58 protein-coding genes and 1 pseudogene (2 of these 59 running past the window's edge) are annotated in these 57671 nt (G+C 47.3%); 21 read left to right on the forward strand and 38 right to left on the reverse strand.

Annotation, left to right across the window (positions count from 1 at the left end):
- A protein-coding gene (locus M0R33_RS06210) for a tryptophan--tRNA ligase (RefSeq protein ID WP_292566605.1) crosses the window boundary here: on the reverse strand, positions 1-739 show its 5' portion. Its footprint begins 278 nt before the window's first position; the window shows 739 of its 1017 coding nt (coding positions 1-739); the start codon lies at positions 737-739; its stop codon lies beyond the left edge, outside the window.
- Between the two features lie 201 nt (positions 740-940).
- Here M0R33_RS06210 and M0R33_RS06215 point away from each other — a divergent pair, with 201 nt between their 5' ends.
- From M0R33_RS06215 to M0R33_RS06225, 3 genes are read left to right on the forward strand one after another with little or no spacing between them, the layout of a single operon-like run.
- Positions 941-1240 carry a PilZ domain-containing protein gene (locus tag M0R33_RS06215; RefSeq protein ID WP_292566608.1) on the forward strand — a complete coding sequence of 100 codons (300 nt, stop codon included), beginning with the start codon at positions 941-943 and terminating at the stop codon, positions 1238-1240.
- 34 nt (positions 1241-1274) lie between these two features.
- A complete protein-coding gene (locus M0R33_RS06220; RefSeq protein ID WP_292566611.1) occupies positions 1275-1679 on the forward strand; it encodes a 6-carboxytetrahydropterin synthase in 405 nt (134 codons plus the stop codon).
- 1 nt (position 1680) lies between these two features.
- Entirely contained in the window at positions 1681-2127 is a 447-nt protein-coding gene (locus tag M0R33_RS06225; RefSeq protein WP_292566612.1) for a DUF1249 domain-containing protein, read from the forward strand.
- On the opposite strand, the gene recQ is transcribed toward M0R33_RS06225, so the two are convergent.
- On the reverse strand, positions 2120-4324 hold the full coding sequence (recQ, locus tag M0R33_RS06230) for a DNA helicase RecQ (RefSeq protein WP_292566614.1): 2205 nt from the start codon (positions 4322-4324) through the stop codon (positions 2120-2122). The two genes, M0R33_RS06225 and recQ, sit on opposite strands and share 8 nt — an antisense overlap.
- A gap of 77 nt (positions 4325-4401) precedes the next feature.
- Between recQ and gshA the strand changes: the two genes are divergently transcribed.
- The gene (gene gshA, locus M0R33_RS06235; RefSeq protein ID WP_292566616.1) at positions 4402-5988 is read left to right on the forward strand and encodes a glutamate--cysteine ligase; all 1587 of its coding nucleotides are present in this window, start codon (positions 4402-4404) and stop codon (positions 5986-5988) included.
- On the forward strand, positions 5985-6707 hold the full coding sequence (locus M0R33_RS06240) for a phosphoadenylyl-sulfate reductase (protein ID WP_292566618.1): 723 nt from the start codon (positions 5985-5987) through the stop codon (positions 6705-6707). The genes gshA and M0R33_RS06240 overlap by 4 nt, the downstream gene beginning before the upstream one ends.
- 68 nt (positions 6708-6775) lie before the next feature.
- Here the strand turns inward: M0R33_RS06240 and M0R33_RS06245 are convergent, their stop codons facing one another.
- Entirely contained in the window at positions 6776-7414 is a 639-nt protein-coding gene (locus M0R33_RS06245; protein WP_366043216.1) for a methanogen output domain 1-containing protein, read from the reverse strand.
- A 191-nt stretch (positions 7415-7605) separates the two neighbouring features.
- Between M0R33_RS06245 and M0R33_RS06250 the strand changes: the two genes are divergently transcribed.
- Both M0R33_RS06250 and M0R33_RS06255 read left to right on the forward strand, forming a co-directional pair.
- Positions 7606-7986, forward strand: a complete 381-nt coding sequence (locus M0R33_RS06250; protein ID WP_292566624.1) for a group 1 truncated hemoglobin — start codon at positions 7606-7608, stop codon at positions 7984-7986.
- 14 nt (positions 7987-8000) lie between these two features.
- The gene (locus tag M0R33_RS06255; protein ID WP_292566627.1) at positions 8001-8987 is read left to right on the forward strand and encodes a 2Fe-2S iron-sulfur cluster-binding protein; all 987 of its coding nucleotides are present in this window, start codon (positions 8001-8003) and stop codon (positions 8985-8987) included.
- Positions 8988-9200: 213 nt separating this feature from the next.
- On the opposite strand, the gene M0R33_RS06260 is transcribed toward M0R33_RS06255, so the two are convergent.
- The 4 genes from M0R33_RS06260 to M0R33_RS06275 are packed head-to-tail and all read right to left on the reverse strand — an operon-like array spanning position 9201 to position 14298.
- Entirely contained in the window at positions 9201-10358 is a 1158-nt protein-coding gene (locus M0R33_RS06260) for an efflux RND transporter periplasmic adaptor subunit (RefSeq protein WP_292566629.1), read from the reverse strand.
- Positions 10348-11817 carry an efflux transporter outer membrane subunit gene (locus M0R33_RS06265; protein WP_292566631.1) on the reverse strand — a complete coding sequence of 490 codons (1470 nt, stop codon included), beginning with the start codon at positions 11815-11817 and terminating at the stop codon, positions 10348-10350. The genes M0R33_RS06260 and M0R33_RS06265 overlap by 11 nt, the downstream gene beginning before the upstream one ends.
- Positions 11817-13397 carry a DHA2 family efflux MFS transporter permease subunit gene (locus M0R33_RS06270; protein ID WP_292566634.1) on the reverse strand — a complete coding sequence of 527 codons (1581 nt, stop codon included), beginning with the start codon at positions 13395-13397 and terminating at the stop codon, positions 11817-11819. The genes M0R33_RS06265 and M0R33_RS06270 overlap by 1 nt, the downstream gene beginning before the upstream one ends.
- 34 nt (positions 13398-13431) lie before the next feature.
- Positions 13432-14298, reverse strand: coding sequence for a hypothetical protein (locus M0R33_RS06275; RefSeq protein ID WP_292566636.1), 867 nt, complete (start codon positions 14296-14298; stop codon positions 13432-13434).
- Between the two features lie 142 nt (positions 14299-14440).
- Here M0R33_RS06275 and M0R33_RS06280 point away from each other — a divergent pair, with 142 nt between their 5' ends.
- On the forward strand, positions 14441-15301 hold the full coding sequence (locus M0R33_RS06280; protein ID WP_292566639.1) for a LysR family transcriptional regulator: 861 nt from the start codon (positions 14441-14443) through the stop codon (positions 15299-15301).
- Between the two features lie 66 nt (positions 15302-15367).
- Here M0R33_RS06280 and M0R33_RS06285 read toward each other — a convergent pair whose 3' ends face one another.
- Together M0R33_RS06285 and M0R33_RS06290 are read right to left on the reverse strand one after the other, a co-directional pair.
- A complete protein-coding gene (locus tag M0R33_RS06285) occupies positions 15368-16768 on the reverse strand; it encodes a DUF6513 domain-containing protein (protein WP_292566641.1) in 1401 nt (466 codons plus the stop codon).
- Positions 16765-17304, reverse strand: coding sequence for a flavoprotein (locus tag M0R33_RS06290; RefSeq protein ID WP_292566644.1), 540 nt, complete (start codon positions 17302-17304; stop codon positions 16765-16767). Before M0R33_RS06290 ends, M0R33_RS06285 begins: the two co-directional genes overlap by 4 nt.
- A gap of 116 nt (positions 17305-17420) precedes the next feature.
- Here M0R33_RS06290 and M0R33_RS06295 point away from each other — a divergent pair, with 116 nt between their 5' ends.
- Positions 17421-19043, forward strand: a complete 1623-nt coding sequence (locus M0R33_RS06295; protein ID WP_292566647.1) for a MinD/ParA family protein — start codon at positions 17421-17423, stop codon at positions 19041-19043.
- A gap of 21 nt (positions 19044-19064) precedes the next feature.
- On the opposite strand, the gene M0R33_RS06300 is transcribed toward M0R33_RS06295, so the two are convergent.
- The 6 genes from M0R33_RS06300 to M0R33_RS06325 are packed head-to-tail and all read right to left on the reverse strand — an operon-like array spanning position 19065 to position 23222.
- Complete coding sequence (locus tag M0R33_RS06300) at positions 19065-19718, reverse strand: SPFH domain-containing protein (RefSeq protein WP_292566649.1); 654 nt, start codon at positions 19716-19718, stop codon at positions 19065-19067.
- Between the two features lie 27 nt (positions 19719-19745).
- The gene (locus tag M0R33_RS06305) at positions 19746-20060 is read right to left on the reverse strand and encodes a non-heme iron oxygenase ferredoxin subunit (protein ID WP_292566652.1); all 315 of its coding nucleotides are present in this window, start codon (positions 20058-20060) and stop codon (positions 19746-19748) included.
- 56 nt (positions 20061-20116) lie between these two features.
- Positions 20117-20863, reverse strand: a complete 747-nt coding sequence (locus tag M0R33_RS06310) for a class I SAM-dependent methyltransferase (protein ID WP_292566655.1) — start codon at positions 20861-20863, stop codon at positions 20117-20119.
- Between the two features lie 9 nt (positions 20864-20872).
- Positions 20873-21541: a hypothetical protein gene (locus M0R33_RS06315; protein WP_292566658.1), complete on the reverse strand. Its 669-nt coding sequence runs from the start codon at positions 21539-21541 to the stop codon at positions 20873-20875.
- A 5-nt stretch (positions 21542-21546) separates the two neighbouring features.
- Positions 21547-21999 (reverse strand): Fe-S cluster assembly sulfur transfer protein SufU, encoded by a 453-nt coding sequence (sufU, locus tag M0R33_RS06320; RefSeq protein WP_292566660.1) that lies wholly within the window; start codon positions 21997-21999, stop codon positions 21547-21549.
- Positions 21999-23222 carry a cysteine desulfurase gene (locus M0R33_RS06325; RefSeq protein WP_292566663.1) on the reverse strand — a complete coding sequence of 408 codons (1224 nt, stop codon included), beginning with the start codon at positions 23220-23222 and terminating at the stop codon, positions 21999-22001. The genes sufU and M0R33_RS06325 overlap by 1 nt, the downstream gene beginning before the upstream one ends.
- Before the next feature lie 76 nt (positions 23223-23298).
- Here M0R33_RS06325 and M0R33_RS06330 point away from each other — a divergent pair, with 76 nt between their 5' ends.
- Positions 23299-23859: a Uma2 family endonuclease gene (locus M0R33_RS06330; protein WP_292566666.1), complete on the forward strand. Its 561-nt coding sequence runs from the start codon at positions 23299-23301 to the stop codon at positions 23857-23859.
- Here the strand turns inward: M0R33_RS06330 and sufD are convergent.
- From sufD to xrtA, 8 genes are all read right to left on the reverse strand, one after another.
- Positions 23854-25155, reverse strand: a complete 1302-nt coding sequence (gene sufD / locus M0R33_RS06335; RefSeq protein ID WP_292566758.1) for a Fe-S cluster assembly protein SufD — start codon at positions 25153-25155, stop codon at positions 23854-23856. The two genes, M0R33_RS06330 and sufD, sit on opposite strands and share 6 nt — an antisense overlap.
- Entirely contained in the window at positions 25155-25904 is a 750-nt protein-coding gene (gene sufC / locus M0R33_RS06340; RefSeq protein WP_292566669.1) for a Fe-S cluster assembly ATPase SufC, read from the reverse strand. Before sufC ends, sufD begins: the two co-directional genes overlap by 1 nt.
- A gap of 421 nt (positions 25905-26325) precedes the next feature.
- A complete protein-coding gene (locus M0R33_RS06345; protein WP_292566672.1) occupies positions 26326-27516 on the reverse strand; it encodes a hypothetical protein in 1191 nt (396 codons plus the stop codon).
- A gap of 215 nt (positions 27517-27731) precedes the next feature.
- Positions 27732-29180 carry a Fe-S cluster assembly protein SufB gene (sufB, locus tag M0R33_RS06350; RefSeq protein WP_292566675.1) on the reverse strand — a complete coding sequence of 483 codons (1449 nt, stop codon included), beginning with the start codon at positions 29178-29180 and terminating at the stop codon, positions 27732-27734.
- A 16-nt stretch (positions 29181-29196) separates the two neighbouring features.
- Positions 29197-29646 carry an SUF system Fe-S cluster assembly regulator gene (locus tag M0R33_RS06355; protein WP_292566678.1) on the reverse strand — a complete coding sequence of 150 codons (450 nt, stop codon included), beginning with the start codon at positions 29644-29646 and terminating at the stop codon, positions 29197-29199.
- A gap of 77 nt (positions 29647-29723) precedes the next feature.
- Positions 29724-30998: a magnesium/cobalt transporter CorA gene (gene corA, locus M0R33_RS06360; RefSeq protein WP_292566681.1), complete on the reverse strand. Its 1275-nt coding sequence runs from the start codon at positions 30996-30998 to the stop codon at positions 29724-29726.
- Positions 30999-31091: 93 nt separating this feature from the next.
- The gene (locus M0R33_RS06365) at positions 31092-32492 is read right to left on the reverse strand and encodes a mannose-1-phosphate guanylyltransferase/mannose-6-phosphate isomerase (RefSeq protein ID WP_292566684.1); all 1401 of its coding nucleotides are present in this window, start codon (positions 32490-32492) and stop codon (positions 31092-31094) included.
- Positions 32493-32561: 69 nt separating this feature from the next.
- Positions 32562-34058, reverse strand: a complete 1497-nt coding sequence (gene xrtA / locus M0R33_RS06370) for an exosortase A (protein WP_292566686.1) — start codon at positions 34056-34058, stop codon at positions 32562-32564.
- A 116-nt stretch (positions 34059-34174) separates the two neighbouring features.
- On the opposite strand from xrtA, the gene M0R33_RS06375 reads away from it, so the two are divergent.
- Both M0R33_RS06375 and M0R33_RS06380 read left to right on the forward strand, forming a co-directional pair.
- Entirely contained in the window at positions 34175-35761 is a 1587-nt protein-coding gene (locus M0R33_RS06375; protein ID WP_292566689.1) for an acyl-CoA ligase (AMP-forming), exosortase A system-associated, read from the forward strand.
- Positions 35762-35769: 8 nt separating this feature from the next.
- The gene (locus M0R33_RS06380) at positions 35770-37005 is read left to right on the forward strand and encodes a pyridoxal-dependent decarboxylase, exosortase A system-associated (RefSeq protein ID WP_292566692.1); all 1236 of its coding nucleotides are present in this window, start codon (positions 35770-35772) and stop codon (positions 37003-37005) included.
- Here M0R33_RS06380 and M0R33_RS06385 read toward each other — a convergent pair.
- The 5 genes from M0R33_RS06385 to M0R33_RS06405 all read right to left on the reverse strand — a co-directional run bounded on the left by M0R33_RS06385 (position 37002) and on the right by M0R33_RS06405 (position 40670).
- Complete coding sequence (locus tag M0R33_RS06385) at positions 37002-38249, reverse strand: glycosyltransferase (protein ID WP_292566695.1); 1248 nt, start codon at positions 38247-38249, stop codon at positions 37002-37004. The two genes, M0R33_RS06380 and M0R33_RS06385, sit on opposite strands and share 4 nt — an antisense overlap.
- Positions 38246-39112, reverse strand: a complete 867-nt coding sequence (locus M0R33_RS06390; protein WP_292566697.1) for a hydrolase 1, exosortase A system-associated — start codon at positions 39110-39112, stop codon at positions 38246-38248. The genes M0R33_RS06385 and M0R33_RS06390 overlap by 4 nt, the downstream gene beginning before the upstream one ends.
- Positions 39102-39281: a hypothetical protein gene (locus M0R33_RS06395; RefSeq protein WP_292566700.1), complete on the reverse strand. Its 180-nt coding sequence runs from the start codon at positions 39279-39281 to the stop codon at positions 39102-39104. Before M0R33_RS06395 ends, M0R33_RS06390 begins: the two co-directional genes overlap by 11 nt.
- Positions 39272-40090, reverse strand: a complete 819-nt coding sequence (locus M0R33_RS06400; protein WP_292566702.1) for a hydrolase 2, exosortase A system-associated — start codon at positions 40088-40090, stop codon at positions 39272-39274. The genes M0R33_RS06395 and M0R33_RS06400 overlap by 10 nt, the downstream gene beginning before the upstream one ends.
- Positions 40091-40415: 325 nt before the next feature.
- A complete protein-coding gene (locus tag M0R33_RS06405; RefSeq protein ID WP_292566704.1) occupies positions 40416-40670 on the reverse strand; it encodes an acyl carrier protein in 255 nt (84 codons plus the stop codon).
- A 173-nt stretch (positions 40671-40843) separates the two neighbouring features.
- On the opposite strand from M0R33_RS06405, the gene M0R33_RS06410 reads away from it, so the two are divergent.
- The 7 genes and pseudogenes from M0R33_RS06410 to M0R33_RS06435 form a co-directional block, all read left to right on the forward strand.
- Positions 40844-42037 carry an aminotransferase class V-fold PLP-dependent enzyme gene (locus M0R33_RS06410; protein ID WP_292566707.1) on the forward strand — a complete coding sequence of 398 codons (1194 nt, stop codon included), beginning with the start codon at positions 40844-40846 and terminating at the stop codon, positions 42035-42037.
- A complete protein-coding gene (locus M0R33_RS06415) occupies positions 42034-43023 on the forward strand; it encodes a GNAT family N-acetyltransferase (RefSeq protein ID WP_292566708.1) in 990 nt (329 codons plus the stop codon). Before M0R33_RS06410 ends, M0R33_RS06415 begins: the two co-directional genes overlap by 4 nt.
- Before the next feature lie 110 nt (positions 43024-43133).
- Complete coding sequence (locus M0R33_RS06420) at positions 43134-43883, forward strand: class I SAM-dependent methyltransferase (RefSeq protein WP_292566711.1); 750 nt, start codon at positions 43134-43136, stop codon at positions 43881-43883.
- A gap of 132 nt (positions 43884-44015) precedes the next feature.
- Complete coding sequence (locus tag M0R33_RS06425; RefSeq protein WP_292566714.1) at positions 44016-44156, forward strand: hypothetical protein; 141 nt, start codon at positions 44016-44018, stop codon at positions 44154-44156.
- Positions 44131-44259: a phage integrase N-terminal SAM-like domain-containing protein gene (locus tag M0R33_RS24385; RefSeq protein ID WP_366043231.1), complete on the forward strand. Its 129-nt coding sequence runs from the start codon at positions 44131-44133 to the stop codon at positions 44257-44259. Before M0R33_RS06425 ends, M0R33_RS24385 begins: the two co-directional genes overlap by 26 nt.
- A gap of 96 nt (positions 44260-44355) precedes the next feature.
- Entirely contained in the window at positions 44356-44670 is a 315-nt protein-coding gene (locus M0R33_RS06430) for a tyrosine-type recombinase/integrase (RefSeq protein ID WP_292566761.1), read from the forward strand.
- Positions 44619-45686, forward strand: a pseudogene (locus tag M0R33_RS06435) (transposase); the annotation flags it as partial. The gene M0R33_RS06430 and the pseudogene M0R33_RS06435, both read left to right, overlap by 52 nt.
- Before the next feature lie 193 nt (positions 45687-45879).
- Here the strand turns inward: M0R33_RS06435 and M0R33_RS06440 are convergent.
- Together M0R33_RS06440 and M0R33_RS06445 are read right to left on the reverse strand one after the other, a co-directional pair.
- Positions 45880-46005 carry a hypothetical protein gene (locus M0R33_RS06440; RefSeq protein WP_292566717.1) on the reverse strand — a complete coding sequence of 42 codons (126 nt, stop codon included), beginning with the start codon at positions 46003-46005 and terminating at the stop codon, positions 45880-45882.
- A gap of 185 nt (positions 46006-46190) precedes the next feature.
- Positions 46191-47525 (reverse strand): hypothetical protein, encoded by a 1335-nt coding sequence (locus tag M0R33_RS06445; RefSeq protein ID WP_292566719.1) that lies wholly within the window; start codon positions 47523-47525, stop codon positions 46191-46193.
- A gap of 250 nt (positions 47526-47775) precedes the next feature.
- Between M0R33_RS06445 and M0R33_RS06450 the strand changes: the two genes are divergently transcribed.
- Complete coding sequence (locus M0R33_RS06450) at positions 47776-48462, forward strand: tetratricopeptide repeat protein (RefSeq protein WP_292566723.1); 687 nt, start codon at positions 47776-47778, stop codon at positions 48460-48462.
- A gap of 12 nt (positions 48463-48474) precedes the next feature.
- Here M0R33_RS06450 and M0R33_RS06455 read toward each other — a convergent pair whose 3' ends face one another.
- From M0R33_RS06455 to M0R33_RS06490, 8 genes are all read right to left on the reverse strand, one after another.
- A complete protein-coding gene (locus M0R33_RS06455; RefSeq protein ID WP_292566726.1) occupies positions 48475-49638 on the reverse strand; it encodes a glycosyltransferase family 4 protein in 1164 nt (387 codons plus the stop codon).
- 48 nt (positions 49639-49686) lie between these two features.
- Positions 49687-50577 (reverse strand): class I SAM-dependent methyltransferase, encoded by an 891-nt coding sequence (locus tag M0R33_RS06460; RefSeq protein ID WP_292566729.1) that lies wholly within the window; start codon positions 50575-50577, stop codon positions 49687-49689.
- The gene (locus M0R33_RS06465; RefSeq protein WP_292566732.1) at positions 50571-52058 is read right to left on the reverse strand and encodes a lipopolysaccharide biosynthesis protein; all 1488 of its coding nucleotides are present in this window, start codon (positions 52056-52058) and stop codon (positions 50571-50573) included. The genes M0R33_RS06460 and M0R33_RS06465 overlap by 7 nt, the downstream gene beginning before the upstream one ends.
- Before the next feature lie 86 nt (positions 52059-52144).
- Complete coding sequence (locus tag M0R33_RS06470; protein ID WP_292566735.1) at positions 52145-52984, reverse strand: FkbM family methyltransferase; 840 nt, start codon at positions 52982-52984, stop codon at positions 52145-52147.
- A gap of 20 nt (positions 52985-53004) precedes the next feature.
- Entirely contained in the window at positions 53005-53715 is a 711-nt protein-coding gene (locus M0R33_RS06475; RefSeq protein WP_292566738.1) for a hypothetical protein, read from the reverse strand.
- A gap of 228 nt (positions 53716-53943) precedes the next feature.
- Positions 53944-55263: a putative O-glycosylation ligase, exosortase A system-associated gene (locus M0R33_RS06480; protein WP_292566741.1), complete on the reverse strand. Its 1320-nt coding sequence runs from the start codon at positions 55261-55263 to the stop codon at positions 53944-53946.
- Between the two features lie 5 nt (positions 55264-55268).
- Positions 55269-56090 (reverse strand): class I SAM-dependent methyltransferase, encoded by an 822-nt coding sequence (locus M0R33_RS06485; protein ID WP_292566743.1) that lies wholly within the window; start codon positions 56088-56090, stop codon positions 55269-55271.
- Entirely contained in the window at positions 56078-56983 is a 906-nt protein-coding gene (locus M0R33_RS06490) for a polysaccharide deacetylase family protein (protein ID WP_292566745.1), read from the reverse strand. The genes M0R33_RS06485 and M0R33_RS06490 overlap by 13 nt, the downstream gene beginning before the upstream one ends.
- Positions 56984-57318: 335 nt before the next feature.
- On the opposite strand from M0R33_RS06490, the gene M0R33_RS06495 reads away from it, so the two are divergent.
- Positions 57319-57671 carry the 5' portion of a vWA domain-containing protein gene (locus M0R33_RS06495; RefSeq protein ID WP_292566747.1) on the forward strand. Its footprint extends 1423 nt past the window's final position, so 353 of the gene's 1776 nt are visible here — the first part of the coding sequence; it begins with the start codon at positions 57319-57321; its stop codon lies off the right edge, out of view.

Genomic DNA, 57671 nt, shown 5'->3' on the forward strand with positions numbered 1-57671 from the left:
ACAGAGTGCAACCTTCGGGGTCTTTAGGTTCACCGGGTTCCAGAGAATTGGTTTTGATTTTGTTGACCAGTTTACGCAGCTTCTTTTCCGGTTCGAACAACGGAATAGTGTTGTTATAGCTTTTGCTCATTTTACGTCCGTCCAAGCCCAGCAATGTGGCGGCATTGTCGGCCAGCACCGCTTCCGGTAATACAAAATGTTCACCATAGATGTGGTTGAAGCGACTGGCAATATCCCGCGCCATTTCGATATGCTGAATTTGGTCCTTGCCCACCGGCACCTTATCGGCGTTAAACATCAAAATATCCGCAGCCATCAATATTGGATAACTAAACAAACCCATCGTAATGCCTTTATCGGGATCATTCCCTTCGGCTTCCTCGTTTTCCGCCACGGCCGCTTTATAAGCATGAGCCCGATTCATCAACCCCTTGGCTGTCACGCAAGTCAACATCCAGGTCAGTTCCAAAATCTCCGGCACGTCGGATTGCCGATAAAATACCGCGTTATCAGTATCCAGACCCAACGCCAGCCAGGTAGCGGCAATTTCCAGACTGGATTGTTTGACCCTTGCGGGTTCATTACATTTAATCAAAGCGTGATAGTCGGCCAAAAAATAAAACGGCCTGACTTGTTCATCCTTGCTAGCATTAATCGCTGGACGTATGGCGCCGGCGTAATTTCCCAAATGCGGCGTACCGGTAGTGGTAATACCGGTCAAAACAATGGATTTACTCATATTGTTAACTGTACACCCTAATTATATTCTTATAAAAATCCTGGATTCTACACAATTCATGCCGGATAGTCAGACAATAAACCGGGTAATCGCAGGCTGTAGGCATAGTTTCCGATTGGATAACCAAGCACCTGGTTTTATAGTAAACTCCCGTACGTTTATTTTTAGTTCAAAACTTGGTTTTAAAGTCGGAGGAACCTGATGCTGGCACATGATGAAAAGCGCGACTACATCCGCATGGAAGTTGATTGTGATATTACCTATAAACCCGCCAACTCCCAAGATGTCAAAACAGGCCGCTGTACCACTTTAAGCGGCGCGGGTGTATCGTTTCTGGCCGACCAACCGTTTGATGCCGGCTTGGCAATGGAAGTCAGCATCATTCCCAAAACATCCATCACGCCGCCAATGACGGCCTTTATCGAAGTAGTACGCAGTGTCAAACGCGACGACAATCAATATGAAATTGCAGCATCCATCAAAAGCATCAAAGGCAGTTAATTTGCAGCGCAACGGCACAGGGATGCGTTAATTTATGCACATAATCACCAAAGAAGTTTATTTCTGTTACGGTCACCGCTTGATGAACCATCCCGGCAAATGCCGCAATCTTCATGGCCACAGCGTTAAAGCCAGCATTTCCATTCAAAGCAAGCAGTTAAATCAGCAGGGCATGGTATGCGACTTCGCCGACGTGCGCGACGCTGTCGAATCGTTTGTCGACCGACATCTAGACCACAATTTTTTGCTACACAAAGACGATCCCATCATACCCGCGCTACTTGCCAATAACGAGCGTTTTCTGGCTCTGGACGAACACCCGACCGCGGAAGTGCTCAGCAAGATGATTTTTCAACACTTAAGGCAGGTAGGTCTAAACGTGGATCAAGTCGTACTATGGGAAACCGCCAGTGCGCATGCCTGTTATCGGGAAGACTGACATGGGTCAGCTCAGACCGATCAATACTTCGCTATGCCTGGAAAACATCTGCGAGACCAACTATCAAAAGCTGTTTCGTCTAATCCCCAATTTATGCGTGCTGGATAAAACCGCTGTCGGCCGCACCGACAATCAGCCGGCTTTGCATCTGGACATTCTGGAACGAAATCCCTATACCCTGACTATCGAACTCAGCCACTGCTTCACTCAACAGCTGTCCGAACTGATGGCTCCCGCCGTTAAAATCCGCATTTATCTGGATGCGCAACTGGCTGAAGTGATCCGCGATCATGACCGCCCCGCAGTAGACCGGGTCTATCAAAACCCCGGACGAGCAGTGGAGATTCAGGAATACAAATGGCGGCTGAATTATTTTTTACAAAAATGGCTGGACCATTGTTTAAAAAATCAATATGAGTTTTCCAACTCAAGCCGTTACGTTATGTAAGCTTGTGCTGCAATGCCGCCCTTACGCAGCGCAATATGCCATAACTGTAGGCGCCGCCCAATTGATCGAAAGCAGGCTTTAAGGCATTGCGCTGCTCGTCCGGCATGGCCAATAAAACCGCCTCAATCTCGGCAATTTCCTGGGCCGACAAGTCCAATACATCAGCGAATCTCACCACCCCAGCTTCCAATCCCTTGGCCAGATGCGTATAAACCGTATCCGCTTTTAAGCCGCGCTGCCCTGCCACCTGTTCAATACTGTAACCCAGCTTAAACAGATCCAGTGTTTCGGTGACCGTATCACTGGCGGAGCCATGCTCCTCCTCATCAAACTCCGCCAACACCGCCAGAAACTCATCCCCATACAAGGCTAATTTACGCTCGCCTATGCCGGAAATCAGCCCTAATTGTTGATGCGTGTGCGGCCGACTTTCCACCATGGCCATCAGGGTCGCATCATGAAAAATCACATACGGTGGCACATCTTGTTCATCCGCCAACTGCCGGCGTTTTGCCCGCAAGGCATTCCACAACTCAGTATCCACTCCTCCTGGCTGGCGTTTTTCGTAGCGTTCCTTCTTGGTTTTTGCGACTTGTACATCCTTGCGCAACATCAGGGTTTGCTCTCCCCGTAAGACCGGTCGACAGGCGTCGGTCAACTTTAAACTGCCGTGCCCTTCAAAATCGACTTCCACTAACGACTTGGCCACCAACTGCCTGAACACCGAACGCCATTGCTTTTCGTCCAGCGCTTTGCCGATCCCAAAAGTCGATTGCCTGTCATGGCCGAATTGCCGGATGCGCTCGTCGCTTTTTCCGCGCAATACATCAATCAGATAGGTCACGCCAAAGCGCTGCCCGGTGCGGTAAATACAGGACAGCGCTTGCTGCGCCGCGATGCTGCCATCCCAGGTTTCGACCGGCTCCAAACAGGTATCGCAATTGCCGCAACCTTCGCGCAAATCATCGGTCGCTCCCAGCGTCCTGCTTCCCGCGACACTAGCACATCCCTGTGCGTCGCCAAAGTAAGCCAGCAGGGCTTGGCGGCGGCAGCCGACCATCTCGCACAAAGCCAGCATGGCATCCAGTTTGTGGTATTCGACGCGTTTATGCGCCTCGTCGGCATTGGAAGAACCCAGCATCTGCCGTAAAGTCAACACATCCTGTAAACCGTAAGCCATCCAGGCATTGGCCGGCAAACCGTCCCGCCCCGCCCGACCGGTTTCTTGATAATAGGACTCGACACTTTTAGGTAAATCCAGGTGAGCCACGAAACGCACATTAGGTTTGTCGATACCCATGCCAAAGGCGATGGTGGCGACGATGACTAACCCGTCCTCCATCAAAAACTGGTGTTGATTCTGCTGCCGCTTTTCGTGGCTCATGCCTGCGTGATAAGGTAAGGCGCGGATACCTTTTTGGCTCAGCCATTCGGCCGTCTCTTCCACCTTCTTGCGCGAAAGACAATACACAATGCCGGTATCGCCGGCATGCTCGGCACGAATGAATCCCAGCAACTGCTGCCGCGCATTATCTTTTTGCACGATACGATAGCGGATGTTGGGCCGATCGAAGCCGCTGATAAATACTTGGGCGTTTTCCAGACTCAATCGGGTGATAATTTCCTGACGGGTCCGTTCGTCGGCGGTAGCCGTCAGGGCGATGCGCGGCACCTGCGGGAATTGCTGATGCAACACCGATAACAGCAGATAATCGACCCGAAAATCATGCCCCCACTGCGATACGCAATGCGCCTCGTCAATCGCAAACAAGGCGATGTCGCAGCGAGCAAACAGGGATTGGGTACGACTGTTACTAAGGCGTTCCGGAGCGATATACAACAAATCCAGCTCGCCGCTCAATAACTGCCGTTCAATCTCCCTAACCTGCTCTAAGGACAGCGTCGAATTCAAAAAAGCCGCTTTGACGCCCAATTGATGTAAAGCGCTGACCTGATCCTGCATCAAAGCGATCAGCGGCGAAATCACAATCCCGACTCCCCGTTTCACCAACGCCGGCACCTGATAGCATAACGACTTGCCACCGCCAGTCGGCATCAACACCAGCACATCCCGGCCGTCTATCACCTGCTGAATAATCGCCTGCTGTTGACCGCGAAAACTGTCATAACCAAACACCGAACGCAAAACCTGCAGCGCGGCATCATCATGATCGGGAGTGGGATAATATTTCTGCAATGGCTAATCGACCCTTTATAATGGCGCGAATTATATCAGCACTCGAGTGCTATTCATGCCACATCCGCAACCCATTCATGATTAGTCAAAAAAACGACCAACCCAAACGCCTGCAATACCTGGTTGATAACAATATGCACCACCTGCTGCAATTGGGTTTGAAAGGTATAGAAAAGGAAAATCTGCGCATCAACCGGCGCGGCGTTATTTCACCTACCCCGCACCCCAAGGCATTGGGCTCCGCCCTCACGCACCCGTATATCACCACCGATTATTCCGAAGCCTTGCTGGAATTCATCACGCCGCCGTTTGCCGACATCAAGCAAACCCTGGGTTACATGCATCAGATTCACCAATTCGTTTATCCGCAACTAGGCGAAGAGATGCTGCTGGCCACCAGCATGCCTTGCGGCATAGACGGCGATTTGAGCGTACCGATAGCCGAATACGGCAGCTCTAACGTCGGCAAAATGAAACATGTCTACCGTAAAGGACTTTGGCACCGCTACGGTCGCACCATGCAGGCCATTGCCGGCATCCATTACAATTATTCGGTCCCGCAAGCACTATGGCCGATGCTGCACAGGCAGGCCGGCAACGCGGGGTCGCTGCAGAGCTTTATCGCCGACGGTTATTTCGGCTTGATTCGCAATTTCCAACGCAAAGGCTGGTTAATGCTCTATCTGTTCGGCGCCTCGCCGGCAATTTGCAAAAGCTTCTTCAAAAGCCGCCCGCAGTTGATGGATGATTTCGAGGAATTTGATGCCCACACCCTCTATCATCCGTATGCCACCTCGCTACGCATGAGCGACATCGGCTACAAAAGCAAAAATCAGGCAGGGCTGAAAATCGATTACAACTCGCTGGACGGTTATGTGGAAAGCCTCAGCGCCGCCATCAACACTCCTTATGCGGATTATGAAAAAATCGGCGTCAAAGTCGATGGCGAATATCAACAGCTCAACGCCAATATCCTGCAAATCGAGAACGAGTTTTACAGCACCATGCGGCCAAAGCAAATCGCCGAATCCGGCGAGAAACCCACGCTGGCGCTAAAACGCCGCGGAGTGATGTATGTGGAGATGCGCTCGCTGGATTTAAACTTGTTCAACCCCATCGGCATAGAGGAAAGCACCGCCCGTTTCATCGAAGCTTTTTTGCTGTGTTGCCTATTGCAAGACAGCCCACCGCAAGCCGCCGAAGAACTGGAAATCAACAATCGCAACCAGTTACTGGTCGCCAATCAAGGCCGCCAACCCGGTCTGATGTTAAACAAAAATGGCCAGGACATCAGCTTGCAGGAATGGGCTCATCAAATTTTGGACAACATGCAGCCGATTTGCGCATTACTGGATCTGGGTAGTCTGGATAAACCTTATCAGCTAGCGTTGCAACAGCAACAAGCCATGGTCGACAATCCAGCCCTGACCCCTTCCGCTCACATTCTGGCCTGCATGACCCACAACAGCCAGGAGTTCGGCTGCTTTGCCAGCAATACCTCGGCGCTGCACAAGCATTACTTCACCTCACAGCCGCTGGATTCGCAAGTGCAACAACAATTTGTCGACCTGGCCAACCTGTCGCTGCAAAAACAGGCTGAAGTCGAAGCTGCCGATACACTGAGTTTCGATGATTTTTTGACTCGCTATTTTTCACAATCATGACCGAATTCGACATAAACCAAATTCAAACCGAACTGCAAGGCAAAAACCCGCGCACCATCTTAAATACCGCGCTGACCCGGTTTGACAACATCGCCATTTCTTTTAGTGGTGCCGAAGATGTGGTGCTGATCGATTTGGCCCTGCAAATCCGCAAGGACATTCAAGTCTTCTCGCTGGATACCGGCCGCCTGCATCCGGAAACCTACCGTTTCATCGAGCAGGTCCGCAAGCACTATCACATCGACATCGAACTGCTGACCCCGGACCGCGAGGTATTGGACCGCTTTGTCACACAAAAGGGCCTATTCAGTTTTTACGAAGACGGCCATACCGAATGTTGCGGCATTCGTAAAGTCGAACCGTTACGCCGCAAGCTGGCGACGCTGGATGCCTGGATTACCGGCCAACGCAAGGACCAAAGTCTGGATACCCGCGGCGATATTCCTGAAGTGCAAATCGACTCAGCCTTTTCCGTTGCCGACAGGACACTGCTTAAATTCAACCCGCTATTGAACTGGTCGTCGGCGCAAGTATGGGATTACATCGAAGCTTATCAGGTGCCTTACAACCCGCTACATGCGCAAGGCTTTGTCAGCATAGGCTGCGAACCCTGCACCCGACCCGTGCTGCCAAACCAGCATGAACGCGCTGGCCGTTGGTGGTGGGAAGACGCCGCCAAGAAAGAATGCGGCTTGCATGCGGGCAATATTAAACCGTGAGTGGTGACGTTGTGGAATCTAGCGATACCCCCGCGCCGGCAGTAGGCCTTGTTTCGCCAACGTGCAAATCATCGATTACTTGACGTCAAATTGAACCTGCAAGCGCAGTCTTGCTTGGCCATGCACTGGGTCTGCTGAACCGGTTTTTCTAGCAAGGTGCTGATCAAGGCCCGGTCGAAATGACACAATTCCGGGTGTTGTTGGGCCAGATCGTGATAGACGCAATTGACAGCCTTGATGCTGGGCAGCCCCTCTTGTTGCTCCAGTTCGGCGTGATAGCCCAGGTTTTGCATTAGTTCGACCAAGGCTATCAACTTTTGCTGAGTGTCCTTACGACTGAATTGCGGTGCCAGCGATTGTGCCAGTTTTACCCCCATATTCCACATCATTTTTTCCAACGCTTCAGTCGATAATTCCGCCGCCAAATCGTCGAGTAATAGATTGCAAAACCAGGCATATTGTTTGGGAAACCGGTTTAATCCCTGCTCAGTCAAACTGTAACTGCGCGCGGGCCGGCCTCCGGTGCTATTCAAGGCCGCTTCCTTGACCCATTGCAACTTTTCCAACCCCGTCAAATGCTGTTTAACCGCATTCCGGGATATGTCCATTTGGGCCGCCATTTCATCAATGCTCATACCACCCGCCGAATTCAGCAGCAAAGTCATGATCTGTTCTTGTCGTGATCCGATTGGGGGAGTCATAAGCATGCAAATAGTCAAACAGCAGAATAAAAAAAGAGGTGCTTCTGGCAAATTCTAGCACAAGCAAGCGCTACACACGTCCAATAGTTAATATAAAACACTTTTATAATAAAATAGTTGCAAAAGCAGACTTTTTTACTTACCCTATCTCCGAGCTTAACCGCTTACCTCTGTTTTCAACCATCAGGAACTCTATCATGACCGATTCCAATCCATCCCTATACGAACAATTAGGCGGCGAAGCTGCCGTGAATGCAGCCGTGGATATTTTCTATCGCAAAGTTCTTAGCGATCACCGTATCAATCGGTTTTTCGACAATACCGATATCGAAAAACAGGCCGCCAAACAAAAATCATTCCTGACCATGGCCTTCGGCGGCCCCAACAACTATAACGGCGCCGATATGCGCCAAGCTCACGCCCACCTTGTCATAAAACTGGGGCTGGACGACTCTCATTTCGATGCCGTGATGGAGCATCTGAGCGGCACCTTGGAAGAACTGAATGTTCCGCAAAACCTCATCGATCAAGTGGCCGCGATTGCGGAAAGCACACGTCACGACGTATTGAACCGCTAACCAGGAGCAGAGGGATGTTGTTGCATAAAATTACCCTGGAAGATCGCCAAGTGGTTTGCCAAAACGGCGAATCGGTTTTGGATGCCTTGCTGCGCGAACAGATCGACATCCCTCACGCTTGTAGGGAGGGTGCCTGTCAAAGTTGCATGATCCGCAGTCTAGACGGCTCGCCGCCTATTGCCGCTCAAAAGGGGCTAAAAGATGTATTGAGGCATCAGGACCATTTCTTAGCCTGCTTGTGCTATCCGCAGCAGGATATGCACATCAGTCTGACACCGCCTGCGGATTTTTTCACCGAGGCCAGCGTCATTGCCAAGGAGCGGTTAAATGCGGAAACCTTGCTGCTAACCTTACAGAGCAAGGAAGCACTGGATTACTACGCCGGCCAGTTCGTGAATTTAAGACGCGCCGACGGCCTGACCCGCAGTTATTCGATTGCCAATAATCGCATCCATACCCACAAGCTGACCTTCCACATCCGCCGGCTGGCGGGCGGACGGTTTAGCGAATGGGCGCATCAGGAATTAAATATCGGCGACACTATTTCCGTATCCGACCCGCAAGGGCTGTGTTACTACCTGCCCAATCAACCGGAACAAAGCATGCTGCTAATCGGCACCGGCAGCGGTTTGGCGCCGCTGGCCGGCATCATCAGCGAAGCCCTGCATCATGGTCACGCCGGCGACATCCATTTATTCCATGGCAGCCGCGAAGTCGACGGTCTGTATTGGATAGAGGAAATGCAGCAACTGGCCGGGCAATATCCTAATTTTCACTACACCCCCTGTGTTTCCAAAGGCGACGCACCGGCGGGTTTCGGAGCTGGCCGAGCCAATGACGTGGCTATATCCACGCTTCCCAGCCTAAAAGGCTGGCGCGTTTATCTCTGCGGTCACCCGGACATGGTCAACCAAACCAAACGTCAGGCGTATTTACACGGCGCTCAATTGCAAGACATATACGCCGACGCATTCCATGTAGCCTCAAGCACCCTTGACTAGCAAATAGGCATGAAGGTAGCGACAACAGTTCGCTACCCGCGTTACATGCCATTCCTGAAAATAGAAACCGCAGCGATTGCACGAAATACATAAATATCAGACGGTTAGTCTGACGCTGTCAATCGACGTTTGAACGGCAATTCAAAAAATCCGCCCGCAGTGCTTTTTGTGTATTTCGCGTATCCCGCCGTTAATAAATCAACCCGTTTAGCTTCAAAGCTTATTCGCGGCAATAATCCGTTGAAGACGCAACTCCACGCCGTCTAATTCATGTGCGTATATTTCGGTTCTATAGGCGTCGCCGGCGACCGCAACGCTAGAGCTTAATAATGGACTGCCGGTTTCGCGGGTGTTGATTCGCGTCACTGTCGAAAGCCCGGGCTGCAGCGGATTATCCCGCAACTCTTTGGGATCCAAACCGATCCGTACCTGCACCCGCTCGGCCACATGTATAAAGTTGCCGGTAGCATTATCGGTCGGCAATAACGCAAAGGTGCTACCGGTGCCGGGCAAGATACCCTGCACGATACCGTGATAGATCAACTCATCACCATAGGCATCGACTCTTATGTCAGCCGTTTGCCCCGGACGAATGCCCGATACCTGGGTTTCCAGAAAGTTAGCGTCAATCCACAGATCGTCCAGCGGCACAATTGCCAGCAGCGGCGTACCGGGTTTAACGTTATCGCCCACCTGGACCTTGCGTTTAGCCACATAACCCGATGCCGGTGCGACGACGTTGCGACGCTGAAAGTTCAGAAACGCCGCGCGTACCCGGCTTTTGGCTTTTTCGATGGCAGGGTGTTTGTCGATGGTTGTGCCGCTTATTTGGGCTTCGATGCTGATTTTTTCAGCCTGGTTTTCCCGTATGACCGCTTCCAGCTCACGGATTTTATCCTGGGTGTTTTGCACTTTCTGATCAGATACTGCGCCGTCATGTGCCGCGGCTTTAAAGCGATCGAGGTCATGGCGAACCTGATTCAGCACCGCTTCCTTGGCGATAATGCGCTGTTTCAGAGTCTCGACCTTAGCCGTCAAACTCACCAGGTTGCGCACGATTTCGCCCAATTCGGCCTCAGCCTGCTGCAAGGTTAGCTGCGCATGCACGCCGTCCAGTTTTACCAGCACATCGCCCTTTTGCACATAGCGGGTGTTTTCGGTCAGAATCTCGACCACAATCCCATCAGTCTGGGCCTTCAAGGGAATCAGATGACCCGTCACAAAGGCATCGTCGGTGCTTACAGTGCCCCGTTTAAGCAGCCACCAATAGCCGACAGAGATTATACCCGCCAATACGATCATTAACGTCAGCCGTTTTAGGCGTCGATTGCGTTGCTGGAGAATTTCCTTGGGGCGAATTTTAGTGTGCATAGCTGAGTTTTTGACTGTCGTTCTTGATGTCGTTAAAGCCGCCGCCTAGCGCCTTGATGACTTGCACCGCGACTTTAAAATGCTGACCTTGCAATGCTGTCAATTGCAAGCGTTGCTGATGCGCTTCCAGGTCGGCCAGCATTAAGTCGGTGCGATCGTTGAGGCCGTTACGATGAAGGCTGGCGGCAAGGTCTTTAGCCTCGACGGAATCGATAACACTTTGGCGCTGTGCGGCCATGCGACGATCGATTTCCCGCCATCGCGTTAGAGCATCGGCTACTTCTTGAACCGCATGCAACAGACTGCCGTTATAGCGTTCCACCGCGGCATCGTAAGCCGCTTCCTGATAGCTCAGATTGGCGCGCAAGCGCCCTCCTTCAAAGATCGGAAACTCTATCGAAGGGCCCACCGCATAAGCCAGACTGGCGCCCTGCAGCAGCACATCGGTCAGACTGACGCTATGCAAACCGGTAAAGGCAAGCAGATTGACGTCGGGATAGAAGCCGGTTTCCGCGACTTTGATTTCCTGCGCGGCAGCTTGCGCCTGCAAGCGGGCGGCAGTGACATCGGGGCGGTGCGCTAAAAGCCGCAACGACAGGTCGGCAGGTAACGCCAAAGACTTTGGCAGTACGCCGTGTACCGCCAGAATATGTTGTCCCCAATCAGGGCCCTGTCCGGCCAAACTAGCCAGTAGATGCTTCTGTAATTCCACCTCGGCACGTAAACCATCTAGTTGTTGCCGAGCATCTTGCAGGGCCATCTTGGCTTGCAGTACCGGCGCTTCAGCCACCAAACCGGTTGTTAGGCGGACCTGATGCAGGTTTAGAAGCGCTTCCCTATCCGCAACGATATTTTCTGCTATGAGCAGTTTTTCGCTAGCCGCGACCAGATCGAAATAACTGGCCGCTACCGCGGTTGCCAGCAATAACTTGGCATCGGCCAGTTCGGTTTCCACGGCTAGCGACCTGCCCACGGCCGCTTCCAAGGCGGCCTGGTCACGCCCCCAAAAATCCAGGTGATAGCGTAAAACCAAGGGATTGATCAGTAATTGCCGAAAATTTTCCCCTGCGAGTTTGGCTTGAGTGCTGTTGGCTGAAAAACGCTGGGCGCTGAAACTGACATTGGCATCAACCGTGGGATACAGCTCTGCCGCTTGCGCATCCACCATGGCTTGCGATTGCCGCAACCGCGCGGCGGCCGCCTTGAAATTGGGATTGTCCGCCAAAGCCGTAGTGATTAGCTGATTCAATGCCGGAATATTGAAGCTTTCCCACCACTTGGCTTGCGGCCATGCGGCATCGGTTAACGATGACTCGGCATTCGCCAGGGTCTGCGACATGGCCGGCACGGCCATCATTTCAGCCCGCCGGGTCTCATCCCCGAACCAGGCGCAACCCGACACAGCGCTCAACATCAGCGCCGCAATAAGTCGTACCGGATACCGCGTTGCCGTTGTCATTAAGGTTCCTCCACCAGCATTTCTTGGGTTTCCCTGCGTTGTTCCTGTTTTAGCGTACGTCTGATGGATAGCTTGGTGGGATTGGCCAACCAAACCAAAAGCGCTAACCCTATAAACAGGCAACCCGCCATCCAGAATGCATCATTCATGGCGTGAATCACCGCATCGCGACCAGTCAGCTTGGCCAATTTGGCAACAGCGGTTGTTTCATTAAAGCCCGCCGACATCAGGGTATCCAGCGTTCGTTCGAGTCTGACATCAAATACAGTATGGGTCTCGGCAAATCGTGTCGTATGCACGGGCACGCGCCGATAAATCACAATGCCTTGCAGGGTAATGCCCATGGCGCCGGCGGCAATACGCAACAGGCTGGCCAACTCCACCGCCCGCCAAGTCCGCTCCGGCGGCAGACCATGCAATAACAAGGCGGTCACGGGCACAAAAAAGCTGCCCAGACAAGCCCCTTCCAGTACTTTGGGCCAAAACAATTGCGCAAATGCGTCATGACCATCGAAACGGCTCAGCCAAAAATAGATCGCGGCAAAGCCCAGGCAATTAAGCGAAACCAGTAACCGGGCATCGAAGTATTTAACAACTTCGTGAAACACGCTGGCGACCGGCTTGGCTAAAATCGCCATCGGTAGAAACACCAAACCCGCCAAGAATGATGAATATCCCAGAGCCAATTGCAACTGCACAATCAACATGGATAACAAGCCTTGAAACATCAGAAAACCCAGGAACAATATGACGACGCCAATAGTGAAATTTCGATGCGCGAATAAGCAGATGTCCAGAAAGGGGCGACGATGGCTGAATTCCCATATCACCCAATAAAGCAGCGTTACCATCACGAAAATAATCAGGCCGTCTATATAAAATGAGTTTGTCCAATCCCAGTCGTTACCCTGATTGAGCACGGTTTGAATACCGAACAAGACCAGCGTAATCAGCACAAAGCCCACACCATCAAAACGATGCCGGATACGGGTAATGCCGCGCTGATACAGTAAGGCGCCGACAATGCCGCCAATCACCAGAGCCGTGGGAATATTCAGCCAGAACAACCAGCGCCAACCCAGCGTATCTGCTATCCAGCCCCCTATGGGTTGCGCGAAGGTAAACGGCGTCAAGGTAAATACGCTCCACACCCCGATGCCGATGGATTTTCGTTGCTCCGGATATTCCTTGATCAGCAAGGATTGTCCCAAAGGCAAGGTTAAGCCGCCGGCAAACCCCAACACGATGCGCCCGGCCAAATAAGCGTAAAACGAGGTCACGGTTGCGCAAATAACCGAGGCCAGCGCAAACACAAAAAACGCAGCCACAAATGGACGATATTCGCCCAGCCGTCGCGACAACCAGCCGCCCACCGGAAACGCCAAGGCCAGCCCGATCATATAATTCGTCTGCGTCCAGGTGGAAAAGCTAGGTGGAATGCCCAAACCCGCTGCAACGCGCGGCAACATGGCGATATAGGCGCCGGCATTAAATATCACCAGCACGTGACTGCAGCCCAAACAGAGATTGAATAGCATAAAGCGCCATCCCTGCAGCTTTTGGTCTTCGCTGTTAGCCATAGTCTATGCACTCACACCGTAGTGTTCCGGCCTATCAAAGCTGCCAGCCGAACTCATGAAAGCCTTGTTTTAACAGCTGCGAACTTATCTGCGCTAGGCGCTGTTTAAATGCCTCGCTGTCCCGATTAAGGCTGGTTTCTCCAACATTCTCGGTGGTAAAGGCTTTTACACGGGTGCGGGCAAGCACCTGTCCGGTGTGTGGATCGACCAATTTCATCAACACTTGCACCGACATCTGCCCGGCAAAAATCCGATAGCTCCCCAATCCCAGTTCAAGTACTGCGTCAATGCCGGCATAGGCCTGATCGTCGACAGTAGCCGTATTTTGTCCATACCACGCCAAAGTCGCATCATGCCAATGGCTTAACTGAGCATCTCGATCCGCGTCGTCCATGGGTAGATAAGAATAATCGCCACTCAAGCTTGCTTTAATGTTGTGCTCGGTCAATTTAGTTAAGGCCTGTCGGGCCAACACCAACGTTGGTGTCCAAGTTTGCTCAGACCCGGAGCCGCTTGCCAGACTCGGCCGTACCAGCTTGTCTTGAATAGACACCTGGTCGGCATCGTCGCTTCGAATGACCAAACCGGCAACGACAACGTCTCCGGAGGTTTTATAGAGTTTTTGCTCCACCGGAAAATCGATGGCCATGTTGCGATAATGCCCGTAAGCCGGGATGCGGTCTTCAATCGGATCAGGCGTGATTTCCAGTGGCGGAGACTCTACCGGAACGACCAGGATGGTATTAAGCTTACTGATGTCGGAAATTGGCGGTTTAATGCCGGGCGCCCAGCAGCCGCTGACCAGAAAGGCCAGCGCAACGGTAAGGCTTAGGCTAATTGAACGGACGCTGACTAAACCCCAGCCATTTGTATTAAAACTGATATCGGATGATGTTTTCATTTTCCCGGACTCCCACAAAAAGTTGCACATCGCAGCTAGACAAATTTGCGAATGTGGCTTAAAGCAACTATAGGAATTCAGTTGATATAAGACAAACGATTTATATTGGACTTTAATATTGATAAATCCGATACTAAGCAGTATGGACATCGATCAGATCAAAACGTTTTTAAGTGTCGCCGCCAACGGTAGCTTTCTGGAAGCCGCCAGTAGGCTTTATGTCACGCAATCGACAGTCAGTACCCGCATACAACGCCTGGAAGCCTATATGGGCGTTACCTTGTTTGTGCGCAATCGTTCCGGAGCCACCTTGACGCTACCGGGACGACGCTTTTTACGTCACGCCAAAACATTGCTGTTAACCCTGGAACAAGCACGACATGACATTGGCTTACCCAGTCGCTACCGTGCCAGCGTCACCATCGGTGCACGGATTGCCTTATGGGAAACCTTATTACCGGAATGGATAGGCATCATACGCAGCCAAGTACCGGATGTTTCAATACGCAGTGAAATCGGTTTTGAAGAAGATTTAATGCGCGGTGCAATCGAAGGGTCTATGGATATAAGTATGATGTATACTCCTCAACACAATCCCGGACTGAAGGTCGAACATTTATTTGATGAAACCCTGGTGTTGTTGACCACCGATCCTGAAAAACCCTGGCCTAATGACGATTACATTTACGTCGATTGGGGACCGGGGTTCTACGCACAACACAGCAATGGTTATCCTAATCTGGAACGTCCCGCTCAGGTCGTCAATATCGGCTGGCTGGCCGTGCAATTAGTGCTCAGCAATGGCGGTTCCTGCTTTTTGCCTATTCGCATCGCCGCACCGCTGATAAAAGAACACAAACTATTTCAAGTACCCGACAGCCCGCAATTCAGATTACCGGCCTATATGGTATCACCATTTGATAGCGATTCGATTATATTACAACAAATTCTAGACATCATAAGGCTATTAGCCGCTGACGAACGGCAGAAAAACTACGCCTAAACTCAAGCACAAGGCTGACAGCCCCCCGCCGTTAAGTTAAGGAGCTCGCTTACAGATCTGGCTCGCTCATTCCGGATGCTGTTTTTTCAGCGTGCTACCGGCCGGTTTAAAGGTATGTAAATCGGCTTCAGTCTCCGCACCCTGTGCCGCGCAACCCCAGTTTAATGGCTGGTCCTGGGTAAAGCGTTTGCCCAGTTGCCAGGCGATTTGAGCGCGCGCCAGCTCCACGCCCAAATAAAAGGCATGTCCGCCATCGGTTTCCACGCCCAACTTGGGATATAAATCAAACGGGTCTTGCGCAGTATGAAAACCGTCCCGGTTGAACACATGCAGGCCCTCGCTGCTGGTTTGTATCCGATAGCTGGGGTCGCGAATTTCGGCGGCGATGGCTTCGATTTCGTCGCGGCGATACGGAAACGGTGCGTTATCGTGTACCGTCATTAAATCGGGTGCGATGTGCTTGGGCAGACTGTCGTGCTGCTTGGCCGCGTACATGATGCGGCGAGCACTATCGGCTTCCTTGATAGCGCGGCAAGCGTGTTTGCTGACTTCGGTCGCCAAAATATGATTGATATTCAGCTCGGAACAAATTCCCAGCAATAGCGCATTCATACCCGAGGTATCGGCGTGGGTCAGTTCGGTAATGTTACCGACACCCAGCATCATTTCCACCTCAGGATAACGCTGGCGGAACTGATAATTGCGTACGATGGATTCGGTAAAACCGAAATGTATCGGATCCAGAATAGGATCGACAATAAAAGCCCTGTTTTTGCGTTGCAAGGTTGCAATCACGGCATCCAGGCAACTTATGTCGCCATGTACTTGCGGAATGATGATCGGCGTGGTCTCAACTTCGTCGACTATCCATAAACTGCTACTGGTCAGACTAAGCATATAATCGGCACCGGCTTTGCCACCGGCCAGCAAATCGCTATCTTCCAGGGAATCGATACTGACCGTGAAGCCTTCCTGTTTTAAGCTACGTATGCAATCTTGCAAATGCGGAAACGGCGTGCCGGGCAGACAGCCGATGTCTATCACATCCGCGCCTTGGGCTTTATAGTAATACGCCCGCTGAATCACTTCCTCAACGCTGATATTGGGAGCATCGACGATTTCGGCGAAGATTTTGGTTTGGTATTGACTGAGGTCGTATTGCTGGGCGTTTTTACCGAAATACTGTGGTAGGTCTTTGACTTCTTCCGGACCGCGTTCCACCGGTACACCCAACTGTTGCGACAAGGCTTCTATATCGCCGCGACAACGGCCGGGGATGACGATACGGGTGGCATCTTCCGTGTCTTTCAAACGACGGCCTATCATTTCGGTGGTCATCAAAGCCGCGACTTTGACGCCCATTTCTTTAACCTTGTAATAAAAATCCGGCTCCATGCCGGCCAGAATCTGCCGGAGTTGTTTTTCAGCCAATTTGCCGGTCAAAAACAGTATGCGTTCGTCACTCATGATAATGATACCAGTCGGCGTATCACTGCGGTTTTCAAATCGTCAACGCTTTCCACGACTTGGGTATAGGGAAAGGTACGCATTTTATCGGTGGCTTCCAGATCGACCGGTCGCGGGTAAACCATGACTTTTTTATGTCCAGGCGCGGTGGTTTCCATTTCCGGGGCGATATCGCAAGGGTAGACAATACTTTCTATCCGACATTTACCGGCTTGGGAATACAGATTAGTGGCCAGGGAATCGGCAATACCCAGCACGCATTTGGCGACGGTATTGGAGGTGGTCGGCGCCATCACAAAAGTGTGGTAATAACCTTTGTAAAACAAGCCTACCGGTGGCGCCGAAGCGGCTTTGTCTCGATATACCGGCATTTTGGCTTTGATGTCGTTAATATTGACGCCATACATTTTCAACACCTCTTCGCCGGCCTGGCTGAGATAACAATCGACGTTATCCAGACCGAGCATGAATTCGAGACATTCTTCGATATAATGGCCGGAACCTGTTATCGCCCAGGCAAGACGGGGTGCTTTCATGACTTTACGAATTGAGCAAACGGCCGAATATTATAACCGAGCCCGCCGAACATGCCGTGGTAAGAAAGATGGTTGTACTACAGTACATCTTCAACATTCATCAAAACCTGTAAGCTGTGGATCACATAAACCAATTACACTCTTCGGCCATGGAAAACCTGAATTTTGCCGAGCAGCCCTTGCCGGCTGACAAACACCGCGCCCATGTCATGGTTTTTACCAGCGGTAAAGGCGGAGTCGGCAAAACCTGCCTGACCACCAATGTAGCCACGGCCATGGCCCGGAAAGGCGCCAGGGTATGTATTTTCGACGCCGACACCGGCTTGGCAAACATTAATATTTTGCTGGGCCTGCGGCCGGAATATACCCTGGAACATGTGCTGAACGGCGAAAAATCCATACACGATATCGTCATCAAAACCCGGCAAGGCGTGGCCGTGGTACCCGGCGCCACAGGGATTGCCGAATTCGCCGACCTCAATGCCGACACGGTGAAAAGACTGTGTACTGCCTTGACGGAGCTGGAAGCGGACTACGATTACTTTTTAATCGATACCGCAGCCGGCGTAGCCGATAGCGTACTGCAATTCGTCGAATCCTCACCTAACACTTTTTTACTGATCACCCCCGAACCGACCTCGCTGACCGATGGTTTTTCGATGTTGAAATTGCTGAATAGCCGACATTACCCAGGCAATATTCGGGTGGTGGTCAACATGGTGGACGATTATCCGCATGCCACCGAAACCTATCGCCGCTTTTCCGCCGCGGTCGACAAGTATCTGGATTTAAAAGTGGACTACGGCGGCTTTGTAGCCCGCGATGAAAACGTCACCCAGTCGATTGTCAAACAGACGCCAGTAGTGGATTTGATCGGCAACGCCCCGGCCAGCCGTTGCCTACTCGCCTTGGCGGACAATATGTTAAAACATATAGGCGGCAGCGAAACCGAAGTGGGATTGGCGGATTACTGGAAAAACTTTCTACAGGAAACGGCTAACGATCGCACCGAAAGTATTCAGGAAACCCAATCGGCGAGCGAGCCCTACCAGCCCGCACAGGCCTCTGAAGCGATCCCCGATAGCAGCGCAAATTTTGCAGCGTTAGCCAATCAACTGCTTGCCGCCATGCAGAGCCAGTCGCCCGACAGGCAAACCCTGGAGGACTTTACCGGCCATTTTCTGGCCGGTTTTCAAACTCAATTCGGCAATTTTCCGGCTAACTTTCGGCAGTTACTTTTCCGCTGGCTGGAAGCGGAAGATTATGCCGCGCCTCAACTGCAAGAATTGGCCGGTACGCTGGAAATGCTCTATATGGCAAAGCACCAGCAACCCATGCACAACCTGGAAAATAGCCTGGCCCGCTTGATTGCCCAGTGCAAGGACTCGGAATCACAGATGCGCGCACTGGCCACGCAAATGCGCGCGGCTTACACTCACACTTTTAACAGTGATGTATTCAATGCGCGTCGGGAAGTTCTGGAAAGCATTCAAAAACCCGACTTTAATGAAACAGATTTTCAACTGCTGCTGGATGCTTTAGGCCAGGCTTTTGAGAATCGCTTTAAACATCCCTATCAGGGGAAAAGCGATTTACTGCTGGTTTCGGCAGCGGAAACCTTGGCGGAAATGACTTCCGAAGAGAAATCATTACAAGCGCAAGTGGATGAATTAACCAACAGCTTTCAGCACCTGAGCCAGCGGCGCGAAGCGCTGTTGGCAACCATCAAGCAAGCCTGAAAATAATTCGATACCCGTCGCCTATTTGGCAGCAGCCGGAATCGGCTGATTGTCCATCTGCTTTAGCTGCTCGCAAAGCATGGCTGCGCGGGCGGAAAGATAGTTGATATTGACGATCTGCACATCCTCTATATTCAACCCAAAAATGCGTTGTAAGGCGGCGCTCAATTCCATTTCCAATTCCTTCACCACCTGATCCCGTTCTTCCGGTAATTTTTCAGCTAAATGGTGCGAAAAAACCAGCATGGTACTCTCGCTGATCACCGGACGGATATTCTGATCGATATCAAAATCGCCGCTGCGCCCGACTTTATAAAGCAGATTAAAAACCGCCGCTTCCGGGATGCTGAAGGAAATGCCGACGGAAACGTTAATCCACTGACTATCCATGGTGAAAATAGACAGATCGTTCACCTGAAAACTCGTCAACGACACTTGCAGGATATCGACATCATCCAGCAATGGAGCCTTCAAATACCACCCCTCCGACAGCGGGGCCGGATGTACGACCTTACCCATGCGGCGAACGTGGGCCATTTCGGACGGTTGCACGACAAACCAGGGCGGTGAACTGACCAGCAGCCCAATCGCAATTAACAACAGCACATGCCAAAACTTGATTTTATGCCACCAGTGAAAATGAACCGGTAAAATTGAATCTTGAACTGTTGACATAAGCAAGCCAATAAATGCTGCAGCGGTTTAGCGTTGAGCGGCGACTTGCAGTCGACCGTCAACCACCCGCACGGGAAAAGTAGCCACATCTTCGTAGGCCGGAGGGCTTTTGACCTGGCCGGTTTTCACACAAAAGCGGGCGCCATGACGCGGGCAAACGATTTCGTCGCCGTCCAGCTCACCGCTGGCGATTTCCGCGCCATCATGAGTACAAACATCTTCGATGGCATAAAACTGGCCTTCCAGTTTAAATATCGCCACGTCAAAACCATCGACATCGATCACTACATGTTCGCCATCGGCCAAGGCCGACTCGGCCACCACATCTATCCAATCAGACACCTATCACCCCACTCTGTCCGGTTAATTCCAAATATTTCGTGTTTCGTTAATTTTATTTATTTTAAATAAACGTCATAGCGTAACAACTTCCCTTGATAACTTTCATTGGGCCTGCCGCCCAAAGGTTCCGCATAATCCGGGCTTTTGACCGCTACCCGCCGCCCCGTGGCCGCAAAAGCCGCATCGAATAAGGCTTGCCGGTCCGTGTCGTCGCCCAGAATATCACGTAACACTGCCATGGATTTGCGGGTCAGCGCGGATTTTTTACGTTTGGGGGGAAACATGGGATCAAGATAAATACAATCCGGCTTTTCCGTTAAACCCGCCAATAATTCGATGGCGTTACCAACCAGTAAAGACGGCGGAAGCAGCTCACGCTTTTGGACCCAATCCAATTGCGCCAAGCGTTCAAAACCGTCGCGAATCAATGCCGCCATGATAGGCGAGCGTTCGATGCAAGTCACTTCGTAACCCATCCGAAACAGCGCCAGACTATCTTGCGCCCAACCGCTGGTGGCATCGACCACGGTACGGGATTTTTTACCGATGGCTTGTGCCAGCAGATCTTTTTTCGGCGCCGGATAGGAATGCTGTTCGCCGGGACGCGGGTCGATTTCGACAGCCAGACCGCCTTTTCTCAAAGCCTGCCTGTCCAGCAATTTTAAACAACCGTCGCGGTAAGCCAAAAAAAACGGATACGGGCTGGATTCGGCAACCTCACTACTCAATATCGGCATGCATAATTGATCGGCTAACGTGGCGGAACGATTATCGGATAGAGACCTGATGATAGCTAAAGGCATTGAAACAATTTACTCAACCAAACATTCAATTAACCAGCAATTTGGATCGTACTCATAAACCCTGCTTGACTTGCTATTTTCTTCACCAATGACAACCCTGATTTTTGAAAAACTAATCGGATATGAATTATAGGTCAGAAAATTATAAAAAATATCAGCCAAACTTTTGGTGGCTTTGTCATAAACCATTGATGCACGCAGTTTGGCTAAATGCGGCATTTGCTGACTTATTTCATGCTTTAAATGTTGTAAGCTTTCTTTACAATTGGGTGCCAAAAAATGCGCTTCGCAGTCTTCCGCAATCGTGTCCATATCGAAGGCAACGGGTAACGACGCGTATAACCTGGGAGACTTAAAAATCAGCGTATCTCCCTTGAGTTCATAAGATAACTCGCTCAACTTCAGATAATACTGGTAGTGAGCCGTTAATTTGATAGATGTTGTTGTATCTCCAAAGGGAAAATCTTTGAATAAGTAATTATATTCAGTCTTGGAAAAAACTTCCGCAGTCGTTAATTCCGCGACGATTAACGCTTCTTTTTCCTGTAATCCCAAGCCATATATAGCCCCCTGAACTGCTTGGGTTTGCTTTGAATTAAAATAAATGAATAAAGATACCGCAATAACAACAACCACGACAATAAAAACAAGTAGGCCAAACCTTATATTTATTGTCATGGTATTTATTCGGTGGAAATCGCTTCCTGCTGATTTTTTAATGCCGCATCCAGCGTATGCCAGGCCAAGGTGGCGCATTTGACTCGCGCCGGATACTCCCGCACCCCAGCCAGTACCGCCAGTTTACCGATGGCTTCCAGATTCACTTGTTCCGTTTTACCGGTGGTCATTTCATGAAACTGTTTGAATAGCGTTTCGGCCTCTTCCTCGGTTTTGCCTTTGATAATTTCCGTCATCAACGACACCGACGCAGTGGAAATCGCACAACCCGAGCCCTGAAAACTGGCATCGGTAATCACATGATCCTCGATTTTTAAGAACAAAGTCAGCTTGTCGCCACATAACGGATTAAAACCGTCCACCCGGCGATTGGCATTCTCCATCACCCTAAAGTTGCGTGGATTGCGGTTGTGGTCGAATATGACCTCTTGGTATAGATCGCGTAAATCTTCAAACATTAGCCAAACACCTCTATTAAGGATTTGATGCCCTGCATCAACACATCGATTTCTTGGCGGGTATTGTACATGGCAAACGAAGCCCGCGCTGTAGCCGGTACAGCGTAAAAATCCATCACCGGCATCGCGCAGTGATGCCCTGCCCTGACAGCAATACCCACACTGTCCAACATGGTGCCGATATCGTGCGGATGAATGTGATCCAAGGTAAACGACAGGATGCCGCCTTTCTCCGCCGCCTGGCCGATGATGTTCATACCTTTGATCTGCTCTGCTTGTTCGGTAGCATAAGCCAATAATTCGGCTTCGTAAGCAGCGATTTTGTCCATACCGACCGCGGTCACGTAATCGATGGCCGCGCCTAGGCCGATGATCTCGGCAATCGCCGGGGTGCCGGCCTCGAATTTATGCGGCAAGCCGGCATAGGTGGTTTTTTCGAAGGATACGGTACGGATCATGTCGCCGCCGCCTTGATAGGGCGGCATGGCTTCCAACAAGGCTTGCTTACCGTACAACACGCCCGTGCCGGACGGCCCATAAAGCTTGTGCCCGGAAAACACATAAAAATCGCAACCCAAGGCCTGCACATCGACCGGCATATGCGGTATGGCCTGCGCGCCATCCAGCAGCACTGGAATATTTTTGGCCTGCGCGGCAGCAATGATGCGTTCGACCGGATTAATAGTCCCCAAGGCATTAGACATATGGGCGATAGCCACCAGCCTGGTATTAGCGCCCAGCAGTTTTTCGAACTCTTCGAAAATCAGCTCGCCCTTTTGGTTCATCGGCGCCACTTTTAATACGGTGCCGATTTGCTGACACAGCATCTGCCAAGGCACGATGTTGGCGTGATGCTCCATGGCGCTGATCACAATTTCGTCACCGGCTTGCAGTTGGGATTTACCGTAACTTTGCGCAATCAGATTAATCGCTTCGGTTGCTCCGCGCACGAAGACAATTTCTTTGGTGCTGCCAGCGTTGATGAACTCTTTGACTTTTTCCCGCGCCGCTTCGAAGCGATCGGTGGCTTTGACACTTAGAGTATGTACGCCCCTGTGAATATTGGCGTATTCATGGCTATAAACATGCACGATGCTATCGATTACCGTTTGCGGCTTCTGGCAACTGGCGGCATTGTCCAGATACACCAAGGGTTTGTTGCGAACTGTTTCGCCGAGAATCGGAAAATCAGCGCGGATTTGGTCGATTGGATAGGTAGTCATAGTCTCAAGCTTGTAGGTTGCCTTTGTGCTATCTGCACATTAAAATCAAATTCAACACATTGTATTGGATAAAAAAATGCTTGCCGTCTTTCCGCAAAAACATCTCACCGACATCGCCGAATGGCATCGCATGGGCGAGGCCGGTATTTTTCCGCCCGACAGCCGCATGGAACTCATAGAAGGAGAAATCTTACACATGGCACCGATCGGCTCTAATCATGCAGGGCATGTAGCCCGCCTTATTCATGCTTTGACTCCCCGCCTGCTTGAAAAAGCCATCGTCAACGCGCAAAACCCGGTACAACTAGGCGACCTCTCGGAACCGGGCCCGGATTTTTTATTGCTGCGCCCAGACCCGAACTTTTATACCAGCCGTCACCCGCTTGCAGCCGATGTGCTGTTGTTGGTAGAAGTTTCCGACAGCACCCTGCGTTTCGATCGCAGCCAAAAACTGCGCCTCTATGCCACCCATGCCATTCCGGAATACTGGATCGTTAATCTGATCGACAATTGCTTAGAGGCCTACCGCCAACCTCGAGATGGCGATTATCTAGAAAAAACCGTACTCTCAAAAGCCGACAACATCAATCTATACAGCTTGCCGGAGATTCGAGTGGCGGTTTCCGATATTTTATAAACTGATCGCCGGAAAACGCGCAAGCAACTGCTGCAATAACACGGCTTTCAATTCGGAATTCTCGACCTTGTCCACCATTTCATTAGCAAAAGCAAAGGTCAAAATATTCCTGGCCGAGGCCTCGTCAACGCCGCGCGATTGCAGATAAAACACCGATTTTTCATCCAATTGCCCTACCGTCACCCCGTGCGAACATTTCACATCGTCGGCATAAATTTCCAGCTGCGGCTTGGTATCGATTTCCGCATCGTTGGATAACAACAGATTACGATTGTTCATTTCCGAATCGGTCTGCTGCGCATCCTCGGCGACAATCACACGGGCCTGAAACACGCCGCGGGCGCGTTGATCCAACACACCTTTATAAAACTCGCGACTAATGCCCTGCGGTTTTAAATGATTGATACGGGTATGATTATCGATATGCTGCCGATTGCCGCCTAGATAAAGTCCATTAAGGCGACATTCCGACGCCACATCCAAATCGCTGTGAATCTCGCTGCGCGCCAACAAACCGCCGATGGCAAAGTTGTGATGCATAAAGCGGCTATTTTGTGCTTGTTTGACGTAACTGCCGCCGAAATGACAAGCCTTATCGGTCTCGGCCTGCACTTTATACAGCGTTAATTCGGCATTCGGCTGTAAGAAACATTCGTTTACCGCTGCGCTAAAGTAACTGTCGGCACTGCCAACGTAGGTTTCAATGATTTGCGCCTCGGCACTGTCATGAACCACAAGCAGGTTACGCGTGGCAGCCAACGCATCGGACGCAGTGACCACATGCAGTATCTGCAACGGCTTGCTCATCTGATGCCTGGCAGCAATTTCAATGACAACCCCATCGCCAAACCAGGCGCTGTTAAAAGCCACCAGACTATGTTCATCATCAGCAACCGCTTTGCCCAACCGGGTTTGCAAGGCCTCGGCATTATTGCGCAATGCAGCATTAAAACTTTGTACCGAAACTTCAGCGGGCAAATTGGACAAATCCGACAACTCAGCCGAAAAATGGCCGTTGATCAGCACCACGTTCCAGGCATTTTCAAGCCGATAAGTCTCTAACCAACCCGCATCGACTTCTTGATTATCGCTAGGTGCAAACTGGGTTTTATTTAAAACGGCCAGGTTAGTATAACGCCATTCTTCATCGCGCAGATTCGGAAAACCATGCGCTTCAAAGGCTTTTAAACCTGCATTGCGAAATTGTTGCAACCACGACAAGTCGCTACCCGGCAAGCTTGCGGCAATGGTCGGATAGGCAGCCAGATAAGCATAAGTCGATTGTTCCGCCGTCATCATGCCGCCTTTCCTTCCAACCAGCTGTAACCTTTTTCTTCCAGTTCCAGCGCCAGCTCAGGCCCACCGGATTTGACGATACGGCCTTCCGCCAATACGTGCACCATATCTGGCTCGATGTAATCCAGCAGGCGTTGGTAATGGGTGATCATCAAAAACGACCGCTCCGGTGAACGCAGGGAATTCACGCCCTCTGCCACGATGCGCAAGGCGTCGATATCCAAGCCGGAATCAGTTTCGTCCAGAATGCATAGTTTGGGTTCCAGCACCGCCGCCTGCAGAATCTCGTTACGTTTTTTCTCGCCGCCGGAAAAGCCTTCATTCACGGCGCGGTACAAAAACTTTTCATCCATCTGCAACAATTTGACCTTGCTTTTGACGATGGTCAGAAAATCCATCGCATCCACTTCCGGCTGACCATGATGCTTGCGCATCGCATTGAGCGCCGCTTTTAGCAGATAAATATTGCTGACGCCGGGAATTTCCACCGGATATTGAAAGGCCAGAAACACCCCTTCGCGGGCACGGATTTCCGGGGCCAGTTCCAGTAAGTCTTTGCCTTGATAGGTAACGCTGCCTTCGGTAACCGTATAACCGGCTTTGCCGGACAACACGTGCGACAGGGTGCTTTTGCCGGCGCCGTTGGGGCCCATGATGGCGTGGACTTCACCGGGGTTAATGTCCAGGGTCAGGCCTTTTAGGATGGGTTTGTCGTTGATCGATACGTGGAGATTTTTTATGCTGAGCATACGTTTAGTCACCTAAGTTTTAAAATGTAGGCTGGGTAGAGCAACGCGAAACCCAGCATTAAATCTTTTAGTGTCGCTAACGCGACGTTGTTTTAAAGTCGGGTATCGGCCCGACAGCCGAGTTTCTTTTCTTTGCTTGTCCAAAGAAAAGAAACCAAAAGAAACGACACCCGGATGCCGCTTTGATCCTGCGCTCCTCGGGTTTGAACGGGGTTTTCCGAAGGGGCTTCCCAGCCCCTACGTAAAACGCGATGCATCCCTGCATCGCCCCTATCGGGCAAATCCGTCCAAACCCTCCGGTGCTCGGCGCGGCATAACGGGAAGAAAACCGCCGCAACTTCAAAAATATTCTAAAAAATGTAGGTCCGATTACGCTTCGCTAATCGGACCTACTAAGCCACCTAATTTTGTCCAACCTACGTTACTGCGGAGAGTCGAACTCTCGATTTAACATTTTTTTGACCACATCAAACCTTGCTTGAGTTGTTTCTATTACTACTTTCCATTTGCCATTTAAAGTTTCATCAGGCTTGTAATACTTAGTTACTACTCCAGCAACTATTGGCTTTCCTGTTTTACCTAATCTTTTATGACCTTTTTGATCAATGAACGAACTTATTGTCCCAGATGCAATTTTAACTTCATTATTTTCATCTAACTCTAGATTATCACACTCAACAATTATGAAACCATTTTCAATCCCATTCTTTTTTCTAAAACCACACTTATTTTTTAAATTTGGCTTCAAAGGATTCTTTTCATCTGATCCCAAATAGATTTCTTCCGATATTTCTTGATCTGTATCTTCAAATATATTTGTTGGATCAGATTGAACCAAATCACTTAGTTTTCCACCCTTAACAGTTTCAATATTAAATACTGTGAAGTCACAACCATCAGTTATAAAACCACCATTTGAAATAGCAACATTATATGATTTTTGATCCATATAACATTCAAATTTATTATTTTGATCATCTGAGTAATTTCGAATTGACATTCTAATTGGCTTTGAAAGCAACTCGTTACGACTAATTTTAAAACTAATTTTCTTCCCGCATCTGACTTCAAGATCCCCTATAGCTTCAAATCTAATTGTATTTCCTTTTCTATCAAATGCAGGCTTATACATTATATGACTAGTAGTCATAAACATTACTTCTGATAATGGACCTTTAGAATAATAACTTTCGTCCTGTTCTTTTGCAGAAAATTTTGCACTAACAAAACCATATCCTAGTTTTTCAATTTGAGGTTTTTTGCTAGTGCCTACATTTCCATAAACTAAACACTCACCGCTCTCTAACTCCGCCAAGCATATTGAATTAAACAAACTGACTATCAGCCCTAATCCTGCCAGAGTTACTTTTTTCAAAACCAAATAATTCATACATTTAGTGCCTTCAGGTGGTTTGTGATAGCCAAAATGTCCAATTACTTTCAATCCCGCGACGGTTTTTATTCCCCCTGATGCCGCGCCGAGCACCGGAGGGTTTGAACGGATCTGCCCGCTAGGGGCGATGCAGGGATGCATCGCGTTTTTCGCGGGGGCTGGGAAGCCCCTTCGAAAAACCCCGTTCAAAGCCTCCGGCGCGCAGGATTCACGCGGCATGGGGTGTCGTTTCTTTTGGGTACTTTTCTTTGGACAAGCAAAGAAAAGTACCTCGGCTGTCGGGCCGAGACCCGACTTTAAAACAGCCCGTCGCGATAGCGACACAATACCCTCAGACGCTGGAGCGTCCGTCACCGCATTGCCACGCCGAAGCATGGGAATGATAAAAAAATCCCCCTCACCCTAGCCCTCTCCCCGAGGGAGAGGGAACAAAACTAACCAACCGCCCCTTCCAAACTAATCCCCAACAACGCCTGCGCCTCCACCGCAAACTCCATCGGCAATTCCTTAAACACTTCCTTACAAAACCCGTTCACAATCATCGACACCGCGTCTTCGGCAGATAATCCTCGCTGCTGACAAAAGAACAACTGATCTTCGCTGATTTTAGATGTGGTAGCTTCGTGCTCGACTTGGGCTGTGGGTTGTTTGACTTCCACATACGGAAATGTATGCGCACCACATTTATCACCGACCAGCAACGAATCGCATTGGGTATGGTTGCGGGCGTTGCTGGCGGATTTGGCCACTTTCACCAAACCGCGATAGGTGTTCTGCGCCCGACCGGCGGAAATACCTTTGGAGACAATAGTGCTGCGGGTGTTTTTGCCGATGTGGATCATCTTGGTGCCGGTATCGGCCTGCTGCAGATTATTGGTTAGCGCCACCGAATAAAATTCGCCGACCGAGTCGTCGCCAAGCAACACGCAGCTGGGATATTTCCAGGTGATGGCCGAACCAGTCTCGACTTGAGTCCACGACACTTTGGAATTATGGCCGCGGCATTCGGCACGCTTGGTGACGAAATTGTAGATGCCGCCCTTGCCGTCCTTGTCGCCCGGATACCAGTTTTGCACCGTGGAGTATTTGATCTGCGCATTGTCCAGCGCCACCAATTCCACTACCGCAGCATGCAACTGGTTTTCGTCGCGCATCGGTGCGGTGCAGCCTTCCAGATACGACACATGCGAGCCTTCGTCGGCAATGATCAAGGTACGCTCGAACTGGCCGGTATTGGCGGCATTAATTCTAAAATAAGTCGACAACTCCATCGGGCAGCGCACACCTTTGGGAATGTAGACAAACGAACCATCGGTAAACACTGCCGCGTTCAGAGCGGCAAAGAAATTGTCACCTGAAGGCACCACAGTACCTAAATACTGTTGCACCAACTCGGGATGCTCTTGCAAGGCTTCGGAAATCGGGCAAAAAATCACCCCGGCTTCTTTTAACTTGCCTTTGAATGTGGTGGCCACCGACACGCTATCAAACACCGCATCCACGGCGATGCCTGCCAAGCGCTCTTGCTCATCCAATGGAATACCGAGTTTTTTGTAGGTATCCAACAACTGCGGATCGACCTCGTCCAGGTTTTTCGGGCCGTCTTTTTTCGACTTGGGTGCCGAGTAATAGCTGATAGCCTGATAGTCGATAGGTTCGATATGCAATTGTGCCCAGTTGGGCGGCGTCATGGTTTGCCAGTGCCGAAAGGCTTTCAGGCGATATTCCAGCATGAACTGCGGTTCGTTTTTCACCAACGACAGTTTGCGGATCACATCCTCGTCCAAACCCGGCGGAAAGGTATCCACTTCCAAATCGGTCACAAAACCTTGTTTGTATTCCTGACTGATCAAATGTTCGATTTCTTGTGCGGTCGCGGACATAGGCGCTCTCGATAAATTAACGGAATAAACGGCTGAGTGGGATGCTGACTTCCGCCGGCTGCTTGAAAGGCAGGATCATGTCAGCCAAAGTCACGGATTCCAAAGCGTGGGCAATCTTTTGATTGATCAGATGCCAGTTACCTTGTATCCGGCAGCCGCTGGCTTGATCGCAGCCCTTATGCGACACCGAACATTCAGTCAAGGCAATCGGCCCCTCCAAAGCACCGATCACCATGGCTACCGTGATTTTTTCCGGCTCGCGGGCCAAGGCATAACCGCCTTTGGCGCCGCGCATGGATGACAATAGCCCCGCCTTTGCCAAGATTTTCAAAATCTTGCTGACGGTTGGCAAGGCGATGCCGGTGACTTCGGCCAACTCCAGCGCATCATGTAAACGATGCTGGTCTTTGGCTATCACACTCAATACCACCGTTGCGTAATCGGTTAACTTACTTAGCTTTAACATGGCCCTCTCAGAATTGGGACCATTTTAGTCTTATTTAATTACCGAGTAAAGTAGTTGGTTATTATTTTCGACCCTATTCACCTCAGCCAACCTTTGCGCCGGAAAAACAAATAGGGCAACAAGATTGAAAACGCCATCATCGACAGTGCAAACGGATAGCCCAGCATCCAGTCTAGTTCCGGCATATGCTCGAAGTTCATGCCATATATGCTGGCAATCAAGGTGGGCGGCAACATGGCAACCGAAGCTACCGAGAAAATCTTGATGACTTTGTTTTGATTAATATTGATGAAACCGACCGTGGCATCCATTAAAAAGTTGATCTTGTCGAATAAAAACGCCGTGTGGCTGTTTAATGATTCGATGTCGCGCAGAATCTGCTGAGCATCTTCCAGTTGCGCCGGAGAAAGCAATTTACGCCGCACCAAAAACGATACCGCCCGCTGCGTGTCCAGCATATTGCGGCGAATGCGGCCGTTCAGATCCTCCTCCTCGGCAATAGCCGCCAGAATTTGCTCGGCGTCCTCATCGCTGACATTCTGACTCAAGACCTTTTTACTGACTGCTTCCAGCTCTGTGTAAATGTCTTCCAGCGAATCGGCCGAATATTCGGCCTCCGCACCGTATAAATCCAACAGCATATCCTTGCTGTCCGTGACAAACCCCGGCTGGGTTCTGGCACGCAGGCGCTGCAAACGAAAGACCGGCAACTCTTCGCTTCTGACCGAAAACAACATATTACCGCGCAGCACAAATGCTACCGGCACACTACGGGATGCCCCTTCCCTATCCAGCAAAAAATCGGAGTGAATATGGATTTCATTTTGCTCGACATAAAACCGAGCGCTGGCCTCCAGATCGGTCAAGTCGTCGGGGGGCGGTAACTCCAGATTGTAATGCTGACCGATCAGGGTTCGCTGAGCCTTGGTAGGCGCCAATAAATCGATCCAGATGGGATTAACCGCCAGCAAATCGTGGCGGCAGGTGATGGAAACTTTAGATAAGCGACCTTCCACCAGCTCAAAGGCGCTCATCTGACCTTCGCCGCAATGCGGCTCCCTGTCACCAACCAACTGCTCGCGCAGGGTATCGGAAATTTCCCATAACACGTCATCCTCACGTGCTTCGTCAATTTGCTCCCAAACCAGACGGGCGTCGTCCAAGCTTTGAGCCGATAAGATTTGCCCGATTTCTATGGGTGACAACTTCTCCAACAGCGCATTTAACTCGGCCATATGCTGTTTTTGCACTAGCGAGATAACCAGTTTACGACGCGGCAACGGCTGATTTTGCACCATGCTTTCAACCAGCCGATGCTTTTTCAATAAATCCTGGACGGTTTGTAGAGGCAATAGAAACTCCTGGGTAAGGACAAATCAGCAAATATTATAATACTCGACCTTACCCGGAATTCTCAGTTCAATAGCCGGGTTCAGCCGGTTCGATTAAATTCGGCCATAATTATCCTGGAATCGCACAATATCGTCTTCGCCCAGATAGCTACCGGACTGAATTTCGACCATCTCCAGCGGAATCACGCCGGGGTTTTCCAGGCTGTGCACCACACCGACCGGGATATAGATCGATTCATTCTCCGTCACCAGAACCTCTTGGCCGTCTTTAGTGACCCATGCCGTGCCCTTGACCACCACCCAATGCTCGGCACGATGATGATGCTTCTGCACCGACAGCTTGGCGCCCGGCTTTACCACGATACGCTTGGTATGGTGGCGATCGCCGGCATCCACTAAGTCATAATGCCCCCAGGGCCGATAGACCTTACGATGCACTTGCGCCTCGTCTCGTTTTAAGGCTTTTAATTGATCAACGATAGCCTTCACATCCTGCACACGATCCTTGGAGGCCACCATGACCGCATCATCCGTCTCCACTACCACCAGATCCTGCACACCAATCACCGCCACCAGTTTATTACTGGAGTGAATATAGGAATTAGTGGTATCGATGCTCAACACGTCGCCTTTAATCGCATTGCCGGATGGGTCTTTACCGGTGACGTCCCATAAGGCCGACCAGGAACCAACATCGTTCCAACCGGCATCCATCGGGATAACTGCGGCTTTATCGGTTTTTTCCATCACGGCATAATCGATGGAATCGGCCGGACAGGTGGAAAAAATATCCTTATCCAATCGAGTAAAGTCCAGGTCGGTTTTGGCCGCCGCCAATGCTTCCCGACACACGCTAAGCATCTGCGGATTGAATTTTTCCAGTTCATGCAAAAAAACACCGGCTTTAAAGGCAAACATGCCGCTATTCCAAAAATAGTCGCCGCTATCCAGATAAGTTTGCGCGGTTGCCTCATCCGGTTTTTCCACAAAAGCCGCCACCTTAAATCCATCAGCTACTGCCTCCGCGCCGGCTTTGATATAGCCGTAACCGGTTTCGGGCGCACTGGCGACGATACCGAATGTAACCAGCAAATCCTGCTTAGCCAATTTCTCGGCTTTTGCAATAGCCTGATGAAAGGTAGCGATATCGGCAATCACATGATCGGCCGGCAGTATCAATAACACATCATCCGGCGAGGATGCACTTAAGGCCGCCATGGCCACGGCAGGCGCCGTATTTTTACCGACCGGTTCTAAAATAATTGCCGCCGGCTTACAACCTATTTCCCACAACTGCTCCGCCATCATAAAGCGGTGATCTTCGTTGCATACGGCTATTGGCGGCTGCAGACCGAAAACCCCCCCCAACCTTAACAAGGTTTCCTGAATCATGGTTTTTCCGGAAACCAACGGCAAAAACTGCTTGGGATATTGGCCGCGCGACAAAGGCCACAACCGTGTTCCGGAACCTCCGGAAAGTACGACGGGTATCATATAAATTTTCCTTTTCTAACGCATTAAAAGTAAATACTTGGAGTATCCGATTCTGGCTTAAATCTAAAATCAATTACAACAGGCCAAGGCAATTTTTTGCAACCTCTCCCCTGCCTGTTGGTATTCCCCATGCGGTGTTTGGGTATAGACAACCACCATTATTTCCGGAGAAGCATCCCCGCTTAACCGCTTGAGCAATTGCAGCCACTTAGCATAATACGCATTAGCGGTATTAGTTTGCCCTATCCGATACCAACGCATGACCAGCAAATGAAACTGGTTGTTGGTGATAACTTGTTGTTCGACATTCCAAGGCTTTGCCGAAAATCCAATGCTGGTTATAGAATCGCTAATGACTCGCCAACCAAGTTGCTTGTTTGAGACTAAAGTGTTTTGCGAGTTAATCAATTCCGCTCCCTGAGACTCATCGCCAAAATTAGCGAAATAGATTCCGACTGGCCGTTCGCCCTCAACGACAAAACGTTTTTCATCCGCCATTACACCATTGAAGAGCGGCTCCCATTGCCAAGCAGGTGCTAAGCTCGCTTCAGCAGGTAAATTTTGCAACAACGCGCTCGGAATACTAGCCTTAATTGACTGCCGGGCATGTAATTCCGTTGCCGCTAGCGGCCACATCACAATACCTAAAAATGTCACCGCGTTAATAAACATAAAATGTTTTTTTGGGCTTACCGGGATAATTTCTCCGCCATTTAATTGCTTGGTATCGCCGACCGCTTGATCCTGCCAAAACGATCCAATATAAAAAAGCAACAACATGACCAAACCAAAAAAAACCCAGCCGTATATGATGTGATCGACACCGGTCGCCAATTTCATATCACTTAAATGCCCAATCATCACTATCATGTAAGCGCGCAGGCCGTTGGCCAAGATCGGCACCAGAATGGATGCCAAGATAAAAACCAAACGCTTAACATAACGGCTGTAATTCAAATACGCATAAAGCAACCCCAAGGTAATCGAAGCAATTAAGTAGCGAATACCGCTACAGGCTTCAATTACCGACCAGTTACCTGACGTCAGCGTGAAATGCAGCCCCTCTCGGTAAACGCTGATACCCGTCAACCGCAGCATGAATACAACAAAGGTGGCGGTGTATTCCATCAAGAATGGTACGAAATCTTCGCCAAACGGCACCATCAAGAATAAGAAAAATAACGGAAACAGCATACTGGCGGTAACTTGATTACCGAGTACGCTCCAGATCAAACACACCAGCATGCCGACCAGAGCAAACTGTTCAACCACTAACACCTGCGTAATGTCCGCCACCAACCAGCCAAATCCACAGATCAGTAACATTAGTATTCCGAAATAGCTCGGCTTCGGCTGAAGTTTTGCGTACAGATCTCTCCTGGTAAAAATCAGCCATAAACTGGCTGGCAGCACCAAATAACCATGGGCGAAGGTATCTGAACGAGACCAAATACTCACCATGGCTTGCCAACTCTGCCAAAACGCCAATGCAAAGACTAAAGCAAAAGCAGATAAAACCAGTAACGGCCTTTGCCAATACATAGGCAAATTACCGATTTTCAACATATCAGGTACCCCGCTAAAAAACAGTTGAAGAAGTTGTGGCGAAATTGGGCGATATCGGCATATTCTGCTACGATGGCTGGCATATAGCGTCCCTAAAATATGGTTTTATTTTCGACATGGCAACCTGTTTACATCAATTATTATTCGATAACCTGGATACGGCGGCGGATTCCGATGCAATTGCGCATAAGGATAGCCGAATTAGTTTTTATCAACTGGCCAAACTGGTCGAACAGCAAGCCATAGCGCTGCAAAGCCTGGATTTAAAACGCCAGCAGCGTGTGGCGATTTACCTTCCCAAACAAATTGAAACCGTCAGCAGCTTCCTGGCGGTTTCTTTGGCGGGCGGCGTATTCGTGCCGATCAACCCCGTACTGAAGGCGCCGCAGGTTTCCCATATTCTCAACGACTGCAACGTCAAAATACTGGTTACCTCAAAAAGCCGCCTGCAAAGTCTACAGACAGAGCTGCATGAATGCACGGATCTACACACTATTGTCTTGGTTGACCATGACATCAGCGACTTTAATGTCCCGTCACGGCAAATCATTGACTGGCAAACATATAGCCAGTTAGCCGATGCCTATCCGCACCGTCCTGTTACGATGATTGATACGGACATGGCGGCTATCTTGTACACTTCCGGCAGCACAGGCAAACCGAAAGGCGTGGTGTTATCTCATCGTAATATCATAGCCGGTGCCCAAAGTGTAGCCGAATATCTGCAAATTCACGCCAGCGATCGCTTGCTCGCCGTACTGCCTTTTAGTTTCGACTACGGACTGAATCAGCTTACAACCAGCCTGCTGACTGGCGCAAGCTGCGTGTTACTGGACTATCTGCTACCCAAGGATGTGATTAACGCCTTGGGCAAATACCAAATCACCGGACTAGCCGCGGTCCCGCCATTATGGGCTCAGTTGGCGGATTTGAACTGGCCCGAATCCGTCGACCGACACTTGCGCTATATGACCAACTCGGGCGGCAAGATGCCCAAAGCCATACTACAAAAACTGCGCGCCAAAGTACCTAATTCAAAATTCTTCCTCATGTATGGCCTGACGGAAGCCTTCCGCTCGACTTATTTGCCGCCGGAACAAATCGACCTTCGCCCGGACTCCATGGGTAAAGCCATCCCAAATGCGGAAATCATGGTCGTCCGCGAAGACGGCAGCCCTTGCGCACCGCACGAACCCGGCGAATTGGTCCACCGCGGCAGCTTGGTCAGTCTTGGTTACTGGAATGACCCGGCCAAAACCGCGGAACGGTTTAAACCCGCTCCTGGCCAATTATCGGGCTTACCCTTAACCGAGATAGCGGTCTGGTCCGGCGATACGGTCACGATGGATGATGAGGGTTTTTTATATTTTGTCGGCCGCAAAGACGATATGATCAAAACTTCAGGTTATAGGGTTAGCCCCAGCGAGATCGAAGAAGTTATCTACGCATCCGGGCTGGCCAAAGAAGCCGCCGCGATTGGCATAGAACACGCAAACCTAGGACAAGCAGTCGTTGTCGTCGTCAGCCCGCAACCCGATGTTCAGTTCGATTCGCAACAATTGATCGATTGCTGCAAGGCCCAGCTACCCAATTTCATGGTGCCGGCAAAAATTGAAGTTCTCACTAATTTGCCACGCAACCCCAACGGCAAAATAGATCGTAAAATGCTTAGCCAACAATTCGCCAACTTGTTTCAGTCTTGACAGTCATCATGAATTCAACCGCGCCCAAACACGCTAATCCCACCACATTTAACGCAGTTAACAACCAACTTCTGATCGGCGACACCCCTTTGACGCAATTAGCCCTAAGGGTTGGGCAGACGCCGTTTTATGCTTATGACAGACAAGCACTCACCCAAAGAGTGCACAGACTTAGACAAGCCATGCCAGCCGACTTGAAAATTCATTACGCCATGAAGGCTAACCCTATGCCGGCAGTAGTGCAACACATGGCAACACTGGTGGATGGTTTTGACTTAGCTTCGGCAGGCGAAATGAAAGTCGCCCTCGATACACCCATGCCGGTAGAAAACATCAGTTTCGCGGGCCCCGGCAAACGCCCGCAAGAGTTATCCCAAGCCATTGCCGCGGGTGTAACACTGAATATTGAGTCGGCTCATGAACTGGAAAGCATAGCAAAGCAGTGCGAATACATCGGTTTAAACGCCAAGGTGGCGGTTAGAATCAACCCTGCCTTTGAATTAAAAGCCTCCGGCATGAAAATGGGGGGCGGCGCCAAGCAATTCGGTATAGACGAAGAACAAGTTCCCGCCGTTTTACAACGAATCAAAGCTCTAGGCTTGCTGTTTCAAGGATTTCATATCTACAGCGGCTCGCAAAACCTGAAAGCCGAATCCATCATCGAAGCCCAGCAAAAAAGCCTGCAATTGGCGGCATGCTTATCCGAACACAGTCCTTCTCCCATTCGCAAACTTAATATTGGCGGCGGCTTTGGCATCCCCTATTTCCCTGGCGACCTACCTTTAGCAATAGACCAAGTGGGCGAGGCATTAGCATCGGCAATGGCCTTGACTCGCCAATCATTACCGGAAGCGGAAATCATCATAGAGTTAGGCCGATATCTAGTCGGCGAGGCCGGCATTTATGTCACCCGCGTAATTGATAAAAAAGTATCCAGAGGGCAGACTTTTTTAATTTCAGACGGCGGCTTACACCATCATCTTGCAGCCTCCGGCAACTTTGGCCAAGTGATCCGCAAAAACTATCCAATCGCAATCGGCAACAAAATGGGCTGCGAAGATTTAGAAATTGTCAACATTGTCGGCCCGCTTTGCACTCCACTGGATATTTTGGCCGACAAAATGACGCTACCCAAGGCGGAAGTCGGCGATTTTGTGGTGATATACCAGTCCGGCGCCTACGGTTACACCGCCAGTCCGAGCAAATTCCTGAGCCAACCCGACGCGCTTGAAGTGCTGGTTTAGGCCACGTCATCTAAAAGTTTAACCAATAAGCGAGTACGCGACTGTCTGGAATGTTCGGCTATGGTCGCTTCAGAGGCAATGACATCCTTAAGCCCTTGAGTATCGGTCACGAAATCCCTAAGCAAACCGGCGATTGCGACTTGATCATCCAAAGGCACAATAGTTGTGATACCTGCCGCCCTCAAAACGCTAGCAGTATCGCCCTGTGGATCAGTCAAAGCGAGTATTGGCCTCTTCGCGCGTAAATATTCGTAAATCTTGGCCGGAATTTGGTGATTACAATTTGATGCCTGAAAAACCAGCAAACCATCTACACTCAACATCTCTGCCAAAGCCGTCTCATACCCCACATTCGGTTCAAGGAATACCAGGTTCTCCAACCCGAACTTCCGAATAAATTGTCGATATAAATCATCATGACCGGTAGCGCGCAAAATCACTTTAAAGCCACTTGGCTCCAAAATTCCTGCCTGCTGGAGTTCCGCTAGCGCCATGAAAAACTGGGTCGGATCGCGTTCCGATGGATACAAGATACCGCTATGTAGTAGAATTTTTTGCCCGGTTTTATGGTCTAAAGCGTTTAGATAAGCCTCGGAGCGCTCGGCTCTTGCAAAATTTTCCTCATCGTAACCATTAGGAATCAATGCCCAACGCGATAGTGGAATTTCAGGGTACCGTTCGGCATACATACGAATTGCACCTGGCGTGGTAAATACCGCCCGACTGCAATGCTTAACCGTCTGCCGCTCTATCCACAGATAAAACTTACGTTGCAAAGGATTGGTCGGGTAACCATCCTCGGTCATCGAGTCGCGAAAATCAGCAATCCATGGAATGCCGCTAATACGATGTAAAATCAACCCCAACACATGGGCCGTAGCGATCGGATAAGTCGACCAAAGTACTTTAGGACGATATCGCTTAATCAAAGCCAAGCCTGAGTAAACACCCCCGAAGCACCAACTAACCCACCTGTCCGGCAAAGCCATCCACCCCAAATAGCGACCTTTTAACGATAAATGTCTGGCAGTATCCAGTGCAAACGCTCGTTTGACGACCACTTCGCTTGGAATTTCATGCACTTGATCGCTGCTGATATTATCGTAGGCTCTTGGATCGACTGTTAAAACCAGTGCTTTCCAATCGTGATCAAGCAGATAATTAGCAAATTTGAGCGTTCGCTGAATACCACTACTAACCCGAACAGGCGGGAAGTGGTACGCAATCATTAAAATGTTTTTCATAATTGCTTTATCCAGTTTAAAGTCGATTGAGCCACCTGATCGCGCCAGACCACAGATGAAAAAGTATGATCGGCCTCGGCAAAATCGAGCCGAGTGATACGGACATCATCAAGTAATCGCTGCCACTCATCATCGTTATAGACGGCATCCTTAAATTCATCCGCGGTTAAATCGCGTCCGCTCAGGATAAGCAAAACCGGACATACAGAGCGCTTTAAACATTCCCGCACTCTGGCCGGCAACGGCAAGTTCTGATCCACTGAATCCACCCCTGACGACCGGGAATCATGATATTGCCGACCGATAGCCTGTTTGATCAACTCCAGGAATGACATCAGGGAACCCGCATAATCAAACTGAAAAAAGAAAATTTTCCGCCAAAAATCCGGACTGGAAAAGCGTTGCCAATAGTAATGTTTTAAGTAGGTTTTAGCCGCGCCTTGTTCGGTAAACACCCAAGGATTCAACAGCACCATACCTATTACGCGGGTATCTTGGTAGCTATAAAAAGTAGCCGCCGCCGCCGCGTCGCACAACCCCCAAAGCACGACCCCTCGCACCCCAGAGGAAGAAATTAAAAAACAATCGATTGCCGCTTCAATATCGGCATCCAGTTGATCGAAGCGCCGCGAATCTCCTTTCGAATCTCCCATGCCACGCACGTCGAATCGCATGACCGGCACGCCTTCCGCAGCCAATTGTCTAGCCAACAGCAAAAACTGCCGATGACTGCCAACCCGATATTGTGGCCCGCCTACGACAATCAACACCCCTAAACCGGCGCTCTGATCGGGTTGATGCAGCATCCCAATCAACTGCTCGCCCTGGCATTCAAAAACCACTGGAATTTCCTTAACCTGCATCCGCAACCACCTGTTGTTGCAAGCCAACGAGTCGATCACGATTTATACCGACACCCCACTTTGCAAATATTTCACTCTGAATCAATTCACGTTTAATTTCCGGCGATAATTCACCGCCAAGATAGTCATCCGCAGTCACACGCGACCTGATTGCAACACTTATTGCCATAGACTTACCCTTTCACTGGTTAACCTGATCAAATTGGGTGCAGTTGCAATTTCCTGGCTCGCCCAGAAGTTATCACCGGTTACGGCCTGTAATGTAGCCTCTAACCCATCAATCTTTAACTTATCCAGTAATTGCCGATTAGCCAAACCAGGCACATTTTCAGCCCCGGCAACCAATTCAAAAATATCTACCGAACTTATCGCCTGCAGAACCAATCGCTCGGCTTTCAGTGTCATTAACGGCCGGATCAAATCCGGATGCAACATATAACCCGCCACTTCCAAAGTCTTACCATTCTGCAGTTGATTTTTTAAATCGCTGGTCTTTTCTTGCGGGCCTGCGTTGTTCATCATGGCGGCAGCCACCCGTATCCGTAGAAATTGAGTGACGAACACATCACCATTCAAAATTGGCTGCCACAGTAACAGACGATCTATCAACCCGGCATGCTGATTAACGAAATCCATTGCCAATAATGCCCCCAGGCGCGCACCCCACAGCGACACACTTTGGGCACCTTGCATCTTTAACCAGCCGATTGCATCTTCAATATCTTGCAACCAAATAGACCAAGTTGACTCACCGAAATCGCCGTTACTTTCGCCGGTACCGAACAAATCCAAAACCAGCACCGCAATGCCTTGTTCCGCCAAGGCTTTTGCCTGCAAGGCCACCATTCGGCGGGATTTGTTCATTTCCTCGGCAAATGCCGGTATATGTAACACAGTCCGATTAATAGTTAAGTCGCCCGGAGGCCAATAAACCGCAAACAAAGACCCAGAACGACAATCAATAAATAAAGGTTGCATGATTTAACAAAAGACAAATTTAAGCGGAATTTTTTGCACAGTACACGTCGATAAACAAGCATATCTAGATAAAACATCATCTCTGACACACTTCCATATCGGTAGCGAAGGATCCCAAGGATTGTTTCCGGCACGAATTGTAATCACTCACTAAGTTTTGCTGGCAATCCGATTACGATGACTACCTGCCCCAGCCAAGGCAAAAACCTAACCATATGCTGACTTCATGCAGGATCGAACTCATTAACCAAACTGCCAGATAACACCGAACCGATAGATATTAGCTGCAAGTGCATAAAATAACCAATACGGTGCTCAACAAACATCAAGCAGATTTCAATTTCTCTTCGACAAAAGTAACCAAGGTGCCCACTGTTTCAAAGACCGATGCATCGATTTCGTCATCATCGACAACAAAACCGAACTGATCCTCCAGACTGGTGATGACGGTAACTACCGCCATAGAGTCAAATTCGGGAATGGTACCCAATAAAAGACTATTGGGTAGAAACGTTTGACGTGCTTCGTCAATTCCTAAAACTCGGTATAAAATTGCATTTACCTGATTCAATAATTCCACATTAATTCCTGATAAAGTTTAGACTATTGATTTAAAACAAATATATATTATTCAATACAATCCAATGTTGACATGAACAGTGCGGAGATCATACATTCCCTAACATACATGGGCAAACCGTTTTACGCGTTTCCCTTACTCTGACGGATTTTGTAGAAAAACCTCCACACAATATGAGCACACCAAATTTCCCGGCACCTAGCATCCCCCCCTCTGCTTTACTTGATTTTGTTACGAATAAGCGCCCAGTTAAAACTGATGTTCCATCTATTTTGAGCATTAAAGATGCTCGATTCACGACCAGTGGACGTGCTTCTATCGCTTTAGCTCTTGAACATGCCAACATCACAACAGGCGATGAAGTTTTAATTCCTGCTTATCATTGCGAGGCGATGGTTGCGCCAGCACGATGGCTGGGAGCTACGACTATTTTTTATAAAATTAATCCGGATACCAGCATTCAACTTGAGGATATAGACGCAAAAATCACCTCGAAAACCCGGGCAATCATTGTTACTCATTACTTTGGTTTCGAACAGCAATTGCAACAAATTAGAGCGTTATGTACAAAGCATGCCATTGTTTTGATTGAAGACTGCGCCCATGCCCTGTTTGGCTTGTCTTCAGGACAACCGATCGGCACTACCGGCGATTACGCTGTCGCCAGTTGCATGAAGTTCCTTCCAATTTACGAAGGAGGATTGATTTGCTCAACAAGTCGAGATATCTCGGATATAAAACTCTCGTCGCCTTCGTTAATTTTTCAAATTAAATCAGCGATTAATTGCCTGGAAGCGGCGGTTTTTTATCATCGTTTAGGATTGCTGGGCCGGCTCATTAACGCATCTTTCAAACTCAAGGATAAGCTATGGGCTTTTCTGAAAAGTCTGAAACCGGATCGTCAAGGCATTGGCCTGGGACCTTCTTCTTCAGAAGGCGGTTTCGGCCTGGACGAAGCATGGATACACAAAACCATGTCCATATTTTCCGACCGGATAGTCCGAAACGCCGAGCTTAGTTATATGGCTGAGCAACGCCGTCAAAATTATCAGACTCTTCATCAGTCATTGCAGACCTTACCAGGTTGCCATCCTTTATTTCCAGCGCTGCCGGATCACACAGTACCTTGGGTTTACCCTTTATATGTCAGCCATCCTGAGAAATATTTTCTCACCCTTAAAATGCAAGGCGTGCCCGTTTGGCGCTTCGGTGAATTTCTCGACGCGGCAGTCACAAAAGATGTTTGCCCTATCAGCGTTGAATACTCCAAGCATATTTTTCAGTTTCCTTGCCACCAATCGTTAACACCCGGCGAAATCGACTGGATGTTGAACAAAATCAAAGAAATATTTTCGGACAAATCATGAATTGGCATTTATATCCTATAGCCGAATTTAAGCAATACAGCGAAAGCTGGGATAGACTCAATAAACAAGAGGCTAATACACCCCTACTGTCCAGCGATTTCGTAAGCCCTTTACTCGACTATTTTTCGAACAGCACAGACAAACTGGCGATACACGGCGATAGCCGGAATCCCACCGCCATGGCTATTGTTAGAAAGGCCAAGTTCGGCGTATGGGAAACGTTGCAGCCATCGCAAGCTCCGCTGGGGTTATGGCTGCAGAATAAAGCCATCCCTACGGCCTCTTTGCTGTCGCAATTACGTAAAGCTTTGCCTTTCCCCACCTTGCTTGCCGGCATCACCCAACAGGACCCCGATTTATTGCCAAGACCCGTAAAATCCAGCGGGTTAAGCACGCTGGATTATATTCAAACGGCACGCGTTAGCGTAAAGGGTAGTTTTGACGATTATTGGTCACAGCGCGGAAAAAATTTACGGCAAAACTTGAATCGGCAGCGCAATCGTTTAGCGCGCGAAGAAGTTCAAGTGACATTAAAGATAATTACTGCAGCTGAAGAAATACCGCAAGCAATAGTAGATTACGGCCGACTGGAATCGGCCGGCTGGAAAAATGCAGGTGGCACGGCTATCCACATCGACAACGACCAAGGCAAATTTTATCGCGATATGCTGATTAATTTTTGCCACCGTCAGGATGCCTTGATTTTCCAGTATCACTATGACGACCGGCTAGTGGCCACCGATCTATGTATAAAAGATGGCCATAGTTTAATTATCCTAAAAACCACTTATGACGAAACCATAACCACATCTTCACCGGCTATGCTGATGCGTAAAGAGGCATTTGAATATATTTTCAACAATCAGTTAGTGGAAAAAATAGAGTTTTATGGCAAGGTGATGGATTGGCATACTAAGTGGAGTGAGGAAATAAGAGTCTTGTATCATATTAATTATTACTCTAATTTAATGCATTTTATTAAATGATACCAAGACATCCTGAATAACAAGCTTATAAATAAAAATAAATTATGGACATAAACTCCGAAATCGCGACAAATATAACAACATGGTTATCGTCAAACAAGGAATTACGCATGGATGCTAATAATGATATGTTCAATCCAGAAAGACGACAATTTCATTTGGATAGATATTTTTTCGCTCAACCATTCTGCGAAGACAAACTCGTTTTAGATGGTGCATGCGGAACAGGTTATGGCACAGCCATATTAGGCGAAAAAGCTAAACAAGCCATTGGCATTGACATATCCCCTGATACTATTGATTATGCTACTAACACCTATGGCGCCCAAAATATACATTTCCAGCGCTCAACAGTTGAATATACTGCATTCGAGGATGCCGCGTTTGATGTGATCGTTTCATTTGAAACTGTAGAGCATACATTGTGTCCAATTTCTCACATGATGGAAATTTCACGCCTATTAAAGCCTAATAATGGAAAGGCGATCTTGTCAGTTCCTAATAATTGGGGATTAACAGACCATCATTTTTTTGATTTTAATTATTCCTTATTTAAAGAACTATTAGATCAATTTTTTGATGAAGTTGAATATTTATATCAAATTCCTAGAGATAAAAACACCAATATTCAACACATAGGTGCATTATCAGATATTGGTGAAAAAAATGCGCAGTGCATAATCGCGGTATGCAGTAACGTAATCAAGCAAGACGTAAGTCAAGATAGACTATCTTATGTCATGACGGAAATATACAAAAATGCATTTATCAGGCATAACGAATATCGAACATTGTTATATAGACAAAATACACCACTGATAACGCGCATAATTAATAAGTTAAAACTGCTTATTTCATAAATTGCATTGGACTAAACCGCTATCGCGGTAGTGATCGCTGCGATCCTAAGCTTTCCTGTAATTGAAAACTTAAAACTGTTCCTAATGTTAAGGGATAAGGCAACCCGCCTTACTCAAGACAGGAGCAGCATCATGTCTACATCAACTCAAACCATCACAGCGTTGCGTCAACGCATGATCGACGATATGCGGATTCGTAACCTCGCCGATAATACCCAATCAGCCTACCTGCAACAGGTTATCGCTTATGTATTTTCACCGTTCCCCGGATGAACTTGATCAGGAAGCGATTCGTGCTTATCAGGTTTATTTAACAAAGACCCGCAGACTTTCTCCGAGCAGCATCAGTGTGGCCACCGGCGCGCTGCGCTTTTAGTACAAAGTCACGCTCAAACGCGACTGGGCCATTGATGAGATCCCCATGCCTAAACGGCCCTTCAAGCTGCCGGTGATTCTTAATGGTGAGGAAGTCATGCATTTCCTGGCTTCGGTCAACAGCATCAAGCATCGAACGATTCTCATGACGGCCTACGCAGCGGGGCTGCGGGTCTCCGAAGCCATTCATCTCAAGGTGAGCGACCTCGATAGCCAGCGTATGATGCTGCGCGTCGATCAAGGGAAAGGGCGCAAGGATCGTAACCGGCCAGCGGTACCGCCTATAAAAAATAAACCGCCTGCGGCATGCTGTGATTTTTTTAGCAGGAGCAGGTATGTGTTGGCGCCAACAGTTCTGCCTACCGACAGCAACACGCTGAGTCCCTCAGGTATGGGCAGTACTGTAAGATGAGTGCAATCGAACGTTGCCGCACCGCGGCTCTCGACGGCCATGTCGAGGAGTGCGATCACTGCGGCCATCAGCGCATTGCCTACAACAGTTGCCGCAATCGGCACTGCCCTAAATGCCAGTCACTGGTGCGCGCGCAATGGCTGGAAGATCGCCAGGCCGACCTCATTCCCGTTGAGTATTTTCATGTGGTCTTTACGCTGCCCGAGGCCATCGCCACCCCCAAGCACTTGGGCGCCGAGATCGGCTTCATCGCCATACTTCATACCTGGGGCCAAAACTTGTAGCATCATCCGCATTTGCATTGTGTCATTCCGGGTGGTGGTTTAAGTGCCGACCGCGAGGGCTGGATTGCCTGTCGCCCAGGCTTCTTTTTGCCAGTACGCGTACTGTCTCGGTTGTTTCGTCGCTTGTTTCTGGCGCAGTTGCAGACTGCCTTTGACGCTGGGCAGTTGCACTTTTTCAACGCCCTTGAAGCGCTGCAAAGTCCCGATATCTTTGCCCGGTATCTGGCTCCGGTAAAAAAGGTCGAATGGGTGGTTTACGCCAAGCCACCATTTGGTGGTCCTCAGCATGTTCTCGAGTATCTGGGGCGCTATACGCATCGGGTGGCCATTGCCAATCATCGTCTGATCGAATGCATCGATGGCAAGGTCCGCTTTCACTGGAAGGATTACCGACACGAATCGCGCCAAAAGATGATGTGCCTGGATGTTGAGGAGTTTATCCGCCGCTTCCTGTTGCACATCCTGCCCAGCGGATTTCAGCGGATCCGGCATTACGGCTTGCTTGCCAATCGCTATCGCGCGGTTAAATTGGCTCTTTGTCGGCAGTTACTCGACGCCCCCGCTCCCGCGGACAAACTCGCCGATACAACATTAGACTATCGCGACCGCTACGAACAACTCACCGGTAAATCGTTACGGGATTGTCCGAAGTGTCATCAAGGTCACATGATTTGCATCGAAACCTTCCTGCCTGGCACTCTACCTCGTGGGCCTCCGGGAGCGTGTTCATGAACACCCACTTAAAAAAACTACTGAACGTTTCCGGAATAACCAAGCGGAACCACACCCACACTTTGACCAGAGATGGCAAGTTAAGGGGGAACACGCTCAAGCCACGACAAGTTTGGGCAATGCCGTGGGATTTCCAGTCGTTAGACATTCAGAAATTCTGTTATAAATTAATTTGCAGGTTTGGCTGTACGCCTTACTCCTGCGTGAGCATCCGGCTTTGATGGTGCAGTTCTAATTCAATCCCCATAGCTCCAATGCCTTTGCGGCGGTTCAGTCCAACAGGATTTTCAGTCAACCGGTCGCGGTGATAGTCCAACATGGTTATCATGCTCATTTACACCGCAACCGCTAGACTAAAAACCCTCTTCACTACTTATAGGCGCCTCGAAAACACGGCCCCATGAAAAAACAACCTCACCCCATTCACAAAAATGGCCAATTTGCCTCCAAAGAACGCGAATCCGAGCTTGATAAGCTAAGCAATATTTTGCAGGTCGAACTGGGTTATAAATTTAGTATTTTATGCATATGTTCAATAATCTTTTCGGAAGCGCCCATTTTTTCCTTTATGATCTGAGTGTATCGCTGAACATAAACTTCACCAAACTGTCTGTCTTTAAGCATTGTGAAGAATAATTCCCCTAGATCATCGTAACCGGAGCACTCAATAAGGGCATGCTTGTCGCGCATTTTCCGGTATAACAAATACGAAGTGGAGTTTTCTTTTGTCCAGTATTGATGAGGCCCAACTACCACCGGTTTTGAATATCTCATAGGCTCGAGCACGCCGTGCCCTCTTCCGGCAAACGCTATTTCGGCCTGTTGGTAAAAATAGGATAATTCTCCAAAGGTATCCACAACAATCAACTTTTTACTGGACATAGCATTGATGCCTTGGCTACGCATTTCGTAATCAATTCCTTGGTTATCCAAAAAATTTGTTAATTTAGCCATCATTGTTTTATCGTTTACATAACGAGGTGCGATAACCAAGATTACGTCGGGAAAACTGGTTTGTATATACTTCCAAGCAAATGTAAGCGCTTTTTGCTCTTCAAAGGCATTGACTGATCCAGCAACAATCAAGCGAAACTTTCCAGCGATTTGTTGAAAATATTCATCAATTTCGTGGCCGCACGATTGAAAACAATCAGAAAAGACATTGTCGAACTTAATGTCTCCGACAATTGTTATTTTGTCCTTAGAGATATTGTGTAATTCTAAGTCCTTACCAATTTCGGCATTTGGCGCATACCAGTGCTTGACGGCTTCTCGGAATAACCCTGAAAACAATTTGTGCTCCATCAAATCGATTCTGCTATGGATTTGTTTTTTATAAAGACACGCATTAATAACCACAATCGGTATATGACGCCTTAAACAGCCGATAGGTAACGACATATCTTGTCTGATTGGAAAATAACCATGCAGACTCGGTCCTTCAACAAATACGCAATATCGAATAGGATTATGACAAAAAAACTGCTTCACAAGCGTAGGATTAGTAGGAAATCGATGCATAACGATGGCTTGTCGATAGGTATCCGAAAAAACCTTAGCATATTGAGGTTGGCCAGGAATCAAAATCAACCTGCTCGTAGGCCACTTTTGTTGTACTTGCTTCAGGAATGCGCTAGCCGCCTTAAGCTCGCCAATTGTCGCAGCATAGATTAAAATATAAGCAGCTTGATCAATAGGTGCCTTTTCACCACCCCTGAAAAAATAATTTTCCAATCGACTGAACTCAGCACCATTGCTCGATGATGTACGCTTATGCTTGACTAGCGCTAGATAAAGATACGAAATGAAGCTATGGAAAAGAATTTTTAATTTTGTCATTAGTGTCATTCTTTTAAATAATGATTAATCTTAAAAACGATATATTATTTGACTCATCGACGAATCATTTTATCTAGCTTGTTTTTAATGCTAAAAAACTGCCAGACCCTTTCGATGAATGCATGAGAACTATTATTTTAATACTCTTTCAGCTTTATGATCTAAATATAGACTAGATTGGCGCACCTTCGACTAAAGAAGCACATTCCCAGTCCGGCCTTACATTTTGTTAATACATTAATGTCGAGAAATGAAACTTAAACAAATTATCTTTTTAATTTTTTCTTGTTTATGCGTGCAAACCGTCTTTGCCAAAAAATCCGCTCCTTGGGTAGGAAACGACTTAAAAGGGTATTCGTGCGCAGGCAGAGGACAAGGCTTTGGGCCTTACGATTACACAAATGATGCCGATAAAAACAACACTATTGGAGGGGGAACCGACACTGCACTTACCATTGTCGAGGTCGCCCATTTTACACCAGCTATTGAAAATTTGGTTAAGCCTAGATTTGATAGTTTTTTAGCGGACTTCGATTATACCCTTAGAGCTTGGCCGAATCATCATAAGGCATTGCTCAGTCTGGTTAGATTTACACTGGACGTCAATAAAAAAATAAGAAAACCAGAAAAAATCTATACTCCAGTAGAATGTTATTTTCAACGGGCTATTCATTTTAGCCCTAATGACGCCGCAACTTATTCGCTATATGCCTATTATTTAAGAAAAATTGGCGAACACGAACAAGCTCAGAAATTGTATGAGAAGGCACTGGAAATTCATCCTGGCTCATCTAAAATCGAATATACTTACAGTCTATTTCTTATCGAACTCAAGCAATATGAGAAAGCACTAGAATATGCGCAAAAAGCTTATCAGCACGGCAATCCGCCACCGGGATTAAAGAATAAATTAATAAAACTAAATGTCTGGAAATAAGCAGCCTTAGATTTAATTTGTCAGAGACATGTATTCAACTAATGCGTTTTTCCAAGTAAATTTTCTGATAACCTTTTCTTTTAGCGCTTTAGAATAAATCTTACATTTATGCCGGTCATTTAATAAATCAGTTATCCCCTGAGCCAGGGCATCAACATCATCAACAGGCACCAACATACCGTCTACACCGTCACCAATAATTTCCATAGCTCCTAGAGTTCGGGTTGCCAGAACTGGAATGCCTGCAGCGGCAGCTTCTAGCATAACTATTCCGAACGGTTCGTCGCGAGAAGATGAAACATACAAGGAAGCATGGCGATAAAAATCACTAATGTCGTCGGGAGGAATATCTTCGAAAAAAATAATTCGCTGCTCCAAGCCTGCATGCAAAGCTTGTTGCTTATAAAGGGTTAAAGTATCGCTTGATCGACCGATAAGTACTAAAGATAGATCAGGAAATTGCGCTGCAATTATCGCAAATGCAGCAATTAATAAATCCTGACCCTTTTTATGTTCGAAAGTGCCAACCGATAATAGATATTGTTGGGGCAAAATATTAATCCGCGCGCTATTTGGCTCGGAACTTAAAAAATCGGCGGAAATACCATTATGAATATATATTGTTTTACTTTCCGCCTCAGGAAATAAGGCGATAAAATTATCAGCCAACCCTTTCGAGCATGCGACGATGGCGTCTGCCCGATTAATTATCCACTTCCACAACCGCTTTTCAATTCTGCCCCCTCCCCCAAGACCTTTTAAATCCGCCCCATGAACTGATATGAATAACCTGAAATTAACCTTAATAAGTCGCAATAGAACAAAATAAACTGTTGATAATATGGGGTTATGTGGATTGACAACTGCTATACGGTATTTGCTTAAAATATTCGAAAGTAAAATTAATGTTCTGGGCAAAGATACTATAAAGCTCATAAGCGCTTTAATCTCATTACTAGGAACCCTTAGACGACATCTAATTTCAATATAATCCATTTTTTCAATAACCACTGGCTTATCAGCTAACCAGTCTAATACCAAAATGATAGGTTGATAGTGCCCATCTAGCTTCATAGCTCGGCACAATTCAATCACCACTCGGTTTATTCCGCCTATAGCATCCGGAGACCAAGGCAGAATAAACAACCACCCTTTAATTGCCATTGTGGAATTCATGTATTTATGAGCCTGATAAGACCAAATGAGGTGAGCAGTAAATTTTATTTATTTTGTTATTTCATCTACCACATAATTTATTTCTTCGTTCGAGCAAATTACCATTAAGTCCAATGATTGGTCTAAATTTTTGTCGGAATAACATAAATCTCTCCATGTATATTTTTTTTGCAGCTCAACTACTTGCTTGTTCGTAACAATGGATTTATGTATCTTTTTAAGAAAAATTTTGATCCTATAGGGCATTACTGAATCAATTTTTTGAAATAATGGCATTTCCTGTTTAACGCCACTATTTCTTAATCGGCAATTATTTCGCGCTGAGAATACACGGTTTTTTTCTATTGTAGTAATCTCTTCTGTAGCAAATAAACCTAAAACTTTAACGTTGACAAAAAATTCGGATAATAATCTTTCTATCTCATTCGCAGTATATTCTTTAACATGAAAGGTATTCCATGGCTTCATTCCTGGATCAAGCCTAATGCACGAATTCGGTGTTGTAAAAATCACGAATCCGTTCGGAGATAAAACTCGCTTTAATTCCGCAATAAAATTACTGCAATCTACAATATGTTCAATTACCTGAAAGCTTGTAATCATATCGAACTGATTATCATGAAATGGTAAATTCTTTCCATTAACAACTTTAAAGTCTATACCATTATTCGAAAACTCACGTAGGGCAAATGTTATTGCATTTTCAGATACATCAACGCCGGAAATTGATTTGCATTTTTTATTAATGATATTGCTTCCGTATCCGGTGTTACACCCTAAATCCAAAACATTTTTGCCGATAGATGTCATTGCGGCATAATTGTAAGCAGCTTCATGTATTAAGTGGAGAATAAACTCTTCTTTTGAATCGAATTGACTGAGCTTAACTAATTCATGCTTTTCAGCTTGCAGACCGATCATTTCATCTTGTGTTAACATGAGTCCCCCTCTAAAAATATTTTGAGTTTGGTAAATAAATCATCCTCGGCGCTGCTAATTTTTTTCGTTGTAATCCATAATGAAAAAAGTATAAATACAAAACAAGACGCACCCAAAATAACTATTGATAATAAATATGTAACTCCCGCCAGATCGTGGTAATGCGCCCCTATATATTCCAAATATTTTAAAACTATATAACCCATTGCCACAGATGCTATCAAAGGTCTTTTTATAGTTGTTATTAGTTTAAAAGTTGAAATTGATAAGATCTTGTTAATCCATAATTGATAAAATGGAAACATAATGATCGATGTAATTAAAATCGCTTTAGCCACCCCCAACCCACCTTCTTTTGGGGCAAACCAAAACATTAATGGTATTAGTATACAGAGCCACAAAATGGTCAAGGCAGTTGTAAATTTTTGCTTGCCCAAAGCCAAATAAATATAGCCTGAACTAGAATTAAGGGCAACAAATATGCTTCCTAGGGAAATAATTTGAATCATAGGAACGCAATTAGACCATTTTTCGCCAAGGAGGGCAGCAACAAAAACTGGAGAAGTTATCGCAATTCCTATAGCACTTGGCACAGCAATAATTACAATATAAGAAAATACACGTAAATAGGTTTCTTTTAATTTATCTTTGTCACTAGCAACAGCTGAATAGCCAGGATAAGCAGCTCGATTAATAGGTGCAACGATTTCACCTATTACCAGCGCACCTATTTCATTTGAAATGCTAAACAACCCAAGTGCATTACTTCCCCCCATTCGTCCCAAAATAAAATTTTGAGAATGTTGGTTCAAGAAAAATAAAATATTATTTATGTACAGCCACGAGGAAAAACCTAACACATCCTTCCATACCTTCAATGAAATTTTCGGGCGATAACTTTGCATGAGATAACTTAATATTAAAGAAACCATCGTACTCGAAATTGTACCCATCAGTAAGGCCCAATAATTTCGCCAATAAAATGCCAATGGAATGGTAATAACAAAGCCACTCAATTTAATTAATAGCTGATATGTAAATTCTTTGCCAAAGGTGAGTTTTTTTCGGAACTCAACGACTCCTATGTTATTAAAGCCATTGAACAGCGTTACCAACGCCATCGTTGATAAAACGAGACCCAGCCGATAATCGTTATAGTAGCTTGCGGCCAAATCCGAAACTGCAATAATGGATGCACTTGCTAATATGGCGAATATTATTTGCAGCGTCCAGGCCGTATCGTAATGATCTTTGTCGGCGGTTTGTCTTTGAATAAGCACTGTATCAAAGCCAAACGATCTCATTAGTTCGATTAACGCATAAACCGAAGATGCCATCGCCATCACACCAAAATCATCCGGCACAAGTAAGTGGGCTAGAATCATGGTGCTGACGATACTAATGCCTTTTATGCAAAATCGTAGACCGACCATCCAGATGGCACCTTTGGCGATCTGTTTATTTATTGCTGTATTTGACAAATGTTAACCTATCCGCATGCATTTTAAACATCGCATAATTCTTTAAAATTATTTTTGTTTGTATTAATTGACAATTTTCTATAACTTTAACTATTGCTAAAGTCACGAAAACAAAAGATAGATTCACCATTTAAAATATAATCAAATGGGTACTGACTTAAACATGAAAAAAAATTACGACTTGTCCCTTGCCATGGCAACAACCAATCATCTAACTCCAGTGTAATTAAGTTTGTGTTATTAACCCATTCCGTATTGTCTTTAAATAAATATTTTTGAGATCCTTCTATATCGATTTTGACTATAAATGGCTTATCGTTATTTGCCACATCGCATACTTCTCTGATTGTGTAGCAACGAATACTGTTATCTGATTTACCATCTATAAGTTCTAATCTGAAAGCCGCCGAGCCGGAATTAGGGTTTGATATTTTCAAAAATCCTTTTTCATTCCATATCCCACCTTTCAGAATAACAATTCTGTCGCCAAAACAACTTAGATTCTGCCTTAGAACCTCCAAGTTTGCCTGATCCGGCTCGATCACGACTATTTTAGCGTTAGGAAAACAATGGGCATACCAGAAGGAAGCTAAACCAATATTGCCTCCGCAATCTATGATTAATGGTGTTTGTCCTGAATTAACTAGTCGGTTGTATTCCGAATTCAATTGATTAGATTGAGGGAATTGCTTGAAATCATATTGGTTTTTAACCAGGCACTGCCAGAAAGTGGCGTGATCCGCAACAGAATCTCTTAGATAAATATATTTTCTGTAATTTGGCAAATAATACTTGGATATTTTATCTGACTTTGCAGCAGTATTTGATATATTTTCAATCCTGTATGCGAGTCGAATCCCATGATATACACCAAAATTTCTGATGTAGGCTGGTAATTTAGTTAACGCACTGTATATTTTATTCATATTCCTTGTCGATGGTAAGTTTAAAGGCTAGACTTTAATATTTCGACCTGTTTTCGTGCTAAACGTGCGTATTCACCGCCGGTAAATCGATTAGAGCCTACGAAATGCAATAAGTGAAATTGATTAGCATCAATGCCCGGCTTAAAATAATGATATTTATTGATAGGTAAAACCAGTGATCCGTCAGAGTTGGCTATTGCTATGTTTGAGGCGACCTGTTCACTGCCCCACTCTTTCCATTTATTCTCACCTATTTTTTGTTCAATAAGTTGAGTAATATTTTTAACTCGATCTCTAGATGTTCCTTGTTTAGAAAATCCAGTAAAAGCGGCGCAACCTCGAATATATTTTAAATTATTTGTATGATCGATTTCCGCCATGGACAGTTCGGCTAAGACTTGTACATGCTGACTATTAACACCTTGATCTTTCAATAATTTTGTTGCCTCTTGAAAGGTAATGATTTTTTGCCCCATCTCAGTACCTAGCGTAAAGCTTCTATTATCCACAATACATTGCATTACCTCCTCCGGCATTGAGAAAGTGATGGTATCTGAGTCTAGTTGGATAACGTAATGGTGATTACTGATATCGATAATAGTGAGTAATCGTTCCCAGCAACCACCTTTTGGAAAATCACTGGTATTAACATCCGTAATATTTATGATTTCTATATTATTTATCTGTTTCCGTAATGTTGATACATCTCTTTCAGTCAGTCTATCGCCCACTATAACCACCTTACTCGGGACTATATACCGGGTAAAGGATTTTATAGCCACCAGATACATAATCAAGTCCCGGCTACATAACTGACTTAAAACGACTACCGAACTGCTTCGATCACAATTAACAGCCGGCAAGTTAAATATTTCTTTCGCGCAGTAATTAAATTGCTTGGTGTTAATTGTTTTTTTTAAATTAGAAAACATTTTTATTTTCCGTTTACTTATTGGTCGTTAGTTTTGTCGAAAATTGGCGTATGATTTAATTTTTCTGGGAGAAAGCTTTGATGTTTTGACGCTTGCTTGAATGCTATTTTCTGAATCAACCTGTTCCTCGACGATCCGATTGAGAATAACTACGAAACCAACAATATGCCATGGCAAATCGAAATAGGATAGACTCAAAAAGGCTCCACCTACTAAATAGGCTATAAGGCTAACTTGTAGCATTTTTACCAGCATATGAATTTCTTTTAACTCTAAATTATTGGCTGTACTTTTGATTAAATTTTTTAATTTTCGCCAACTGAGATAGAAAATAAGCAGAAACATGAATAGGCCTATCCAGCCGTGATCGGCTAACACGCTAAAGTAAATGCTGTGAGCTGCATGAACATCCAAAGGATTGGGAGCATACAGTGCAAAAGTTTCCGGAGCCCAACTATTAAGCCCTACGCCTAGTAAATTATGATTTGCAGCATTATAGGCATATTCCCAGGCATTCAATCTACCCATAGATGATGCGTCTTCCTCGTAGTTTTCCATGGTATTCATACGTTCATACCAGGATTCCGGTGCAAATGCGAGTAATCCTGCAGTAATGGCTACGACAATCACACCTGTTAAGAATTTGTGTTCGCTCTTACGCCAATACGATAACCCCACTGCGGCGATCGCCAAAAATGCCCCACGAGAATTGCTGCCTATTATTGTAAACAGACTTAAAACGGAAGCCGCCAACAGTCCGAGTTTTATCCATTTTTTATTGGAAATTTGATATAGATAGATCATTAAGGGGATAGTCATCAACACCGCTACCGCCAAGCTATTATTGTCCGCTATAAAACTTTGATCCGGCCCCCAGACTCTATAGTGTCCAGCAGTTGCTATCGTAAATGCGCCTCCCTTGACACTGAAATACCCTATTGACAATGCTATGACCCATATCAATTGTTTCATTTTTTCCATATCGGTGATCAGCATCATCGTAAAAAATACAATTAATTGAATTTTTACGATTCGTTCATATTCCTTTAATGCGCTTTCCGGATAAAAAGCAAAGATGGTCGTAACCCCCATAAACAATACAAATATAATCCATATTATTGTCAGGCTATTAATAGGCAATTTCCGCGTATCTTTCGAAAATATCATTGATCCTATTAATGTTATCGCGGTAATTTGCGCAAATGGCATGCTGTACGCAAATCCATAAGCCAAGCGGTGCGGGTTCATATAGCTGAGCCAAGACCATAACAATATACCTATATAAGGTCGTTTTAGAGTGTAGAAGCAGCCGGTCAGAACAATCAGCGTAATAAGTAAATCGCGCATATTTTTTACGCTTTCTTTATCGCCAACATCGATAGCCCAGGGGTTGCTACATGCCCTAGCCAACGCAAAATAGGATTGTGTTTTATAAGGTTTATAATTAGTTTTTGATAAGCAGGTTTTTTATCGACATCCATAATGTCAAACCGATCGAAAGAATCCATACCCATTTTCGAAAATTCTTTCCGCAGCTGATAATAGCTGAACCAATTTACCGCCGGGTATTTTGCGTAACCGGCAATATCCGGACGAGTGGTTCTGGCAAGGTTCTCAAAATGGCGTTTCAACGCACTGGGATACCAACTATAAAAGGGTAAATTAAATTCCTGTTGTTTGGGGCATAATTTATTTGCGGTACTTATGTACAACACACCACTGGGCTTAAGTATCCTGCCAAACTCACTCAGACAAAGTTCCCACGCTTCGACATGTTCCAAAAGTTCCGGGGCAATACAGACATCCATTGACGCATCGTCCCATGGCAAACTTGTTGCTGTTCCTAGACTAAATTCCACATTCAACTTCTCATGCTGAACGCGTTGCTTGGCTATATCCACCAATGCTTCATTTACATCCAAACCATACACAGCATGACCATCTTGAGCCCACATCATGCTCATAACACCCACGCCGCAACCAATATCAGCTACGTTGAGCTTTTGCGTGATACCGCGCTGTTGCAAATTTCTGTTAACGCAATCATATATGCCTCGCATTCTCTGCACACTTGCATCTGTCAAACTCTGCTTGGCGTAATAATCGACAAATTCTTGATGCGTACTATGATCGAATGCTTTTTGCTGAGTCTCATTATTGGTCATTTCAGGCATCCTAGCTTTATTTGGGTAGAATTAAATTTTGAAAGTATTCGAATCATGAATTTTACAGGCGTGTTATCCCATGGGGTAAACCGGGGTAATTGCCATCGATCGCTATTCTGGGTAGCCACGCCCCAATGTGTTGATACCGCCGCTTGATAGCCATTCTGCATGACCATTTGCTTATGTTTTTGCAGGTAGTCAGTATCCGGCTTGCCATTAGGATATGCGAAAAACCGTGGTGCAACGTTTAATAATTGCGTTAAAAACAACTTGTTTTGTTGAATCTCCTGATTGGCGGTTTCATCATCCAGCGTTGCTAAAATCGGGTGATTGACAGTATGCCCGCCAATTTCCATACCACTTCGATATAATTTTGTCAGCTGCTCGCTGGTCATCATGAGGTCATCCGGCAGATTTTGCGATTGAGCGGCAATATAGGCAGTGTATTGGTCACGTTTTTCAATCGGTAGATGTTTGATTTGCTGAATGACATTGCAGGACGCCTGGGTTTTTTGGGTTTCATAAATCATATCGAATTGTCCAAGACCTATTTCGGTTAAATCCAATACTGGACCTGGATAATGCCGAATCGCTTCGATCACCGTATCGTTCCACATTCTGCCACCATTCAAAAAACCGTTGGCGATAAAAAACGTGGCTGTCAGATTGAATTTCCGCAGAATCGGTAACGCGTTGTTGTAATTGTCCGCATAACCATCGTCAAAACTGATGCAGACCGCTCGCGGCGGCAAAGTGTCGTTTTGCATTCGATCCAGCGCATCCGCCAATGACAATACGTTAAAGTGTTTGGCCAAAAGGCGCATGTGCCATGTAAAGGCAACTTTATCCACTTCGCCGGGCCGCATGAAATCGGGTTCATCCAGAACTCGGTGATAGATCATGATTAGAAGTTTCTTCCGTTTGCCAATCCCGCTTGCAAGGGTTGCCAAAGGCTGTAACAGACTTAGTAAAAACGCGAGCTTCATAGTGTTTGATAGTTGCGCGTGGTTTTTAGTGAAAAGCCAAGCCTTCACGTATTACCACATCAGATAGTTGGTTTGAGGCAAAACTTCTATGTTAATTTTAATATCGATCTAGAGGTTATAAATTCAGCCTAAGTGTACAGCTTTTCAACAGATCGCCGAACATAAGTTTAGCGCAAATTTGGTTGCCGATTCGCTATGCTCGTCTATTGGACTATAGTTCAGCAAATAAAGACAAAATCTGCCTTCCTCTTATGAAACTATCAGCGATTGCTTTAATTACCTATCTTTCTTTTATTGTTAGTAATGTAGTTAGTGCCTCCCAACTTTATGATGCACCGAATGAAATACAGGTTCTGATCGATGTATCCGGCAGTATGAAACAAAACGATCCGCAAAACCTGCGCGTGGCGGCTACCCAACTATTAATTAATTTGCTGCCGGACAATGCCAAGGTATCTATATGGCTGTTTGCCGAACATACCAGCCTACTTAGCCATACGGACGCCGTCGATGGAGCTTGGCGACGGGAAGCGCTAAAAGGGAGTAAAAAAATACATTCGCATGGCATTTACACTCACATTGAAGATGCCATTCAAACTTCGCT

This window comes from Methylomonas sp. (genome assembly GCF_023228165.1).
Taxonomy (GTDB): domain Bacteria; phylum Pseudomonadota; class Gammaproteobacteria; order Methylococcales; family Methylomonadaceae; genus Methylomonas.

Coding starts and splice junctions, on each gene's coding strand:
- M0R33_RS06380 (WP_292566692.1), top strand. CDS start 35,770: ATGAATTCAACCGCGCCCAAACACGCTAATCCCACCACATTTAACGCA.
- M0R33_RS06485 (WP_292566743.1), bottom strand. CDS start 56,090: ATGCCTGAAATGACCAATAATGAGACTCAGCAAAAAGCATTCGATCAT.
- gshA (WP_292566616.1), top strand. CDS start 4,402: ATGATTAGTCAAAAAAACGACCAACCCAAACGCCTGCAATACCTGGTT.
- M0R33_RS06290 (WP_292566644.1), bottom strand. CDS start 17,304: ATGAAAGCACCCCGTCTTGCCTGGGCGATAACAGGTTCCGGCCATTAT.
- sufC (WP_292566669.1), bottom strand. CDS start 25,904: ATGCTCAGCATAAAAAATCTCCACGTATCGATCAACGACAAACCCATC.
- M0R33_RS06470 (WP_292566735.1), bottom strand. CDS start 52,984: ATGAATAAAATATACAGTGCGTTAACTAAATTACCAGCCTACATCAGA.
- M0R33_RS06365 (WP_292566684.1), bottom strand. CDS start 32,492: ATGATACCCGTCGTACTTTCCGGAGGTTCCGGAACACGGTTGTGGCCT.
- M0R33_RS06310 (WP_292566655.1), bottom strand. CDS start 20,863: ATGCCTTTAGCTATCATCAGGTCTCTATCCGATAATCGTTCCGCCACG.
- M0R33_RS06250 (WP_292566624.1), top strand. CDS start 7,606: ATGACCGATTCCAATCCATCCCTATACGAACAATTAGGCGGCGAAGCT.
- M0R33_RS06255 (WP_292566627.1), top strand. CDS start 8,001: ATGTTGTTGCATAAAATTACCCTGGAAGATCGCCAAGTGGTTTGCCAA.
- M0R33_RS06275 (WP_292566636.1), bottom strand. CDS start 14,298: ATGAAAACATCATCCGATATCAGTTTTAATACAAATGGCTGGGGTTTA.
- M0R33_RS06420 (WP_292566711.1), top strand. CDS start 43,134: ATGGATGCTAATAATGATATGTTCAATCCAGAAAGACGACAATTTCAT.
- M0R33_RS06410 (WP_292566707.1), top strand. CDS start 40,844: ATGAGCACACCAAATTTCCCGGCACCTAGCATCCCCCCCTCTGCTTTA.
- M0R33_RS06460 (WP_292566729.1), bottom strand. CDS start 50,577: ATGTTAACACAAGATGAAATGATCGGTCTGCAAGCTGAAAAGCATGAA.
- M0R33_RS06285 (WP_292566641.1), bottom strand. CDS start 16,768: ATGAGTGACGAACGCATACTGTTTTTGACCGGCAAATTGGCTGAAAAA.
- M0R33_RS06270 (WP_292566634.1), bottom strand. CDS start 13,397: ATGGCTAACAGCGAAGACCAAAAGCTGCAGGGATGGCGCTTTATGCTA.
- M0R33_RS06425 (WP_292566714.1), top strand. CDS start 44,016: ATGTCTACATCAACTCAAACCATCACAGCGTTGCGTCAACGCATGATC.
- M0R33_RS06480 (WP_292566741.1), bottom strand. CDS start 55,263: ATGCGCGATTTACTTATTACGCTGATTGTTCTGACCGGCTGCTTCTAC.
- M0R33_RS06455 (WP_292566726.1), bottom strand. CDS start 49,638: ATGAATTCCACAATGGCAATTAAAGGGTGGTTGTTTATTCTGCCTTGG.
- M0R33_RS06375 (WP_292566689.1), top strand. CDS start 34,175: ATGGCAACCTGTTTACATCAATTATTATTCGATAACCTGGATACGGCG.
- M0R33_RS06315 (WP_292566658.1), bottom strand. CDS start 21,541: ATGACAATAAATATAAGGTTTGGCCTACTTGTTTTTATTGTCGTGGTT.
- M0R33_RS06430 (WP_292566761.1), top strand. CDS start 44,356: ATGCATTTCCTGGCTTCGGTCAACAGCATCAAGCATCGAACGATTCTC.
- xrtA (WP_292566686.1), bottom strand. CDS start 34,058: ATGTTGAAAATCGGTAATTTGCCTATGTATTGGCAAAGGCCGTTACTG.
- M0R33_RS06225 (WP_292566612.1), top strand. CDS start 1,681: ATGGGTCAGCTCAGACCGATCAATACTTCGCTATGCCTGGAAAACATC.
- M0R33_RS06330 (WP_292566666.1), top strand. CDS start 23,299: ATGCTTGCCGTCTTTCCGCAAAAACATCTCACCGACATCGCCGAATGG.
- M0R33_RS06390 (WP_292566697.1), bottom strand. CDS start 39,112: ATGCAGGTTAAGGAAATTCCAGTGGTTTTTGAATGCCAGGGCGAGCAG.
- M0R33_RS06325 (WP_292566663.1), bottom strand. CDS start 23,222: ATGACTACCTATCCAATCGACCAAATCCGCGCTGATTTTCCGATTCTC.
- M0R33_RS06415 (WP_292566708.1), top strand. CDS start 42,034: ATGAATTGGCATTTATATCCTATAGCCGAATTTAAGCAATACAGCGAA.
- M0R33_RS06260 (WP_292566629.1), bottom strand. CDS start 10,358: ATGCACACTAAAATTCGCCCCAAGGAAATTCTCCAGCAACGCAATCGA.
- M0R33_RS24385 (WP_366043231.1), top strand. CDS start 44,131: ATGTATTTTCACCGTTCCCCGGATGAACTTGATCAGGAAGCGATTCGT.
- M0R33_RS06280 (WP_292566639.1), top strand. CDS start 14,441: ATGGACATCGATCAGATCAAAACGTTTTTAAGTGTCGCCGCCAACGGT.
- M0R33_RS06400 (WP_292566702.1), bottom strand. CDS start 40,090: ATGCAACCTTTATTTATTGATTGTCGTTCTGGGTCTTTGTTTGCGGTT.
- M0R33_RS06345 (WP_292566672.1), bottom strand. CDS start 27,516: ATGCCGCGTGAATCCTGCGCGCCGGAGGCTTTGAACGGGGTTTTTCGA.
- M0R33_RS06355 (WP_292566678.1), bottom strand. CDS start 29,646: ATGTTAAAGCTAAGTAAGTTAACCGATTACGCAACGGTGGTATTGAGT.
- M0R33_RS06215 (WP_292566608.1), top strand. CDS start 941: ATGCTGGCACATGATGAAAAGCGCGACTACATCCGCATGGAAGTTGAT.
- M0R33_RS06300 (WP_292566649.1), bottom strand. CDS start 19,718: ATGTCAACAGTTCAAGATTCAATTTTACCGGTTCATTTTCACTGGTGG.
- M0R33_RS06220 (WP_292566611.1), top strand. CDS start 1,275: ATGCACATAATCACCAAAGAAGTTTATTTCTGTTACGGTCACCGCTTG.
- M0R33_RS06395 (WP_292566700.1), bottom strand. CDS start 39,281: ATGGCAATAAGTGTTGCAATCAGGTCGCGTGTGACTGCGGATGACTAT.
- M0R33_RS06245 (WP_366043216.1), bottom strand. CDS start 7,414: ATGCTTATGACTCCCCCAATCGGATCACGACAAGAACAGATCATGACT.
- sufB (WP_292566675.1), bottom strand. CDS start 29,180: ATGTCCGCGACCGCACAAGAAATCGAACATTTGATCAGTCAGGAATAC.
- M0R33_RS06450 (WP_292566723.1), top strand. CDS start 47,776: ATGAAACTTAAACAAATTATCTTTTTAATTTTTTCTTGTTTATGCGTG.
- sufU (WP_292566660.1), bottom strand. CDS start 21,999: ATGTTTGAAGATTTACGCGATCTATACCAAGAGGTCATATTCGACCAC.
- M0R33_RS06445 (WP_292566719.1), bottom strand. CDS start 47,525: ATGACAAAATTAAAAATTCTTTTCCATAGCTTCATTTCGTATCTTTAT.
- sufD (WP_292566758.1), bottom strand. CDS start 25,155: ATGACGGCGGAACAATCGACTTATGCTTATCTGGCTGCCTATCCGACC.
- M0R33_RS06440 (WP_292566717.1), bottom strand. CDS start 46,005: ATGTTGGACTATCACCGCGACCGGTTGACTGAAAATCCTGTTGGACTG.
- M0R33_RS06240 (WP_292566618.1), top strand. CDS start 5,985: ATGACCGAATTCGACATAAACCAAATTCAAACCGAACTGCAAGGCAAA.
- M0R33_RS06490 (WP_292566745.1), bottom strand. CDS start 56,983: ATGATCTATCACCGAGTTCTGGATGAACCCGATTTCATGCGGCCCGGC.
- M0R33_RS06265 (WP_292566631.1), bottom strand. CDS start 11,817: ATGACAACGGCAACGCGGTATCCGGTACGACTTATTGCGGCGCTGATG.
- M0R33_RS06385 (WP_292566695.1), bottom strand. CDS start 38,249: ATGAAAAACATTTTAATGATTGCGTACCACTTCCCGCCTGTTCGGGTT.